Origin of the sequence: Haloquadratum walsbyi J07HQW2, from assembly GCF_000415985.1 — an archaeon.
GTDB lineage: Archaea > Halobacteriota > Halobacteria > Halobacteriales > Haloferacaceae > Haloquadratum > Haloquadratum walsbyi_B.
Genome location: NZ_KE356561.1, coordinates 112,989 through 170,659, shown reverse-complemented (window position 1 = coordinate 170,659; position 57,671 = coordinate 112,989). Strand labels below are relative to the sequence as shown.

The window sequence follows — 57,671 nt, the reverse complement described above, 5'->3', positions numbered from 1 at the left end:
CACTGAATAATATCCATGCATCCCAACCAACTCGACGACGACGTTTTCACCAGAGATATCGACAATCCAGCCGGACGACAGCTCCGTGAGTTACTCTCGGAGCAAGACTATACTTTCGCGCCGGGCATATATCATGCACTCGATGCTCGCCTTGCGGAGATGGCAGGGCTCGACGCTGCCTACATGAGCGGCTATTCGACCGTTCTTGGTCAGTTCGGGTTCCCCGATTTGGAAATGGTGACGATGAGCGAGATGGTGACCAACGCCAAGCAGATTGTGGAAGCAACAAATCTGCCGGTTATTGCTGACTGTGATACCGGGTACGGCGGCGTCCACAACGTCCGCCGAGCGGTTCGCGAATACGAGAAAGCAGGAGTCGCCGCAGTCCATATTGAAGACCAGACCTCGCCAAAACGCTGTGGGCATATCGCTGGCAAGCAGATCGCATCTCGCGAGCAAGCACGGTCACGATTCGAAGCGGCCGTCGACGCCACGCAGAGCACAGACACCGTGATTATCGCGCGAACTGATGCTTATGGCTCTGCAAACGGTGACTGGGATGAACATCTCGAACGTGGTCGAATCTATGCCGACGCTGGCGTCGACCTCGTCTGGCCGGAGATGCCGGACCCGTCTCGCGAGGACGCAATCGATTACGCAGAGACAATTCACGAGACGCATCCCGATCTGGATCTCGCGTTCAATTACTCATCGTCGTTTGCCTGGAGTGAGCAGGATGACCCGCTGACGTTCGAGGAACTCGGTGATCTTGGTTATCAGTATATCTTCGTCACGCTGTACGGGCTCCACTCTGGGGCCCATGCAGTGTACGAGGATATGAAAAACATCGCAGAAAACGACGAAACCGCCCAAATCGAGTTAGAAGACCGGTATCTCGGTCACGAAACGGAGAGCCACCACGAACTCTCGTTTGTCCCCCGATATCAGGACACGGAAGCAGAGTTCGATCCCGAGGCACGAGCCCGTCAGGAGGAGTCTGCGGGGTTCACCAATCAAGAAAGCGACCCGATCACCGCCTCGGAGGGCGACGACTAATTGAGGACCGGCCCCCCGACCGATCCAGCGAGCAAGAGGACCCCGGACGATTACGTCTCCCCCGGTCTCGTGATGTCGCGTATTCACGAGAAGTTCGTCGACCTGGAGAACATGTCCCCCTCTGATCGAGTGGCACTGAATCGCATGACAAAGCCACTTCTGTCACCGCAGATATAGGGTTTCCACACGTTCGATCCAGGCTGATCAAGACCTCCAAGTCCAGGACTAGGGATAATCTGCTGTCCTTACACAACTCACTCGGCATATGAGGGTACATACAGCCGTTGAGAATTTATCATGTGTTGAGAGGTGTATCGTTCGTAATATTGTCGAACTTTCTTTCTCGAAAGTGATATATTTCGATATTGAAATTTATTCGAAAATAAGTCCCATATTGGCAAGACAATTCTGATATAATTCTCTGATTATGCACTTATTTTTAATGTATAGAGACGTGATAGTCCACTGTTGTGAGGGCTTTTCCGGATTATTGGGGAACTACTTTGGATGAGTCAGGATTTGCAATAATCCGGGGAATACCTCATGGCGCTACGTAACACGATATATTCTATCGTGCCATTGGTGTTTTTGACAAAATACAATATAAAGTTCACTCCTCTGTGAGGAGCACAGTCATATCCGATGCCCGTCGCGTCCCGTTGATTGAGAGTATATATGGGTGGCTCGCCCTCGCAACTAGCGATAGCGCCCTTATTTTTCTCGAAGTGACCGGTTACCGGTAACGTCCAAAACGCGAATACGAGATTCACGTCCGGGCTCATCTGCTACAATGACAATTATTAGCACACGCAGTCGCTAATACAAACGCTACATCTTCGAGAAAAGTTCCCATGTGTTCATCGGAGAAAAAGTTAGCTTGGAGTTGGGGATGGAAATCCCAACATCAGTTCGTTTTCACACAGTCATAGTCATAGTCATCGCCATCGTAGTCTGCCAGTGACGGTGACTATTGCCTCTCAGTGGGAGAACACTCTCGCGGGTGTAGCATAGATCAACTGTGTCCTATCGATTATTTGATTTGTTCCGTGTCGTGTCCGCCTACGCCAACAGCGATACCAGTTGGCAATTGTCATAGTGTGGCAGATTCGGTGACGGACGCCTTCCGCTTTCCAGTTGTTTCTCCCACGCGAGGCGTCTGCTATCATCCGCAGAGACGGCAAGTGGTTTGTGTTATATCTCCATTCTATTCCATTCCATCCTCCGGCTTCGGGAACTAATCACTCATGAGTGTCTCCACTGTACTCACACAACTAACTCAACTACTCTATGCAATTATAGCTCCAATTGATCAAAAAACTCCGTATAGCCAGACGACCCAACGAGTCGGTGATCAGCTAGCTATCCGACAACTGAGCACAGCCTGTATCTACGTATAAGCAAACTGATAGTTCACTCAGAATAGATACTCTGAAAAGCCACATTCACAAAGTAATGCCTCACGACGAGGACGAATTCTCGATTCCAAACAGCAACAAAGTCTCACCAACAGATATCCAACCAAACGCCGACCTCACAGGCGCGAACCTCTCGAACATCAGTTTTAGCGATACTAATCTCAGTACTCGAATCCAGGCGATGCACTGATACTACGATTGGGTGAGCGTTGTCTCGAAAAAAATCCAACCTGCCTCCTCATCCTCATCCTCAGGAAGGGTATTCGGAGCGCCGTATTCGGTTTGGATGTGGAATCCTGCTGTCTCCAGTTGCGCTCGAGTTGTCTCTGCGCCGGCGATGTCCCACTGCATCTCAGCGCCTGCGTCCAGCCAGTTGATATTCGTCCCTTCCCACTTTTGAAGACCCTCAGATACGAGTAATCGACCACCAGGACGGAGAACCCGCGCAAACTCGTCAATGACTGTTTGATGTGTGTCCGACGGAATATGAATCAGTGAGTGGGACGCGAGGATAGCATCGGCACACCCATCAGTCAATGGAATCCGGGTCATATCGCCACACAGGAGCGTCGCCTCGGGGGCGTTCGAGGCAGCTATCTCGAGTTGTTTTGTTGAAAAATCCAGTCCAATCGTCTGCTGGAATTGGCTGCTCAACTGTCGAAGAAATGGCTTTCCACCACCACAACCGGCGTCGAGAACCCGCGACTCTGGCGACAGGAAATTTAGAAGCGAAGACAGCGCTTTGCGTTCTTTATGACTGCGTGATCGCTCTTCAGTATATACTCTTGCGACGGTGTCGTAGCCATCTAGGACTGCCTCCTTGTCAACCATACTGACGTGCTCTTACTGACTGAGTGTCTTGAAACTGAATAAAACCGTGAGGTGAGTAAAGTAAGACGGAGACGACTGTCGTCGTCTGACATGATGCTGAATCAATCGGTTATCTCAACAAGAGTTACAACTAGCAACGGTGGCGCCGTGGTGACGGAATAAAGTCTCTAAACATACCCCGGTTAGGCGAGGCAGTAATAAGGTGAGTTGAGAATTCATATGCTGACCCATAGATACGGCGTCTGTTTAGATAACAACGGATGGTTCACATAGTTCCGTTCTGGACTCTACACACTGGTTCGAAGCTCATCTCAACAGCTCAGTGAGAATCTGGATTCTATCAGAGCCACGCGAAATCCGGAAGCGCTTCCGTCAGCGTATTGCATATCCAAAGACCATGGAGACCGCAGTCAGTGGACTGATTATCTTCCTGGTATCAAAATCACGCGAATTATGTCTCAACAGACGAGTGCTGACGAACGATTTGTGACTCGAGTGAGGTGATGATGTTTCTATGGATGGTATCGGGAAAGCTCTCATTCGCAACCCGACTGTTCGGTGGGGACTCGGCTGTCTGCAGTCCATAATCGGATTCCTGTCCGGAGCGTTTCCATTGTCGGAGTTGGGTTTGCTCGCCCGGCTCCGGCTCGTCATGTGTATGTATGCATGATCGTGGATCTGCGTGTCTCGTGCTGGTGCCATCAACACTGACAGATCGCGGAGAATCGATCTAAGATGCTTCAAACCGAACCCAGCCGATACAAGGATCCGTTAAGGGTATCACGTACACAAGCGGAGCTATGACAATCGAAGAGATATCATGATCCCTGATCAAGAAAATATCATATCTCTTTTTAGCAGTTGTTGCTCCAGCGGGCGGTCTCATGCTACAATATCTTGCAGATGAGCACGTATGTGACAGAATAGAGGCTGATATGATTGCTCGGATAGTTCGAATAACTGTGTTTGTTGTGGGTTCCCTTGCTACGAGCGTATTATACACGGTCATATTGAATCTCCTGATATTCTCAGTATGAAACCGAGCGCCTAGATCACTGCGAGTAACCTGTCATCACCCCGACGGATCCGTCTCAAGCCAGGACAAAGACATCAGACCTCTCCACATTCGTCTCAATATAAACTTTCTTGCGACTGACGAGCGCTTCCCGATTGCTCACACGAGAACCAATCCATCATTCCGTTCGGACAGACCAGCTCAGCGCTCTCGCATGCCAGTTATCCGGATCGATCTCCCTGATGTGATGTAATTCCACTAGGCGTGATTAACAGTCATGAGCTATCTGTCGACACGGACACATGCTCGACATTCGTCCACAATGTACAAGCTGGGACCCTGCAATTCCGGTAGATTCGATCCCAGGGAATTCAACTCACTCCTAACACTTGCACCAAGACAGTCGACTCATCTCATCTCATCTCATCTCATCTCAGACTCAGAACTCCAGAATGACTCTTTGCAATCTGCTCACAGACACAGAGTGAGAGACATATCGAACAGAATGAACCCCTGCAAGGTCGATTCCTCGGACTTCCATACGACTTGAGAATGCCGACGCTGTCAAAGGTGAAGGCAAGATTCTGGAATCCAGAAGATGAGCGACTACTCACTCCGATGGTCTTTGGATGGGGTGGGGGTACGCGTTGAATCTCTCTCGACTGGCACACGTTTTCCAGCTCAGTTACCGAGCAGTCCGGTCGGATTGACGATCTTGAGAGTAATCAAGACCAAGATCAAGACGAGTTGCAGGAAATCATCAATCAACAGTCCAAGCGCATTGAGCAGCTTGAAGAAGAGAGACAGAGAGCAGGAAGGGGGGCATAGGGCAGAGACGAAACTGAATCTACACCGTGTTCAACAGTTCATGAAACAGGTTTCCGCCGATACAAGTCATAGTCCTCCCCCGATGACGGGAACGGGAAAGGGAACACCGGCATCCAGCAGCATGAGTTGACCTCAATCGAGCAGTTATCTCGTCAGAGAATCTCGATGAAGTGATTGATTCACCGAGTGCTCGGCGGGCAATCTCAGTATTCACACATATCAATGACCGGGGTTCTTCCACTCCGAGGGGGATTGTCGTCAACTCATCGGATCGTCCATTGGAATTGCTCTCAGCTGATCAAGACGAGTCGCTTTGCTGGAAACAGCACTGTCGAGCTGCAGAGGTATTAGAATCGTTATCAGAGGACGCCTTCAGGTTCATCAACTCAAAGCATGGCAAAATGCTCGTCCTTCATGAACACTCTCAGACGTATCAACGGATGGTCGAAGGGACTCTGTCGACGTCGTCAGCAGGGGCGACGGGATAGCCGTCAGAGGACAGTACTTAATCGAAGCATAGTCCTATTTTGACACCCTTTTTTACTGGTGAGACTGTTGAGCGGTTACTACCTCAGTACGGAGATCAGCGACGGTGAGGGATACCTTCCCGTGTTCAGTAATCTCTGTCGATACAATCGAGGGTGTCATAGAAGTCCTCACAAGAAGTTATGTTCGAACTGAAGAGAGTGAAATGTCTATTCAGTAGGTATGCTTACTTTTACTCTGTAGTAGTCCCAATTTGGTATAACAATAGACCGCTAGTCAAGAGAAACCCTCCAGATGTCAGTTCAAATACACCGCCAGGAAGTACTTGTGAGTAGCCTGACACTGGGTTGGTAAGGAGTATCACACCGACAAGTAAAACGAATAGAGATGAAATAATTTTTACCACCTTCTGATAATTCATTCCCGCAAAATTGTGTCATCTGATTCCACTAATATCTTAATATCCCGTATTGAGCGGATCTTGGAGTAAAGAGTGGGTATGTGAACCGTTGTATAATATCCTCCTTCTACGATAATGAAACAGGATTGTAGCCTCACACATAACCCCAATAATTTGTATAACTGAAATACTGAAGCGATTATCTCAGTTGTGTTTTGCTGAGGGCACAAATGAATAATGGACTGGACGAAGAGAGACGCTCAAATGTGACACTGAAACGACCGAGTTCAGCTCTCACGGCGAGACTGGTGCTCACGGTCCTGATCATCGCGAGCATTTCAGGTCTCAGTTCGGTTAGAACTGTGACCGCACAGCAGAACAATACCACGACCACAGCCACAACGACAGCGACAGCGATACCGACACCTGAACCCCAAGAGATTGATTCTCCTGGATTCAGTATCTCAACGACACTCATAGCTAGATTAGCTATTCTATTGACTGCTTACTGGGTCTCGACATAATCAGCTCAGTTCAGACTGATCACTGACAGCCACAGGATCGGCGAGAATCTACTGTGTTTGTACAGATAGTATGTATCATCTGGATTGCTACAATATCACCACTGATCATCGTGGGTGTGACGCCCGTCATAACGAGTGTGACGCATCGTTGTCTTGCAGAAGTCCGTGTCTATCACATCTCGTCGGCAGTCCCGATCTACGTCGCTGCACGGAACTGTTTTCAATCTCTAATCAAAAATAATAATACTCCGAAGTCAGGAACTGTCATTTCATTCAATCACAAATTCTAATCAATGCATACCTTCGCATATCACTGGCTTCGGAGTTATTCTTTGCCACCCGATGAGCGTGTCTCATATTCACCGGGTAGCTTCCGCTCATCGAGAATGGCTGCAATCTGCAACGTGAGACTACACAAAATTTATCTTAATCTATAATCAAAGAACGTGATACTCCGGAGTCAGGTATCAGACATTGGGTTCCTGCTTGAGATGATGCTCGCATTCACCGCCACTGACTTCGGGGTTATCTGACACATCGACAAGCATTAGCACACGTAGTCACTAATATAAGCGTTACATCTTCGAACAAAGTTCCCATGTGTTCATCGGAGAATAACTTAGCTTGAAGTTGGGGATGGAAGTCCCAACATCATTGTCACACAGTCATCGCCATCGTAGTCTGCCGGTGACGATCTATATCGCTGCACGGGACTATTTTTAATCTGTAATTAAAAACAATGGTACTCCGAAGTTAGAAATTAGACATTCGGGACCTTCTGGTATAACCAACACGACCACGTTGACATATCACTAACTTCGGGGTTAATCTTTGCCACCCGATGAGCGTGTCTCATATTCACCGGAAGCACCAGCACCAGCACCAGCACCAGCACCAGCTCCCGCTCACCGAGTATCGCAGCAATCTCCGGCGCCGTGAGTGATCCGTGCTCTTCGGCTGCATCAAGTAACCGTTGCACGTCACCTCGACCATATGCTTCCACACCGCCACGCATCTTCAGATAATATCTCGCAGCTGCATCGAGTGCTTTTCTCCGTGCTTACTCATCGGTTGCTTCACACAGATTCTCCCAAACTGTTCCCGGCCATCGGTTGATTTGATACGCATTTTTCGCACAACCTCCTGTATCGGCATGGTTTTTGTGGTGACTCACTCGATCATGTGCGACTCTGTTTATGACCAGGGGTGAAGGGTGCCCCGTGATCTGGGGGCACGGTACGGTTCAATCCGAGACTCTTGCACATTCAAACGTGCACCCGATGTGTAAAACGAGATCTTGTATTCTCTCTGCGTATTTCGCCCCGGACTTGTGCCAAGATCACCCTTCCAGCGGATTCCGTGCAAGTGAGCCGGGACAGTGTCACAGTTTACTCAGCACGGAAATTAAGAAGATCACAAATGCCAGCAGTAGCGAGCATGAGGATACCGACAATCAATAATCCACGGTTGAATGGTTCGACAAGTATGAAACCACCGACTAACAGAGCTGACAGTAGTGATAACAGTGATCTTCCATCCATTGTCACGGGAAACCCCCAGCTACATATGATGAACAATACCGAGTAAAAAAAGACCGGACCTGTGTCTGTGTGTGAAAGGATACAGTCCCCCGTCCGAATGGCGATATTCAGGACTTTGATTCTTGAGTTACCACCGACCACCTAGGTTAGTATAATACTACACGAGGAATCGAAAGTTAAATTGGAAAAAAGAAAGCGGCGACCACCAGGTTATGAGTATTATTAACAGGTCAATCCAGAGACCGGGGAAATACACCCGACCTGTGTGGGGCTCGAAGCACTGGATACCTACGCAGAAATATCACAATCTGGCGAAGGAATCCACCAGTTCGTATATGATGATATTCCTGTGGATCATCGGAAGTATCTCAGACACGTTGATGGGGAGCCGTTATGTCAGCAGTAAAGTTTTATATCGATAACAGCAGGTCGATAATGTGAGTGAAGATACAATAACCGAGTCCGACTCTGTTCAACAGCGGGGAGCAGATGAGGTATTCTGTACTGAATGTGGCTCAGTAATAAAAAAACAGGCAGAGATTTGCCCAGAATGTGGGGTTAGCCAAACACCTGAGCACAGTGACCGGAGCGATAATGACACTTCGGAACTCAGTGAGCGAAGGCAGTATGAATTGGAAAAGGTCGCAGCCAAAAGCAAGCTAACTGTTATGATTGTCGGGATATTGATTAGCCCAGCCGGATACTGGATGGTTGGAAAAAAGCATTGTCTATCATTAATCTCTTAACATTGAATTTCTTTTTGTTAGGACTCATTATTGTTCCAATTCACTGCTATGTGATAATTGGGAACGCTCAAAAGGAGCTTCAAAGAGCTGGCGTCGGGGGGTACTGATGAGTAGAGAAAAGCAACATGATGAAATTTATTGCCGCTCGTGTGGGGAGCCAATCAAAAAGAAAGCAGAAATTTGTGTCAATTGCGGAGTAAGCAATGACCACGGTGAGACTAAGCGATCCATGCAGACACAGACCGATTCACTTCCCAATATCTTATCTGATCTGTTGAAGAAGATTTTACGGTCGAATCCACAGCAACATGATCCAGCAGAATACTCAACATCTGTATCAGATAGCTGGTATTATTTGATTGGGGTAAGTGTCGTCCTTTGGATAGCTGGATTCGGAATACAAGATGTCGGACCTCTCGGAACGATAGCAGGACTCTTACCCATTATCGCATGGGTACTGATGCCGTTGAGTATATATTATGACCGGCAGTGGGTACAAGCAACCACCCAGTGGAGACCCAAAAAAGAACTCTGGATATTGGTGTCTGTTATACCACTTGTAAATATTCCTGCAGGGATTGTATATCTATATCGGCGCAGCAGTGTCAGTCGCGTTTCGACAGCAAAAAGCAATCGTAACTATTCATCTGGAAGCACGAATCCTGCTATGGAAAGACTTCAGCAGCGGTACAGTGAGGGCGAAATTTCAGATAAAGAATTTGAACAGAAGGCTGAGAGAATTATCGGAACTGATGATGAAAAAACTGCAGAGGCGTACTTGAATCAGAGTGATAATTAGGACGGCACACAGTGGTGCTGGCGTCGTCGCAGTCATGTCATTCAACTGTCTGATGTACGCATCACTTCATCCACCCAAATAGTATTCTTTAGTTGTGCAACTACAATACTATACAGAATCGCACGACTGAGTGGGGGACCGTAATCACCGGCATGCCCTCGCCGCTCGCGGCTGAAGATGAGGATAAGAATTTTTAGCATGATAGTTACTAGTCATAATGATATCTGTGGAACGATTATACATCTACACGGGCGCATATATGATTATTGGGGGTTCAATGGGAGGACCAGCAATACGCTCACTCATTGCTGGGGAGTGGAGTCTCCCGGTATTGCTTCTGACAATTGGTGGTAGTGGAATGTTCTTTGGTGCTGTCTATGAGTTGCTTCGAACCGATTCTGATGAATTTTCCATTTCTGCAAGCAGGCTGTTTGTAGTGGTCGGTGCCGCCTGTTTATGCTTTCTCGGAATGCTTCTTTCTGTCATATCCGGTGCGTAACTCGCCTGTAATAATCAATTTGTAGCGTCTTTCTGAATGAAGAATCTGTTAAATATCTATTATATCTGAATCCCGCATGAAACCGGTGTCTGAGTGAATGAATAGGAGTTATCCAATAAAACGCCGATACGCTCATGCAGGGAATAGTACATGAAGTGCAGTTCATTATACCACACGGAGACTGGATAGAAGCCAGAGCAGATGCCACACAAACTCCCGACAAAGAATATGTATGACTCTACTCATCTCGAATTGCTCGACATGTGTGGGTGTATTTTTTTGGCACGCTTTGCACAGAGTCGCTAAGTTCGACATGCAATGGTTGCCACCCTTTGAGATAGGCACGATATGATGTGCGTGTAAGACTACCTCGCCGCCGCCTGAGCCCCCTTTGAGACCACAATTCTTGCACTCATACTCATCGCGCTCGTACGCTTGGGCTCGTAACTTATCCCAGTTCTCTGGATACTCATTCTCTCTCTGGAGTTGATAATCTGACTTAGAATCGGTGGGAGAATTAGTGGACTAATCGGAAACGGTACTTGATTTGAACTTTCTTTCTATGCTATGCCTTGCCTCATTGGCGGGATATCGTATTTAACCAGGTTCACTAAATTTGATTTGACTGTCTCTCTTTCAGTTGTCCCAAATTGATTTGATAATTCCTCAATAGCTATTACGCCCTTTTTTGTTTCGTGGTCATCAATCCCGCTTTGAGTGAAACTGTTAAATTCTGACTCAATTTGTTCTTTTGAAACGCTTTCAATTTCTTGAAATAGTTCTTCGAGATGTTCGTCGGTATTCATATCGGAACATGACAGCCGATATTCAAAATAACCTCCCTCAAGACAGTCTCGATCCATGTCCTCATACTCTCGATGTGATTATCTCAACTTTGGAGTCTACAAAGTCGAGTCTCAGAGAGTCGATTACTTATAAACAGATACTCGACATTGTCTCTCAACTTTGGAGTCTACACGATGATTCAGGTATAATATGCAACTGGGAGGATCTGCGTCTTATGTAGTGCTTGGGCGGTGTGTTCGGATATAATATTAAATAAGGCGTTGAAGCAGTCTCCTCACATCTGTCTCACACTCAGTGTCTTTTTTGATGAGTTGAGGATCCCACACTCATATCTATGCAAACCTGATTATGCCCATCGAATGCTGTTCCCAGACATAACCGCGTCACAAAACCTCTTGATGAATTTTGTGTGAGATCAACCGACATATCTCTCAAAATTCGTATTGGTGCCCCTCCGGTCTCATACATTTTCGGGAGCAAATACAACAGAGATCTATCTCTCCCGCTCGCTCTGCAGTATCCCGTAGTAGAACACGTCCTGAAACGAGCCGCGCTGGTAGGTGTGGTCACGCATCTTCGCCTCCTGTCTGAATCCAAGCTCCTCCCAGACGCTCTGTGACGCCTCGTTCTCTGCGCTGGTCCGGGCATACACTCTGTGAAGGTTCAGCTCGGTGAAGGCGTAGTTGACCAGCAGCCGCGACGCGATTATTCCGCAGCCTCTGCCGTGGAACTCAGGATGAACCCAGATACCTATCTCTCCGTTCCTGTCCACGCGGTCGCCAAGCTCAAGACTGATTATCCCAGCTCTCTTGTCCCCCAACGATATCAGGAGAGGGAGACATCCTCTGACTCCATGCGCGACTCAATGAGGCTTCTCTCATCCGCGAGCGTCTGAGGCTTTGTGATACCGATATTCGTGCGGACTTGTCTGTGGTTGACGCCATCGCGCAGAAACTCCGCGTCGCTCTCATCAAGAGGCAATAGCTCGATATCCTCTGATGACAGGAAGGGTTTCCTCTCCATGTTCAGCACTGTAGGACGCGAGTAATTATACTCTGTGGGCATGTGATTATGAGTGTCGCTGCTGACGTATTCGAGGATTTCGCGACAATTTTCGAATACAGACTGAGACTCTCTGGAGTCGATATGGACCGTCAGAGCTGGGGTAGCCTTCTTGCCATCGTTGGTGTCGTTGGATTGATACTCATTACCTTCGGGATTATTCTGTATATTCTCTCTCATCTCGGTCGGTGGAGTGTGGGTGTAGGTGTGGATGTGGGTTCATATACCCGAGAATCACGCATTTGCGTGTCGTTGAACTTTGGGCACTACAGACTGAATCCCAAGTTTGTCTTAACAGTTTAGATACACTATTAACTGATATGCGTCCAACATATCTGATATACTCACATTTCACCAGATAATGACTGACACTGAATTCTCAATTCCACACACTGACGAAGTCTCGCCCAGTGATATTCGACCAGGTGCCAACCTCTCTGTGGTTAACCTCTCTGATGCCGACCTCACTGACGCATACCTCTCTAACACCGATCTTACTGACACTGATCTCACTGGGGCGGTCCTCGCTGACACCGATGTGACAGACACTCAGTTGGTAGATGCTCACTTTCGGTATGCAATTCCCAATGATGAACATATCTTGCCTCACGATATTGTCCCAGAGGCAACCCTCGCCAACGCCGACCTCTCCAAGGCTGACCTCCGTTTTGCCGACCTCACTGACGCCGATCTTACTGATGCCAACCTCATGCGTGCCGACCTCACCGACGCCGACCTCAGACATATCGACCTCTCTGGTGGCTATCTTACTGACGCCGATTCTGATGCGGATGCTGACCTTCCGGATGGCGTGCAAGACTCGGACACGGGCACGGAGTGAGCAACTCTGCATACTGAGTCCCCAACTCGTCTTAACGCTTAACGTTCTCTCTCTCCGCTCCAGAGGCACTTCCAGACTCAATTCAACCATACATGTGTTCTTGTCGGGAGTCCCGGTCACGATGCTTGTGCCCTGTACCCCCTCCTCCAGACGAGCTCACCGTCATCAATTATTTGTGATTAGAAGTGTGAGATTACGCTGTCGTCTTTGAATTCATCAAACTCTATTGGTTGAGTACAAGTTGCAGTTCTTGTACTCACCTGCCGTTATATTCGTGAGAGGTATCACCGATCCCGATCCCGATACCCCCTCCTCCAGAGAAGACGCTATACTCGAGTGGGGTTTGCGTTAACAGTTAATTTAATTCGATATTCGGATAACTGTATTCGCGAGTCGGGGTTCTCGCACCTATTGTTGCGCGTTGGATCAGTTGCCCCGGCTCAGAGAGCTCCCGTCCCCTCTGAGTGCGATTCATCACTCAACTCAACTCAACTCAATCTCAGTTGGAGTTGGAGACAATCATCTCCATCTCGAGAATCCACATCAGATGGTTCTCTCTCAAGTAGCCGACAAGTCTTGAGAGTTGCTCCGCTCGGTGTCACTGCCACTTGCACCGTATCGTGTCAAACGATTCTCCCACACGAGTTCCACAATATCCCTCCTCTCGAGGGAAATCTCCACTCCAGTGTGTGTTGCGTTAACAGTTAATTTTAAATCCCATCCGGGTGACTGTGTTTGTGAGCCGGGAAGATTTCGTGTCTTGTCTGTTCATGCGCCCAGTTGCCCGGCTCTACGGTATGGGCACTGGCAGATCTGGGGAAGCTCCAGCTTCAGATCAACTCGTGCTCAATATCTCTCTGATTCGATTCGACTCTGTGTGAGAGAGACGTGACGGTGATATTCTCCGTGAATCCAAGAGACGAAATCTGATATGTGTCTCGTATCAAGAGTACGTCTCTCTGCCGAAGCAATGATTGCTATGCCACCGCATACTTCCACACTCCTTCGTCTCTCTCACGGTAAGAAACGGCTCTTAACGCAACTACAGTCATAGGTGGTCAAGAAAAATACACATCTGTCTCAGCAGGATATACAGACATCACGAATACCGGAGACCAACAGATAAGCCCTGAACTATTCATTTCCATAGGTATAGATATTATACTACAACACTTTAGATAGACTTGAGTTACCAGAGGACACTGGGGAAATGACATAAGATGCTCTACTCACAAATCACTCATACCGTAGGGTAGACTGCTAATGAGTGAAGATGTATTTGATTTCGATGCTACCGAATTAGAAGCGTTCATTCAGCAGTACATGAGTCTTGATCAAGGGTCCCAACAGCCCTCGGGTATCTTCTCTATTCTCCGAGGACCCAGAGAACGGCAGTATCAAAATGCCTTACAATATTTTCTGAATCCACGGAAACCTCATGGGTTCGGATACGCACTTCTCGAGCCATTTCTTGCCGAAGTTGGTATGAATGAATTCAACCTGAGCAGCCAACATATCGAAATCAGCGAGGAGGTCTCAATTGCAGACGAAGGCTCAGAACGACGCATCGATCTTATCATTGCCGGTGGGAGCGCGTTATCTGAGCATCCTCGATGGGCAGTGTTCATGGAATTAAAAGTCGGAGCGAAAGAAGGCGATGGGCAAACAACATCATACTCTAAAGCGGATAACTGGAATTTTAATTGGTTTGAGAGCAATGAATTGAATGTAAATCAGCTAGATGAGAGTCACTTTGTGTATCTGAAACGAGAAGCGGCAGGTCAACCCACGGACATAACCAACACGTTTGAGACTCTCAGTTGGAGCGATATAGTTGACCAATTCGAATCTGAGGTTCAAGATTCGCTGTACGACTACCCTAACCGGAGTGTTATTCAGTTCACGGACTTCATTCAATCACTAAAGGAGACAGAGGGGATGGACTCAGATATCGATACCGACGAACTCAACGAGCGGTTAAATCTCTATTTCGAGCACGATAGACTCATTCGACAAGTTGAGAAGGCGAACAGCCAATTCGAAAGTGATTTTGAGAACGTAAGCACGTATCTGATAGATAGTTGGGAGAACAAAGTTCAATATAAATTCGACTTCGAGAACTCAGGCTGGAAAACATCACCATCCAGCACTCCGAAGTGGCAATCAATCTTCCCAGCGTATTGGGACCAAGACCCAGTTAATCAGTCGAGTACAATCAAGCTCTTTTTTCGACATTCTCCAACAATCGAATCAATCCGGAATCAACAATTCATATTTCGACTTCGGCTCCCTCCGGCGAGAAATGTCCACACGAAAGATCACCATGACGGCGAGCAATCATTCAATGATGTATTTGCTGAGAAGTGCACCGGTGAGTACAACGAACAGATACAGGAAGCCCTTGATCACATCGATGGTATTGAATCCAGACTTCACAGTGCCTCTGGTCTTGTGAAGAAAACATACCCGCTAGATCCGAACAATCTAACGGAATCGTATTTCGGACAGCTTGAACGGGCAGTCGAGGAATTTTGTCGTGATGAGAGATTAGTGACGGCGTTTGATCGCGTGTTTGAGGACTCATACGAAACAGTATTTGATATGAAGCCTGAGGGAGGATTCCCAGGACCATTACCTGAATAAGAGTCGATCGGTACCACCTGAGTTTGATATATTAATGATGCCCCTTGAGACTGGTAGTGTCGATATGTAATTAACACAGCATACTCCAGAGTAACCCAATATTTTCACAACGACTGTATCGGAGTTGGAAAATTTTCCGAGATCTCTCCTCAACAGGCGAAATCAAAGAACCATTACACCCGATTTTATTACTCGCGTCAAGAGCACGTCCTTCTGTCGAAGCAGATAGTATATGATGCATCCGACATACACTCGCATCTCTTCGTCTCAGTCACGACAAGAGACGGCTCTCCATGGAAGCGACAGGCTTGCTATCCCCTGTCCACTGGATCCTGACTAGCATAGAAAATAAAAACCGGACATAAGACTACATTGAGAGTGATAGAAGTTCGAACGACAAGGTATCTATGGGCACTTCCCCTGGGATCCTAACCGCCGGACATCGGCGGGTAACATTGATACATATATTTTCGCACTCAACGAGTACTCAGTCGGTCCTGATTTGTTGACGCTTCCAATTGCAACAAAAGGACTGGTCCGAGGTTTTGAACATTTCCTCGGACAACTTCAATTCTCAGTAGTGAGACCGTCGTGCGGATCGTCGAGATTGACGAACTGCGGCAGGGATAACATGTATGTTGAGTATATGAACTCTTTCACCGAGCTTTGGATTCAGTGCAGTGTATGACTGTTGCACTCTGGCTGAAGTGGTAATATATCGAAGCGACGGACGCTATATGTTGTATTATATATGTAAGTAACCGAAGGTCATTACGGGACAACTCTCGGCGAGTATAGATTCTTATATCATAACAACATCGGATTATCCATGAGTGATGATGTGACGACCTATGAGTGCTCACACTGTGGAAATCTTGGGATCGGGGATGGACCGATTACATGCTGTGAGGAGACAATGGGGGCAATCGAAGATGATCCTGATCCTGTGTCAAGCAATCCAACACTGTCTGATCTGCTGAAAAGTGTCTTTGAGATGTCAGACACAGAATTAGAACTCTGTTTGTGTGTCATGGAGGGTGGCTCAGTAACAGTAACAACACTTGCAGAGCAAACTGAGTACGACCGGAGTCTCATCAATCGCCATCTCAACCATCTTGCATCAATTGGTGTCGTCACAAAACAGCGACGACTTCTCAACAGCGGCGGTGAGGTATACGTGTATACGCCGGTATCACCAGAAACGGTAAGAGAACAACTCCGTGGCGAGTTTTCTCGGTGGACCGCGGCGGCAACAACACAACTGAATGCACTGCAACGGGACAAAGTCGAATCAATCGCTGACCCCGATGACGATGAGGGGGACCCAGCTTGGGAGGTATTTTATTCAGAGTAAAACGAAAATATGGATAGAAAAATACGGTCAACGTCACGCCCACTACCCAATCTCAGTCCCGATATTGCACGAGCGTGAGAAGTAAAAGAACTCTCTGAGACTCGGTTTGTGAAAATTCCACAGCTGAGTAAGACAGGTCCTCTCTGTAGGTGTTGTAGACGGGTGGGCTATACCCCGTCTACGCTTTTCCGACAGTCTCGACATACTGAGACGGGCGTATTCAGAGGGTATAGACGGGTCGGTTTTCCCAATCACCCCATCTACGGATTTTCGGGTATCTGAAGCAGTGCTACTGTCTGTTATCGGCAGGTGTAGACAGGTGGGGGGAGGGGGTGAAAGTGTGATTCTAACAGTAAAAGACAGAGGAATGTCGAGAGTAGACAGACATGGTGTAGGCTAAAAAAAAGTACCACCCATCTACCCGTCTACATTAATTGAGTATTTGACAAAAAAGGAAGTCTCGCGTTACTTGAGTTGAATACAGACAGAATGAGACAGTTCGATTATTGCACATGGGGGACCAATCGACGTGTCTATTCGGTGACTCAACGGGGCAATCTCTGAGAATATCTTCAGTGTAGAGAACATTGTATTTTCACAGAGAGAATCGTGTGTGGGTGATTTTTTATGTCCCATACACTATATATCACATCTATGAACAAAGACGATGCCTCCAAAGAGGAGCAAATGAAAAAATACATATTTTACACTGTCTTGGCAGTCACTCTCGGAGGTATCGTCATATTTGCCCCTGATTTAATCGCTGCAATTTGATCGGCTCCAGTAGGAACAAAATGCAAACATCAGATTGACACATTCACATACCAGCCCTTATGTAACAAATCGTCTTGTCTCAAAGGAGATTAATTACATAAGATGCCAATCCCGACAGAGTCCACATGGGTAATGGCTCATAATTCAATGCCTACTCGGGTTTTCTGTCCGTTGCAATAAAGTAACGCTACGGATTCGACTATTCGCGGACGGGTCTCAATCCCTTCGCGGCGAGATGACTCATCTAACAGATAGTGTACACCCAATCGATGCCGTCAGGCTTGGTGACTTGGGCTTTCAGATCCTGCATGCAATTATTCGTTTTTACCACGAAGCTGTCAGTTGAGCCATTCGCTGTGACTGACACGGTGAATTCTTCGACGCTCTCGGGATTCGCCTGACGAGTGTTATAAGCTGTGACGATTGCGAACGGTTGGAGGGTATACGTCCGGTTGTGCACCGTTTCCCCTGTCGGTTCCCGAATCACAGTTGCTGTCACAGTCACTGGCTCGGAGAGCTCGTTTTGAATCTGGATTGAATGGTCCGGGTCTAGTGTCTGTCTAGCCTCCGCATTTATGTCTGCGAAACTCTGGGTTTCTGATTGATCTGGGTCTGGGTCTGAGTCTGAGTCTGAGTCTGGATCTGGATCTGGTGTCCGTGCAGTCTCCGTGTTTGTATCTAAGCCGGAACTACGGTTTTCCGATTGGTCTAGGTCTTGGTCTTGCGGCGGATCAATTCCCAGGCAACCACTCATCGTAAAACCCAGCGAGACCCCGGTTAGTTGGAGCAGCTTCCGCCGATTCATGTATAGACTGCTGAGTTCGTCTGGATAATATGTTTGTGAATACTCACAGGAGTTGACTCAGACTCAGTTTCTGAAGATTCTTGATAACTGCGAGCGCTCCGTGTCCGAGTATAGCTGTGCATATTGACATCTCTCAACTGGATAAATATGATAGGAGACAGCCAACTTCTCTGCGGGAAATAGTTTCATTGAGAGAAGCATGGCATTTATTCAACAGCAAACACTCCTTAGATATCTGTTTCAATCTATGCTTGTCGCTACTCGAAATGGCGAGTGGTTGATCGATATCAATCGAGTGCCCCGGTCACCGGAAATTCAAATCCATAGAGGTCCTGCTGAAACCATGCCTGAAACATAGACGATATACACGCTACCGGTGGATTACACTCAATGTCTGTTATTTTCGTCGACCCTCAATTCTGTATCTTCACCCAGTCGACGCAAATAACAGAATTGAGTGTTCACTGATTAGCCTGACTCCCAATCGCCCGGGCGCAGACTACAGTATTCGCCCAGACTGTGCGAAATCCCTCCCCCTCCCCCCTCTCTGTATACCAGAGTATGCATGGGCGTCAGTCACGAATGACTGTCTCAACGCCTATGTCTATACATATTAGTAAAATGGATACCGGCTATCAGATATGCAACCGATGTCACTATTTCAAATAGTGAATGCTCGCCCGTAATCATCATCAGGAAACCCGCACACCCCGAAAAGAGACTCGTCAGAGCCACAATCAAGAGGAATTTATCTGAAACCATGATGTGTAGTATCTGCTTCGGGTGATCGTCTCACACTGCCTGTGCCTATCAGTATTTGCGTATAAGTTGTTTCGTGAATCTTCACTATGCGACAATTGACACAGTTGATCACTGACTGTTTCACCGCTGTGTGTAGCAAATCGCCCTTGACCGGTTCCGGAGCCGGATTTCGCGACGTTATCACTATTGAGAATACAACTGTCTTCTCATCACAGCAGATAGCCGAGATTCCTCAGAAGAAGGATTAACCCACCAAACGAAAATACAGACCCAACGATTGACAAAAGGACACCCTGAGCGCCTATTTTCACTGCGGTGGTTCTCGTTAGATTATCTATGACATTTAGATGACCCGCGGTAGGCGTCATAACTGCACTTGCATCTATACTGGTATCTTCGGCTCCCGTCTTTGGCGTTGGGGTGGCTTTTCCGACAACCGTTATTTGCTCGCCAAGACTGATTGTTCCCTCGATCAACTCAATCGGATTTGGGACACTACCTGAGTCGTTTATCTCAGCCGATGGATCCATGTCAACGTTCTCCACATCAATTTCTTCTGATACTCTGTGAGCCCCAGTGACTGTCTTTTTTTGCGTTTCAAATGACAGGCTCTGTTGAGTCGGATCAACGATTATCTCTGCTGTCCCATCAGAAATCCTAAATGGACGATATTCGATCCCAGAATCGATGTTTGTCGAATTATCGCTCAATTGAGAGCGAATGTGATACTCGTATGCCACACACTCGTCGCTTCGGATTGGCGAGACAATCACGCTACTCGATTGTGATGGCTGAACAGATCCAGTGATCTGAACCAATTCATCAGTCGCAATAGCCTCATTAATCGGGACTGAATCTGTCGTGTATACCCGCCATGCTCGATTTAACTCTTTAAGTCCATGTATTATCGCAGGGAATCCAGCTGCCACTGTGCCGGCCCCGAGAAATAATTCTGATACATCGACAGCCAATACAGAAGCTCCAGCAAACATGATAGACGAAAGACAATTGTCAACAAGTATATTTTTATTTTTTATTTTTTATCTTCTATTTCTCTGTTTCTCAGCGAATATACCTGACTACTGTAGTGACACAACTAACTCGTGCTAGTTGTGTAGCTATTGTAGACTCATCCCGATCCCCTGTCCCCGATTACGTCTGAATCGGTACATTTTGTCAATAATTTATACGTTTTGACACGTATGAATTGTTCCATGAAAGGTGCCCGTCGTTCGTTCCTCGGGAGCATTTCGGGCTTTCTTGACTCTTCGGTTCTTATAGGAGATACTACAGGTCAATCAACAAAGGAAAAAGAGGGTTATCCGATAGGACTTCCATTTGAGCAGCTCTGGGAGTTACAGGTAGCAGAGAATACTCGTGGCGATAATGTGAACTCTAGATTCAAGCGGAATTCAACAGGATACGATATACCTCACAAAATCAATCCGAGATGGTGTCGGAGGCTCCCGTATCCTTGCTCTCGAGAAAGGGAGTAATGATCTCCTCTGGGAATCATCTTATATTGAATCTCTTAGCTCCCCAGTTTTCACTGGGCACAAGTTGTTTGCATGTGGGAACAAGCAATTCCTAGCATACGGACTTGAGTCCGAACCCAATGAGCCAAACTGGGACGTTCAAATAGATGAGGGATACACCCAGGATGTGGCAACTGATGGTGACATGGTCTGGTTTTCTGATTATACCTGGGACAGAACTGGCGAGTACGACGAAACGTTTGAAACCTTCACTGGGACTCTCTATGCTTACAGCAAAAGTGGGACCCAGAAATGGAGCGTCACACGACGATTCGGGGGAGCCGGTCAGATCGTTGAATATGATGGCACCCTCTACGAGACTACAGAGAGATGGCGACGGTAGACGGCTCTGCTCCTTCAACACAATTCGGTGGGCGGGCTGTTGTCAGGGACGCTGAGTCTGGTAAAATCAAATGGCGCTCTGAAGACCGAAAGATCGCAGACGTTTATCCGCCAATCACGCAGGATGTCGTTATTGTAGGGTCCACGGACGGCACGCTCTATGGCTATGATGCATCTTCTGGTAAAATTCAATGTGAGCATACAATGGGGTCAAAGCTCTCCGGTCTCTCGACTAGCGACACACATATTTTTTATACAGCCGACCAGCGGGTCTTCGCTTATAATCCATCCACCGGGGAAATCGACTGGCGGCAACGAATCCCACCGGCATCGCGATTGACATACGATCAAAAATTGCTGTAGCTCGGCGATCAGAACGGGAATTTCCACGCCTTTGATGCGGCGACGGGCAGCCGTGTTTGGAATTCTATGTTTGCAGGGACGCACGGAGGCTATACACTAAGAGTCGATGGGACAATGTACTGTGTCAGTGGTGGCTGGATTGCCGCCTTCCAGGGGAAGCGGAGTCGGGTTCTGAGCAAATGACAAAATCTCAAGAGTACGTCTACGTTGGGGGACCTCGATAGTCAACCCGCCCAGTTAAAAAAACATTAACTACTGCGGAAAATGAGGTTGAGGATCAGAACTATGAGAAAGCATCCGAGGCTCTCAATCAGGCTGAAACTCTGAGGGGTAGAGGCGATGGGGCTGTGTGGACGACTGGTCTCGGCACGGCGTACGTTGCCGGGCGTCGAGCGACACACGAGCACAAGCGGCACCAGTTCCAGGAGCTGGTCAATGAACTAACAACGGTCTACCCCATCTCCGAAGGTGTTCTCAAAGGACTGCTCCTGACGAACTTATCCAAACCGCTACGCACGCCGCTGACCACCTTTCTGATGCCCGTCTTGGGCGATCTGTGACTGCTGGATGGGTGCGCGAAGATGACTACGATGACCTACAGACAACCGTTAGAGTGGCAACTGATGTGGCGCCGCGCCTCCGAGGTGCATCCAGTGATCTAGAGTCTGTTTCTGATGGATTGCAGCAAGAATGGACTACAGCGCTCAAAGAGGAAATTTCGGCGGAAGAGTTCGATGCGGTGGCACAGAAACTTGACCAGTTGGAGACTATGATTGAGTTCACAACACTTCGAGACCAGGTCAACAGCTCTGTATCTTCGGTCGACACTGAGAAGATGAGTAATCTCATCGACTCACTCATGACGCCGAACGTTGAGCCCGATGAATCAGATATAGCATATTGTGAAGCCGCAGCTACCGCTATTTCGGACTATCAGTCCGCTCAATCCACATTACGAAGCTATGATTTGAGTGGGATTCTCGACAAGTTGAACAAGTCACTCAAATCCAGGGAGGCTGCCACCCGAAATCTCAAAAGGGTTAACAGGTTCTCAACAAGGCTACGATCGTCGAATCGAAGCGAAAAACACTGAATCTCCAATACACGGCGATTTCGCCGGAAAAGTTGCAGGCAGATCTTCGATATTCTCTCAGTAAGCTCTCACTAGATGAGTTGGAGGAACTGGCGACACTCGTTAAAAACTTGAATGCTGGCGTCTGGCGTCGTGAGCACTTCGGGGAATTCACCCCGATAGAATTCGAACATTTAGTCGCGTCGCTGTACGAATCACAGGGATATGATACCCAGGTCAGCCAGGCAACTAACGACAAGGGCACCGACGTAACAGCGAGAGGAAAGACCGAAACCCTGGCAATTCAACTAAAGCAATACTCTCAGGGGAACAAGATAGGTCGACCGACAATTCAACGACTGGCTGGTGCGCTTGACCAAGTGAACGCTAGCAAGGGCATCGTCGTTACCTCGTCCAGTTTTGCTAAGACTGCTCAGTCAGCCAGAGTTATGAAGCAAGCGTGGGACTGATAAATGGTCAGGAATTGCTTGAAATGCTGACGAAAGCACCGATTAGCCCGCCAAGCGGTGCGTCTCGGAATCACTCATTTAGTGGTGGATCCGGAACCTCTTCGCAACGTCGCACAGGGTATCAACACTCCGCTGACAATTCGACTAATACCGGGCGTGCCAATCAAGATAGCTATGGGAGTTCAAGAGGAGAATCAGGAGGCTAGACGAGTCAATTCTGTATGAGCTGCGGTCAAGAATATAGAGGGACCTGCATGAGGTCACCGATCCCAGTGGGGAGTCGATGTACGTCTGCACACGGTGTAAAGAGTTGTTGGGACAATCGGCTGCCCACCAGACGGCGGCGAAGCAGGAGGTATATGAAATTCTGGAGATTGAACCCGGTGTCTCACAAGAAGATATCAAGGCTGCGTATCGCGAGAGAGCCAGAGAAACACACCCGGACACCGGCGGAAGTAAAGAGGAATTCCTTGAGGTTCAGGAAGCGTATGACACGCTATCCGAATCTGTGAATTCTTAATTCTGCTTTTATCACGGGTCTCAAAGAAGAGATCGACGACGGCGACGAGCGGGAGTGACGGATCGCATGATAGTGCAGTTTTTCGGATCCGTTCGCGTTGCGCGTGCGCGTGAAGTCTTCACGCTCTGTGTGATAGGAGTGGCACTGAATCGCATAATAAAGCGACTTCTGTCACTGCACACACGGGATTTTCACACGTTCAATTGACGCTGATCAAGACCCCCAGGACTAAGGATAATCTGTTGTCCTTGCACAGATAACTCGCGCGAGATGTGTGGCTATCGTCGATTCACGCCTTGTGTAATATCCATAGACGATATCGTACATAAGATACTCCTCGTTCCAGGCGTGGTCACGTACCCTCTGTTCCAGTGCTAATCCCGATACCCCTACATAGAGGGGCTTGGATTATTTACTAACAGCCTGTTAGAGAGAGTTTGCCACGGGAACCTATCTAAGCATCGTCAGGAGTCGCGTGCAAGATACAGAGATTGTATCCATCGCAGAATTGTCTATCAATTCCCACACGGCACGGTTTTCACTAAGATCGATAACAGCCACTTTTGTCATAACACGAGTGATCTCCTACATTATACTATTAGTTCTGGATTCGTTGCGAGTAAGCCGAGAAAGATAATAATAGCACTAATACCTAATATTCGAAGTATGCCTGCTGAACGTCGGTGATCTGGAGGCAGTAATTCGGCGACTCCAGCACATCCGGACGCAATACCCATAACCAGCAAAAGGCGGGAGCCACCAAGCACAACGCCAATATATCCCCATGCAAGGAATGCAATCAATGACAGCAACAATTGAGGGAGTGCTTTTGCCCGTCCATCTGGCTCACGAAATAATTTCTGTCGAACTACTTCCATACTTGTTAATCAAATTTTAGTTCAATAAAGGGCGCACCGATAACTAAAAAAGCGCTACACAGTATCTATAGCCTCTGTATTGGGCGATATATACGTCACTCGCTGACCGGACCAACCTAATCAAACTCAACGTTAGATTACGTGTGCACGCTGTATTGATCGAATCAGACGACCCTGATTCCTTATCTCCAACGTGCTAAATGCGCGCGTTGTATCGAGCGGCTCATCAAGTATTGCTGTGAGAGAAACGCTGAGTCGTTTTTTATCTCGAGTGCTTCACTTGTGGATGATGTGAGAGAAACGCTGAGTTCCACGGTCAGGGCGGCACTACTTGGCTCTCAAGATGGACAGTTACGATGCTCTTGGCGTGTTTTGGTAGCTGTCGTCATCACATTCGGTGCCGTTTTTGCGTTCATACTCACCCTTAGGTCAGTAGGAATAGATATTCCCGGTTGGGCAGAAATAGCCGTCGTGCATCCGACCGCCGTTATTGGCGTCCTCATCGCAATGGCTCTGCTGAAGCGATACGTTGATGACCGAGACATCACGGACTACGGGTTCAATCTGTCCCGTCAGTGGGGGTAGATGCTCTCGCTGGGTTTGCCTTAGCCGTCTTTCTTGAGGCTGGATTGTTCGTCATTGAGTACCACCGGGGAGGGGTACAGATCATCGGCACCTGGACCGACGCGGCTGCCGTCCCAATCGTCATTCAGGTTAGTATCCTCCTCCTCGGATGGATAGCGCTCGGGTTCTGGGAGGAAACGCTATTCAGAGGTATTGTTATATCCAACGCCGTTGAGGGACTTGCGTCCAGAGAACTCTCTGGTCGAGCGGTCACTCTCGGTGCTCTACTCAGTAGTTCGGTTGTCTTCGGGTTCGGTCACGTGATTTCCGGAGCAATTTCGACAGGAGACTCGCTACTCTATGCGTTGGTGATGATTTCTATCAGTGGTGCACTGTACGGGTGGGCTTATTTGCTCTCCGGGGAACTTGCGTTTCCTATCGGTCTCCACACAGGCGGTAATCTCGCTACGACGATGCTCATCAGTAGTTCTGGCGCGACCTACCCAAAAGTTGTGGAGTACAGCGTTTCCGGGAGATCGATTGGATTCAACACGTCCGATCCCGCCGTCTTGCTCTTGCTTTTCGCAATCGAGTTCCTCATCATCAGCGGGTATTTTTATCTTCAATACGGTGCCGTCGTTCCCAATCCGAACCGTAGCGAATCGCCCAGTGTCTGACCCACTGAGCTCACTGACGACTATGACAGATCGATAGCGGCTGGAGCGACCTGGCGAGGACACAAGACTACATCTTTATAGATTCTCACAGTCAGTACTTTTTATGTAATATGGAGATCCGTCTTTGTGCTGAATGATATTCAATTCATCCATACTTCTCAGCACACGGTTGATCGTCTCATCACTGGGTTCCCCTTCGTGCCCATCCTGTCTCAATTGACTCTGAATATCTGCCACTGTGAGCTCTGTATCTGATTTATTTAGGACACTACTCCACACCCTCTCAGGGGCGTCACAGGCGTCGTTGGACTCGGAGACTGTGCACTCGGCGACTGTTGAGGACTACTCATATGTTATTCTAGAGGGGATAGAGGCTGATAAGTATCAAAATCACGCGAATTAGCAAACTGACTGTTCGGTGGGGACTCGGCTGTCTACAGTCCACAACCGGATTCCTGCTCGGAGCGTTTCCATTGTCGGAGTTGGGTTTGCTCGCCCGGCTCCGGCTCGTCATGTGTATGTATGCATATGCAGATGCAGATGCAGTGATCGGGGTCGTGCTGGTGCCATCAACACTGACAGATCGCGGAGAATCGATCTAAGATGACTCAAAACGAGCCCAGCCGATATAAGGATCCGCTGAAGATGTCACATACACGAACACGAACACGAGCGGAATGATGGTCCTCACAGAGATACCATGGTCTCTGATCGAGAAAATACCATATTTCTTTTTACCAGTTGTTGCTCCAGCGGGCGGTCTCATGCTACAATATCTTGCACATAAGTACGTATGTGGCAGAATAGAGGCTGATATGATTGCTCGGATAGTTCGAATGACTGCATGTGGTGTGGGTCTCCTTTCTACAGCCGTCTTATATACGGTCATATTGAATCTTCTCATATTCTCAGGATAAAACCGAGCGCCCGGATCACTGCTAGTAACCTGTCATCACCCATCCCACTCATCACGCTCGGTAACTCTTTCATCTAAATAATGTCCAGAAAATAGATATAGAAGACTAGCTGGCGGCGTTCTTCCTTTTTTTGAGGTAATAATCGTCGATCATTCATATCGAACGAACAGCCAGATAGCTGATTCTGAAACTGTGTCTCCGCCGTTACATCCGAATAAACATGCCGAAACTCCGATACACGGTCTTCTGCAACGCCGAACACGCCCGATTCATATATTTAGTCATCGTCGCATAGCACACGCCGGGCGTGATTGATAGCGGCTTTGTCTTCTTGTGAGACTACCGTCATATCTAATTTTTCAGCCAGCTGGGTAGCTACTTTTCCAGGTCGCCTTTCGACATGATAGCTTCATATGATTCAGTGATGCCAGGTAAATCGGTAGTCCGGCGAATAATCTTCTTTCCGTTTGTTTCCTCATGATCAACTACGCTAACACGGTGTTTTGACGCCATGCCTAGACTGTAGATAGCATCTTACGAATAACATCAGCCTATCTGGGGGGACCCGAAGCCGCCATGACCACGCCGAATCCCAGCTAGGGGTCGTGCTCAAGACATGAGTTCATAGGATAGCAGTGATATTGAATCTCCACCGAGTCACTCAGTCACCTGACGGATGAAGAGTAGTGTCCCTATAAAAAGCAGACATGTCCAAAATGCATACTCGCGATTCCGGGATTCACGAGGCATCCGAAAGGCTGGAATTCAGCACGATTCACTGGAGATGTTCGAACTGAGAAGTGGTGTTGAAACTGAGCAAGAGCTTTTTCGTAAACAGAATGTAATTCTGCTTTACTCACACAAGTTACAGCGAAAATCTGTATTGCTACAATATCACTGCTCGCTAATGTTGGTATAAAGACGGCTCTCACATTCTGTCGACCGATATCGTCACTGTGACCGTGGGTGTCTCTCAGACAGAGAGCTTGTCTCAGTCACAACTGTCTGTACCCTCAGATTCTCTCTGTAAGTGACTGATCACGTGCACTGTGATAGTATCCCGTCAGATCAATCACAAACTTACAGAGGAGAACGGATGAAACAATTGCCGTACTGGCTGCAGTCTCAATACTAGCCGTTTTGCCTTCTGCAAATTCCCTCGCAAAGATGAAAATGAACAGTCCAACGAGACTCAACACAAAACCCTTCCAGAACACTCCCTTGACTGGCATCAACGCATTCGTGTTCTGGTAACCGCCAGTATAAAAATAGTTAATCATCGTCTGCCCACCTTCGAAAATAAACACTGTGAGAGCACCGGTGATTACCCACAGTGGTGTCTCAGTCGTGTCGGTTGCGACGATGACTGGTCCAGCGACAAACCCGCCAAATCCAAGCCACACGGCGGTGAGCAAGGGGACAAAACAAATACAAGCCGGAATCGTTCCATAATAGATACCAATCTCAGTCCCTGGAATTGTGAGGTGATTCTCACGCCACCTGCTATATCTTTTGAGAGTCGACGTCGAAATTACCTCCTGATCAAAATTCACTTCGGGAACGGTGCCAGCGAAGAGAGCCCTGATGAGACCCCATATTGCCAATACACCAAGTTCAAGCCAATAGAACAGTAGCAGTGCTGCGGTCGACGTCTGAAATCCGAGTATCCCAATCATTGGTGCGCTGTTAGCAACGATTACCGAGAGAAGCCTGATATCAGGGGCGGCTGCGTATAATAAAGAAATCCGTCTCATGGAGCTCTTAGGAGATGTATGTGTGTCAGCGAAAAGAATATTATATTATATGTATCTATGCCATATGAGACACCGGTCGGGTTTCTCTTCAGGTTATCCGGGCCTGACTCGTACAAAGAAGTGCTGAATGGACCTCGAAGAAACACATCCAAGTAACAAATTATGTTATTTTATGTTGATCCATTTCTTGACATAGGCGGATATGCATGATACTGAATATCATGTATTCAATTATTTAACTATTCAGAACTCACGCAGTCATGCGATTGTGTGAGAGTGAGGTGAGTATAGATGTCGCACAGGGAGAAGCTAGACTGGGCGAAAGTCTCTTTATTTATGTTTCACTTCTTGAGAGTTAGCTGGGAGATTAACTATATTTGAGCCAACTGAGATAATAATTATATCTGTATGCGCAATCGGCTTCTTTCAGTCTCAACGATTGTGTTCGGCGGGTTGGGTGTTCTGATTGTGAACCTGCTCCCACTGATCGGGATTGTCGTCGGTGAGTGGAATCTTCGGGCAATTTTACTTATCTATTGGGTTGAGGCAGTGATGACCGTTCTCATCGCTGCCACAAAATCACTCTTCGCTGAGCAGGGATCGCCAGGACTGCAGACCAAAATGGAACCGCTACATGAACTTCGCGCAAAACGAGGGGGACTCCAGTTATTTAATCGATGGCCACCAATCTACCCTCGAAATATTCCATTTGCACTCACAATACTTGGACTCTGGATATCAGTTGGGGCCCCTCTCAGTGTCCTGTTTTTGTGGTTTGGGGGTCCTGAGTCCATATTTTCAGTTGATATTCTTCTGAGTATTGCGGCGCTAGTCGGTATGCAGGTATTTGAATTTATAACTGAGTATATCGGTGATAATGAATATGTGGATGTTTCTGCACAAGCAATCATTCAGACACCAGCGCAGTTTTCCGCAGTTGTTCTCTCTGTTGGCATTCTCAGTACTGCTGGAGACAGTGCAACCGGTGGTGTGTTAGTTTTTCTTATTGTTATCATAAAAGCAATCATTTCGGTGCGTCGATTTTATGCCGAACATGTTGAGACGTCAATCCTCGGAGGGTTGCCTGATTTCAGTCGTCAACAGATCACCCGCGTGTTTGAGATGTCCCGCAGTGACGAGGATAAAATCGAACCGCAACCAGAACTGACGCTCCCTGATGCGGAGGTGAGCGCACGGGTGAGCACTGACAGACGTGCGGTGCTTTTAGGATCAATCTCGACGATTATTCTGGGAGTTTTCAATCGGTTTGGTGTTGGTTCGCTCGTGGTTCCTGCGGTTGCTGTCATCATCGGGGACCCGTTACTCATCGGTGTTGCGATGATAATTCCACTTGCGGTCTTCGGTGCCCAAGTGCTGAGCTTTTATTTTCGGTATGGAACAATCGAGTATCAACGGCGTGGTGAGTCGATTGTTGCATATGATACCGTCTTAGATGCTCCACAGTGGATTGCACCGGTGCAGACAGCCGAGTTTGAGGTGAAAAACGCGGTTTCCGACCGTCTTCTTGATACTGGCACGCTCGATATCACTGTTGAGAAGATTGATCGAGACATACAGTTTGGTCCAGTGAGCAACATTGACACAGCAGTTGAGACGCTTGACCTTCCGGTTACCCAGACAGACCGACCTGATCGCGATTTGGCTGTGATGGGCGCTGCAACCGCACTCGCACTCTCGTTTCTTGTCGTTCCTATCGGAATGTATGTTTCTGAGAAAGTCGCAGCAACGACTGCGATTGTATTCACAGTCGTAGCTGGTCCGTTTCTCTTTATTCCTGTTGGATTATTAATATATGCCGGACTGAGTCGGATTTGAGTCAGAGATTCACCATGATTGGATACTCATCCTGCACCGTCTGGGGAAGTATCCGGGATACTCGCCACCACCGTTGCTTGGCCGACTCATCGCTGATGCACAGAAGATTCATCGCTCGCAATCGGCGCATCATCGCAGTTCATCAAACAGACGATGGGACAGACTGACCTGTCGACATCGCAGCAATCTATCGAATACTCTGGGCGAGGGATCCATCGCGAAGCCGATGAGATTTGGAGTCGGTGAAGATTGTGCCGATCTGTATGGGATGGGTTATCATAATAGCACGGTGGGTTATAATCGATTCATAATGAGAGATATTACATAAAAAAGCACCCTGTATATTAAGACCGCTATTGGCACACACAGGACAACTACCACAAGTAGTGACACAAAGCCGGTCCAAATGAGAGAAAGATTGACAGGGAGAACTGTTGGTGTTAGTGTTGTTGTGGCTGTGGCTGTGGCTGTGGTATTATACAGAATCAAGGAGAATACCTGCGCCTTTACCCGCAGGACAGGATAGGATAGAATGAATCCGACGCCCGAGTAACAATCCACGGTGTGATAGCCAGCCCGAGATTTCACAATCCATAGTTTCAACTGACAAGCAATCGTTTTAAAAGATAGGAATTAAGCTAGAACAGAGTGATTCTGCTGAGTCCTCCGATGGCGGCCTGCCCGCCCCAAGCAACCAAGCAATAATCGAATCGCGACCCAGTCGATAACCAGCGTATTCTCACAGAATACGACTCGACTGGAGTTGACTGCTGGAAGCACAACTCACAGGAACTCCGAGTCCGTTGGGTCTGCCTGTCCGTTGAGGTCTGCTGGACGCCACAAGGCAAACCCAACTCTGGGAGTCCGCATATGACGGAGGATAGGAGTGGACCCGGGAGGGGCTGGGCTTGGCACTCCCATCGCCAGCAGTCCTGTCCCACTCTATCCGCCACAGTCCACATCCCTTCAGATTCTTACTGTCTGGATGTTCGGTGGGACTGCAAACCTGAAATCTCCAACACTCAGGATTCCTCCGTCTAAAGGCGGAGGAGGATGTCAATCTGCTGAGCGGTCACGGTTCCAACCGAAGTGAGGAGTGAAATGCTTGCGATAATCAGGACTGCTGGCATCAGTCCTGTCGTGAAAGCCGAGTTCAGTGCCACATTTGGACGTGTCTCTCGTCGATTATTTATTTCCATCCTCGAGAAAGCACAGCTGAGACAATCGTCTTAGTGCTTCAGTTATACAGATTCTTGCCGTTAGTTGTGCAACTACAATACTTTTCGCCCAGGCGATGCGCTGATCAGCAGGTCAAGAACATAGCTGAACGTGTAGTGTACGTGTTCAAACGTTCAACTCTCACTCATCGACAGAGAGAATGATATTTCTCTTCTTTTGAATCAAATTTAAACGTTTATCAACGTTGATTCAACGTTCAAACTTCACTCAACGTCGTGAGAAGTTATCGAAACGGTCGCAGTAATCGCTTTGGAATCCACCGAAGTCCCTGCATGATTCTGTGTTGTCCACTGAATGTTTCCTCACTCGCGCGGTATAGCGTTTGCTGATGCTGTTGTTGTTGTGACTCACGCTCTGTGGATAGCTGTGTCTGCTGTCTGCGTCTGCGTCTGTGTCTCAGAACTCGGGGATTTATTTCTCTCGGCATCTCCCGGCTCACTCGTATCAGCATGCGTCTCCGTCTCGGCAGTTATGATACTGCCCCTGTGAGTCGTTGAGTCTGAGCCGTCAATTTCCCCAATCTCATCAGTTACATTATCCCTTTTTTGACACCCGACTTGTTCTATCATCCCATGTTCAGTCAGACTCTCAAGCGCAATTGTCGCCTCTTTTTCAGAGATTCCAACATCCGCTGCGACCTCAGGTGGTGTTTGTGGACATTCACGAACCGCACGTATGATACGACCCGCTCGTTGTACTCGTTGAATCGCTTCAATCCCACTGTCAGTGTGCTCAAAATATGAGTGAGCCGAATGACCGGGTGGTCCATCACGATATGTCTTATAGCCGTCAGTAGTGAACCAAGTCCCACACACAAGCGCGATCACAGGAAACCATGGTCGGGGTGTCCCAACAATGAGCCATGACCCGCTGATAACGGTGAGAAGTAGTCCAATGCCTATCCCGTCGATACCTGATGGAATATCATACGGCTGAAGAAATGCTTCACTCACTCGCCACGCGACAATGAGAAAAAACGGAACTGCGGCTGAGATGAGTGACCGATCGGTGAACACCCAGGTCCCAGCAGTCAGAATGGCTGCGAAAGCACCTGCTCGAAAGAGTGCTTGGACACGGTCATCAACATCATTCACATCAAGCATATCTGACAAACCGATGGCGAATATAAAAATCTCATGCGCTCTTCAGCCGTCATGAAATGCTATTAGCTTTTGCCCTCATCAATATCCAGATTACCGAAGAGGAGTATCCGCGATGAACACGGACTCTGACACAGGTTATATTGTATGGTGGGTAGTTTCACACCGATGCTACCCCCGGTGGCGTGTCAGTAGCGACTAACCAATGAGTAGTGTCTCCTGTCGCGCTTCCCTGCTCTCAAGACATAGTTGGGTTCTCGGCTCGTGAGTGGGAGTGGGTGTTCAAGACCGCCGAAGTAAGTCTGCAAATCGATCCCGTATTGAGGGTGTGTCACCAAGTTTAAGATAATATGGATCACCACCATCCTCATAGTAGCCGGTGATACTCTGTGTAATTCCGATATAAGTGTCTGCTCTCTTTGTTCATCTGAGTGTGACACTCTGTGAGTCCCGCGACCTTGCTTCGAGTCAAACGAACGCCCACAGATTCTACACTCATATTGATTCACTTGCATGGAATCTTCTGCTCCAAACTTTGACAGACTCGATTGCTCACCCATATTTTCACTCAGGTAAGTATATTGTTAACGTCCCTCACGAAAGTAAGTTTATGTCCAATTGACATGAACACGCTCCAACTCTTAACAGTAATCTGAATCTACAATAGCCTCACAATTAATATGTATAATCTATATACACACGGACACCATTCGGATCTATGATTGTTGTAATCGGTACTTGCCCCGTGTGAAACGTTTAGTGAACGTTTGAACTCACACGGTCTTCACACGGTCTTCACACGGTGAGTGTGACGCATCGTTGTCTTGCACAAGTCCGTGTCTATTACATCTCGTCGGCAGTCCCGATCTCCGTCGCTGCACGGAACTGTTTTCAATCTCTAATCAAAAACCAATGATACTCCGAAGTCAGGAATTAGTCATTTCATTCAATCAGAAGTTCCACTCAACGGGTACTTTCGCATATCACTGACTTCGGAGTTATTCTTTGCCACCCGATGAGCGTGTCTCATATTCACCGGGTAGCACCAGCTCCCGCTCATCGAGAATGGCTGCAATCTCCGGCGCGGTGAGTGATCCGTGCTCTTCAGCTGCATCAAGCAATCGCTGCACGTCACCTCGCCCATACGCTTTCACGCCACCGCACATCTTCAGATAATATCTCGGAGCTGTATCGAGTGCTTTGCTCCGTGCTTGTTCATCGGTTGCTTCACACAGATTCTCCCAGAGTTGCTCACGGTCATCGGTTGATTGAATTCTCATTTGTTTATAACCAGGGGTGAGGGGTGCCCCATGATCTTGGGGCACGGTACGGTTCAATCCGGGACTATTGCACATTCAAACACGCACCCACTGTGCAAAACGAGAGATGTGATTTTCTCTGCGTGTCACCCCCCTCAGTTGCGTCGAGAACACCCTTCTAAGGGGGATTCGTTTGCGTTAATATATTCAGTCACCAGTATTGGAGCGATGACTCCAACATCAATCAGGATGACGTACGGGAGCCATTTGGGAGGGTTGGTCCATCCAGTAATCTAATGAGTCCGCGGGTTGATTAACACATCTGTCCATGAGTTGGATAGCGATTGGTATTCTCCTCGTGTATGTCGGCGGACCCGTGATACTGCCACTGTTCATGACGTGATCAATCTTCTTTGACTGATGCAATTGCATGACCCCCTCCTCCAGACGAGATCACTGTCATCAATTATTTGCGATTAGAAGTGCGAAATTATGCTCCCGTCTTTGAATTCATCAAACTCTATTGGTTGAGTACAAGTCGCAGTTCTTGTACTCACCTGCCGTTATACTCGTGAGAGGTATCACCGATTCCGATCCCCTCTCCTCCAGAGAGAAAGCTATACTCCAGAGGGGTTTGCGTTAACAGTTAATTTAATTTGACATCCGGATAATTGTCTTCGCGAGTCGGGGATTTCGTGCCTGTTCATTCGACCAGTTGCCCCGGCTCACAGACAAGACACCCCTGCTCCCGGCGTGATCACGTACCCCCACTCCCGATGAGATTGTCTCACTAAATCACGATATGATCTTCTTCTCTTTATCCTCCCGATTCCACTTCTGTGTGGGATACTCACGTCGGTGATAACGGCAGTGCCATTTCCTGTTGGAGTGGGCACCGGGGGAGTCCCCTCAATAATCTTACTTGTGTATGGGCTCTTTATCAATGATCCACATATCTAATATCGAGAGGTATTCTCACACTGTCTCTAGGAAGTTCTCTGTGAATCTGTTTGCATTCCTCTTGTCACGACTTGACTTGCACTCACCATTCTTGAGCTGAGATTCTCGCAGACAACGCAACTATTCCCACCGCACACGGGGATCTCCTCAGAGTCACACTTGCCGAGATCGGGATTGAGATTGATCGCACAACAGATTAGGTGCTCTTTGCCTGGCGACTCTGTGCAGCCGAGAGAATCACGAGATACGCAACGATACCAGTTGTCAAGATGAGAACTCCGGCAGTCTCAGACAGTTGGAAATCAACATACTCTATCGGCACTCACGGACCGATACTCACTCCAAAGAGACTGATGGTATGACCGAGTCTGTCGTATGTATCCTGGAAACTGAACTGTTCATCTCCGCACAGGAGTGAGATGTCATACGCTACCAGAAAGTATCCGATCCCGCTATAGAGCGCTGTTATGGCTGCGGTCACAAACCAATCCGAAAGCAGGTATCGGTAAACGAGACCCCCAACGAAGCAACCGACCAGGACACCTATCGGGAGAGACTTCTTCATCGGCTAGTGTATTGTCATTGCGTCTCAATAAGAGAGCGGTCTCCTCACATTCAATTGACGCTGATCAAGACCCCCAGGATTGAGGATAATCTACTGTCCTCGCACAGATAACTCGTCAAATCTGTGTGGGTACAGTGTGGATTCGTTACTCAGAATCTCGCACGCCGCTGGGAGATCGACGTCGGTAAGACCCGCATCGAGGAGGTCAGTATCAGTAAGGTCGGCATTTGTGAGGTCGGTGTCGGTATTAGTTCACAGAGGTAGATCAGCTTATATTCTCTTACTCGTCCACTGCCACCTGTGTATCTACCCTGAGTACCAAACTCTGGAACTCAGAGTTTGACGAGACACTAATATCCTCACGATACTCATAGTCAGCCTATTCAACGACGTACTGACCGTCCAAATTGATCGGTTCCCCATTCGACATCCAGTCTCGCTGCTCTCGCAGCTTAATTTTTCGTCACCAAATTCGCGTCCTTCGTAGATGCGAAACTCGTCATAAAGGGCTTGATGAGCTGATGAAGTCCAATAGTTCGAATCATTTGTTATAAAAATCGCATACCCGTGTCTTCCTTGATCGGCAACAACCTGCTCTACACGGCTGATATCGTTCATATAACCGTAGCTAGCCAGGTCGTTTGCACTTTGGTGTGTCAACTGGAAGGTTTCCTCAAAAGCGGCGTCTTTAATTGTCGTCTTTTCGGGTTTGTATTTCAGCTCAATAGGAATTGTGGCATCTCCTCGTCGTACTCCGATATCGACTGTAACTTCCGGCTTTGGGTTCCATTCTAGTCGAACTCATTCAGTTCCATACATCTGGGCAAGCTCATCTCCGAGAACCAGCTTGAAATGAGCCTCAAAGTGGAAGACTTGTTCAAGCTGACTCAAAGCCCACTCGACGTCAACCATACTTTTGCTATGCTTGTCCACCAGTGATAATTCCAACCCCACGACAGAGCACCTCTCAGGTTCAGTCGCCCCTTCTCAAATGAGTTCTAGGATTCGATTATGTTTTCGTTCGACCCGTTCTTGCTTTGGAATACACCACAATTGTACATGAGAACCGCATCAGACTGCCCTGTTATGTCTGCTTCACATTCATGATCCACCTTTTGCCCCAAGAGGTCATCAGAGCCTTTTGTGCCGAGTTGAGCGTTGTTCAGATTCGAAGGTAATTGTCTGTTAGTGTGTACATTCTGCACGTATCTCTTCCACTATTCCTAAATTCCGATCCACAGCAACTGTCATCCGAATATTGTATGTAGTACTCAGCCAAATTTTTTCGACGGCATGTTCGGGTTTGCCCCAAGGGAATACGGTCAATTACTTCGGTCACATTCATTCCAGATCACAAATCTAGCAATAGCAGCCCATACTCTCCAGTTCTCGAAAATAGAGGGTCAGTAAATATATGTACACACCATCACATATCGACAGATCGCGCAAGAATCCACGTTCTGACCCCCGGGAAACCGGTCCCGTTCATGAGTACCCAACAACTAATCAGGCTCAAACAGTGTCCATTTTTAGATATCATCACGTATCGCCGATATGGTCTTCCAGAGTGTCGATGAGCCTCGCAGATGGGATTATGCTTTTGTGTTATTCTTCGGGGCACTGACAATCGGATGTATCCTACTCATGATTCGTGCTCTTCTGACCGGAAGCAGCTCTATTCAACTCATCCTTCTGGGTGGACTCATGCCCTATATTCTTATACTGACACTTGACGCACATGACAAAGTGGATGATCTCAAACGTGTCTCGCTCATTCCACTCGGCATTGTTGGGGTGGTCACATTCCTGAGCGGGCATGCTATTGATCTACCGATACTTTCCATCAGCTTTTCTCGTCATCATGTCATTCTCTTAGCCGTTGGGAGCTTTCTTGATCTCGCTTTGACGGCTTCTAGTGATAGCAGACGATAGTACCCTCTACTCCCGATGAGATGATTGTCACTGTGGAGTTTGCACAGTCGAGTCGAGTCTCAGAGAGTCAGTTAGTCAGAATCCCACGCTCGGCTTCATCCACTCCTCTGTGAGGCGTGCAGTTAAGTTACATCTGACGCGCTGAGATTGCAGCAGGCGACCGACCTGCTCTGGCGGACGCACTCGGTGACAGTCAGATCGATTCGAATCGATGCGACGGTTGGCGCGAACGGTGATGCCTCGCCGAAGGTCCCAACGCCGGACGGTGACACTGGCGAGGAGATCAACGACACCACCGAGACCGAGACCGAGACCAGTTGGTCTCGTCCGCGTCCGGAAAGAGACCCCTTCGGTAATTACACCGGCTTTGATATTGTGGAGTGGAGTGGACTTGCTGCGAAGTTGAAACAATACTGCCACTTGGTGATTTGGCGAGTCACAAAGAGGGCTGTCAATACGAGTAAAAACGCGGCTACGATAACGCCGGCATCCGTCGCCGATCTTGATTGCAGCTGCTAGCGATGATTACTAATCACGCATACGCGATGTGCGCTCACTGTGTAATTAATCGTCGCCAATGGCAACACGTACAAGCAACACTCATTCATTATTTTCTCAGTTTTAATCTAAAGAATCGTGAGGGATAGGGCACGATCACGCCCACACCCTCACCCTCAGTTGAATTAAGAAATCAGACGCGAATACGGGAATCGGGAGGGTCAGTTATTAACGGATTTACTGGTTTTTACTGAACATGACATTCCGAAGTTCTCGTCGTCAATGGCTGCGATATGTGAGCATTACTGTTGCCAGCGCCGGACTGGCAGGATGTGTCGGCGATTCAATAGAACAATCGGACACAACTGCTGAGGCTCCTCCTCCTACCGTCAGCAAAACTCAACCCGAAACAGGACAATCAGGCACAATTGCAGAAGACTCTGATACGACTCAGGTTCATAGCGACTATGAGACAACTGAAATTAAGATAGAGTCATCCGGTGGAAGACTTCGAGGGACGATCACAGCAGCGATCGCCGATACAAGCGACCTGCGGTATCTTGGACTTAGTGAGACGGAAAGTTTACCTGAGGACCGGGGAATGCTGTTTGTGTTCAATTCAGACAATTCGCGAACCTTCGTTATGCGAGAGATGGATTTCGGGATTGACATTATGTATGTCGACAGTGAGGGGATGATCACCTCAATTCACCACGCCGATGCACCGGGACCAGATGAAGACGGGAGCAACAAACGATTTTCAGGGGAGGGTCAGTACGTCTTAGAGGTTAACAAAAACTGGACGACAGAGCACGATATTGAGGAAGGGAATGTTCTTCTATCGGAAAAAATAGCAGAGCCAACTACCCAATTATAATTGCACCTGCACAACTAACTCTCCGTAGTTCTGTGACTGCAGTATGAACACCATCATGAACACTTGCCACGTCGATCGGGAACATACAGGTTCGATCCTGCAGATCGCGACAGCGTTCTTGTTATATCAAACTGACCGGTTCCCGATGACTTCCCAGACGCGAATCCCGTGTGTACTCGCGTCCGGATTTATACGCCACGGCGACAATCATTAGCACACGCAGTCACTAGTGCAAATGCTACATCTTCGAGAAAAGTTCCGGTGTGTTCATCGGAGGATAAGTTAGCTTGGAGTTGGGGATGGAAGTCCCAACATCAGTTCGTTTTCACACAGTCGTCGCCATCGTAATCTGCCGATGACGGTGACTACCGCCTCTCAGTGTGAGAACAATCTCGCGGATGTAGCACAAATCAAATGTGTCCTATCTCGTTTGATTTGGTCCGTGTCGTGTCCGCCTACGCCAACGGCGATACCAGTTGGCATCAGTGTCATAGTTTGGGCAGATTCAATGACGGACGCCTCCGCCTTTTCTCCCACACGAGGCGTCTGTTATCATCTGCAGAGACGGCAAGTACTTTGTGTTATATCTCTGTCTTCAGAAAATAATCACTCACGAGTATCTCCGCTATACTCACACAACTCACTCTTCGAATGTGTGCACCGCCAGTCGATCTTTCTACAGATTCTCACAGTCAGTTTGTTTCTTATAATATGGAAACCCGTCTTTGCGCTGAATAATACTCAATTCACCCATACTTCTCAGCACACGTTTGATGGTCTCATCACTGGATTCCTCTTCGTAGCCATCTCGTCTCAATCGACTCTGAATATCTGCCACTGTGAACTCTATATCTGATTCATTTAGGACACTACTCCACACCCTCTCAGGGGGCGTCACAGGCGTCGTTGTACTCTGGGGACTGTACACTCGGCGATTGTGGAGGACTACTCATATGTTGTTCTCGCGGGGATAGAGACTGATGATTCTGAGTGAATGATCCTTCATCGAGTTTGTTCTGCCGACGATCCTGATATGAGCGCTCACCACGAATCCTGTCCGGCAGATTCTCGTTTTTCTCCTCAATCTGAGAGCGTTCCGTCAGTTGTGTTTCCAGCCCATGAATTCGATTTTGTTTTCGATCGGTCAATTCTTCCAATTCATCACCTCAAGAGCGTTCATCTAGCTTCTCGGGACAAGAGTACGCTCTCTGCCGAGGGAAATATCAGTATGACATCCCGACATACCCTTGCGTCTTTTCTTACTCACATTATAAGACGGCTCTCCATGGAAGCGACAGGCTTGCTATCCCCTGTCCTCTGGATCCTACCTAGCATAAAAAATGAAAACCGCATATGAGACTATATTGAGAGTGAGACAAGTTCGAACGACAAGGTATGTATAGACACTCCCCAGGATCCTAACCGTCGGATATCGGCGGGTGAAGTCGATACAGCTATCTCAGAATCCACCAGGTACTCATTCAGTTCTGTCTTGTTGACGCTTCGCTTCCAATTGCAACAACAGGGCTAGTCCGAGGGTCTCTATATTCCTCTCAGAAGGATTCAATTCTTAATAATAATAATGATTATCACAGCGATTCGAATGTGAAAATAGTGGCACAGAGACAGAGTATGGATTATTTGAGGTAGATTTTAACGGGCGGCAGAAGCTAAGTTGTTGTAATTTCAGAGGTAAGAGAGGTTGGTATGTCGCAAAACACGACATTGAGAATATCGATCACGTAGAGTTGATGTGTAGCCACTGTGCAGTTGAGTATCTTGCTGGAAAGAGATCGCCAAACGACGGTAAGTGGACTTTGCTACGGTGATTAAGATGTTTGACTAAGTGTTCTACTACTGCATATCATTCCTATACGTGAGCTAATACCGCTCAGCTCTCCCCGTCAGTAAACGTAGAGATTCTCTTCAGCTCGTCTAGGTCTTTGGCCGTATTCTTCTGCAAACCGCTCAGTAACCGCAGTCACGTCCTCAAAGTGCTGCTCAATCTTTTCCTCGGACTCGATATCCTCAATGTTTTGATTATCGATAACGTACAGTTTAGGGCCTCTCGAATCATGTTCACTTAGTCCCACAATCTTCGATCCTTCCGAGAGCTGGATTCGGACATAGGTCGCACCGTCTCTCTTCTTGCTGGTGGTGTTCTCCTATGCTGGTCTGAAACAGATTCAGACGGTTGATACACAGGTGAACACTCAATACTAATTCCCGACAGGAAGGCAGAATGTCGTGAGACGGGTTCTACAACAGTCTGAACATAATCGTAATAACCCCCACCCGCAATCATCCGACTGAGGAATGCCCATGCTCATAGAGAGGTTCGGGTTTCGATTGTCAGGTATGAGGGTTACGATGCAGTATGTGTAAAGATTCCACTGTTCGTCTCTGAGTTGGCAACGCTGGGAGTCGGGTCGTGGTTTTCTTGACCCCGTCTCACGCAGAGAGCAAAGACACACGTGCTTCACCTGATGCCTATTCAGACAACAAAGCATACTATACTCTGCTAATTGTCGAACGACATATTATATTGGATAATACTATGTTTATGTGTGGTTCAAAGCTCTCAGAAACTAAGATATTGATGTAATTCTAGGTTATTCTGCACATCGGTACATTCATACGTGTGTCGGATGCGTAACTATAGTATATGACAGATCTTGAGGAAGCACTGACCGAGTTGTGCGATTGCGAGTACCCAGCCAGCATAGACGACATCGCAAACAGGTGTGAAAATGTGACAATCGAATTTCAGGACGGCTCTGAAACGACACTTGATCAGATGCTTGATCTGCTTGATGACCCACCTGACACGTTTGAGTCGAGTGATGACCTATATCATACCCTGATGTCTCTTGCACCACAGGGGAGCGTTGGAAGAGCAAACTACGACGATCGAGGTTCAACTCATAACGCCAGAGAACAACAGTCATTCTAACTGTCTTTTACCAGCTTCGGAGGAGCTACTGTATGACTCGTCGGTTTCTCTGTTCAGAGGCAGTCCGTAATTCAGCAGTGCTGAGAGAGTGTGAGACCACGAACACCCCTCTCTAACATGTGCCATCCCACATTTCAAGCCGTCATAGGAGAGTTATCACAGTATTTATCTCACAATCTCTCAGTCGGATCAGCCGTGAGACCCTGTATGCGGATTGAATACTACCTATGAGTGAAGAAAAGATGTTTATACTGGTCTGACCAGTCTGTAAGTATGGGCAAATCCATCCTCTATCACGGCTCGATTACCGTTTGTGGCGGTATTCTCGGGTTCAGGGGTCTGAATAGTGTCATTTCGGGGGAAGTGTCCCTCGTTCCAATACTCCTGTCAATTAGCGGAATTGCGATGGTATTCAGTGCAGTATCTGAAGCCGTTCTCTCATCCAATTCGTCTGGTTCAATTCCTGACGACCGAATAGTGTGGTCTACGGTAGTGCTGACTCTCATCGCAGTTATCGCTGGAATGTGGTCTGTGATTGCTTAGTGCCGAGCGATTAGTGGGTTCTCTGTAATGAGTGAGTCCTGTGTAGGTGTGGAAAGTATCGTATGATACCCTAACCCCGTCCCGTACCTTAGCTTCTTACAGTCATGCAGTAAATGTATCTCGCAGTAATGGATTCTGCGTCGATAACAGAGTACGTGGACTCGGCTCAGTCTGATATTGAAGACTCACCGCAGATGGGGGAAGCAACCATGAAGGCGTCCATACTAAACGATTTTATTGAACTCCTTGGGTGGGAGATCCCGAGAAACACCGAGTTGGAGTATTCTGTCAAAGCATTCGCTAGCACATACAAGGTTGATTATGCTCTCGTGCTCGACGGACGACCTGTCGCATTCCTCGAAGCAAAGGGAGTAGATACTCCGCTCACTCCCGACTTCCGAGAGAAATTTGAAGACTACCTGCGGGGGGAGAAGGTAAACTGGGGGATTCTCACGAACGGTCAAGAATACGAATTTTATCAACGCCGTGTCCTCAACTCGAAGGTTAGCGTGGATCTGGTCGAACAGACAACGCTCGACCAACTTCCGAGTAAGAACAAAATCATCGAGGCTTATCAACCAGAGACAATTCGAGATGAGGAGTCCGAGGTCATCATCGAACACATTGATGTTTCGTCGTTCGCTCCTGCAACTCACCAATGCTGGCGTCAGGGTCTGACCCGAGAGGATAGTCTCGCAGCGTAGCGTAATCCGCACCGTGTGTCTTCAAGTACTGTAGATACTCATTATCAGGCGTTTTGTAGTCGGTGCGGTCAGTACGGCAGAGTGAGTACCCGCCACTGTCAATCATCAGCGTATCAACCCCGCTCCACGGTTCTACATCGCTTGTGTACGAGACGAGACGAGTACGTGCGGTTCATCCGATGCGTGAAACAAAGGAGTCGATGGATAACGGTTGAGTGTCGGGTTCTGCTGGGGAGGATTTGAGTAAAGACCTCTCTTCGTCGCTCTCATGTGTCCATATTACACCCGTCAGTTGGTGAGACGTGTTTGCCGATGCACTAGCACTAATTGAGTCTGTATTAGACTAACCCTATTCTCTAGTCGTCTCAAGTTAGAACAAGAGCATATATGAGCAGGATGGCAAATAGACCGATGCTCGCACACACAACGAGGAGACGAGTTGCGAGGGGGCTGAGTTCATCATCAGGAATCGACTGTGGTGTGATTACGCCAGAGACTATTGCCCCACCAAAACACGCAAGACCGACAGCAGAACCACCCGTGAGCAGGAAGACAAGCTCTGAATCTGACTGAAACACCGCAGTCTGTCCCCAGACAAGACTCATCAGAAGGAGCGTCAGTCCGAGCACTGAGTGTCGTCTCATAAGTGATATACTCTCATAATTCCCGAGTCAGATAATTGTAGGTGTGGTGTCCTGTCCTGTCCTGTGTCACATATGTTAGAGGACTTTCTCAAGCAGTCATCCGCTGAGATCCACGATAACAAATCGGGCTCAACACAGCACCGAGAATAATTGTTCCTACAATAGGCATTATACCTGTTGGGTCAGGACTCAGTATGATCGAGGTGCTGAATCCAATCAAGACGGCAATGAAGATGGATATGCCTGCGAGTACAATCTGTGGCATATCGGAGTTAATAATTGTGTCTGTAATAAATTTAGTTCTCACCTGCTCACTGAGAGAGTAAGACGCACCAATCAGCGTTGTGGCTATCTCAAGCCCTGCTCGTGTTCGGGTTATGTTTGCCTCAGACGGCTCATAATTTCAGAACCGACACTCAAAGAAATTGGAGTCTCACACCCGCTCTGCTTCTTGACACGTACGACTGTCTCTGTAGTGGTCACGGAATGTGTCGACTTTTGCCTCACACAAGGGACACGTGCCAGCGAGTTTCTGCCGTAGCATTGATACTCCAGTCTCCAGGTCACGAGACTTAGCTCCCACCACGTTGTCAGCCATATACACAGTCGTCCCTTCTTTGCCCTGGACATGTCCAGGCCCGTCAACAGTCGCTATCATATCGAACGGGATCAAGAGCGGGTATGCTTCTCCCGTATCAACCGTGACCTCGTTGGCACGCGTGAGGTCAAGAGATTGCTCAAGCGAGTTTGCTTCCCCAGTGTGAACTGTAATGTGTAGTTGTGCGATTTCTGAGGCAGACGGTATGTGTGCCACGTGTATCTCAGCGATATGCCCAAATCGGTCGAATAGTTTGTCAATTAGCGATTCAATACCAATTTGTTCGGTTTCTTGTACCATTCCAGCAATAGAAACAAAAGAAAATTAGAATATAAAAACTGTCCCTGATTTGGAATGTACGTAGCAAGAGAGCGGGGCTCGTGGTGGAGTTGGAGAGCAGAGAGAATCTTGAAACTATGACAAGCAGAGTATATACGATTAACTCCTTAGCGTCGACGATAATATGTGTAGCTGAACGAGGATGAGAGTATGAACCGTCGCTCAGGACTCGCCCTCTCGATGCTTGTGATGAGTCTCTGGATGGGGCAGACGGCTCTACCCGAGTCAGGACCTCGGTAGCTTGGGGTGTCGCAAGCATCACGCTGGCGTGTCTGAGCGGTGCAATCCTCGCTGGAGTCTATGAGCCTGAGGCAATCCCTAATGAGGAACTGAGTCCCCTTTCGAGCCGTATCCTCGTCGCTATGCTTCTAATCGGCGTGATAGTATCTCTACTGCTGTTCTTTCTGTAATTGTGGCTCGTTCATCACTCGTAGAAAGTGCCGTTTGGACGTGTCTGTCAGGTCTCTCTTCAGGTGTTTCGTGGCATAGCCGTGTCCTGTTCGAGGGAGAGTAGCTCTTTTTGAATTGTTCCTGACGTGGTCAATAGAGGTCTTTTTTGATTCGTTGTTGATTATCAAGGAGATCTCGTTCCGTCCGCTACGGGAGGTACTCATACGGATTCCCGTCTCGGTAAAGGTAGAAGATGCCTGATTAGGAGAAATCCCGAGAGAACCAAACACGCACACCCAAGCCCCCAACTGAAGTGGGTTTACGCTGACTGACCCAATGGAAACTGCGTTCTCGCCTGTACCCTGAAGCGAGAAGGATAGCCCCGTTACTCCGCCTACGAATCCGAGTATGATTGGTATCAGTCGGTCTGCATCGAACAGTCGTTTCCACCAGTCCATCTCCAAATCCTCCTGAGTATGGCTACTCTATTCCGCTTGTTCGTCGGTCAACAAAAGTAGATACCGCTGTGGATGGACATACATCGCTGATTTAGCACAGAACTCGACTAACGTGTCCTCACCCCTCCAGCACAGTACGAAGCGATAAGGGGTCGTCATAATCCTCAGAGAGTGCCCACCAGCTGATAACGGGTGGGCGTCAAATTCGTCAGAACAGGACTATTTGTTCTCCGAAGTCGAAATGTGAGTTATGTTAGAACAGTCCCCGAACCCAGAAGCTGGTCTGGTCAGTACAGAACTCAAAATCAGAGTTGGCTTCCTTGTGTTGGGAATCATCTCGTGGCTCGGTGTAAAGAGAGTAACTGACAACCGACGCCTCCAGTTTCTTGTGCTCCACGGTGTCGGTAACGTCGTTCCGACGCTGATTATCGAGTGGCGGGACTGACCACGGTACACTACCGAACCCTGCTGAAACTATCCTAATACTGATAGGAAATGTGGGGGTTAGATTAGTTTTGTTCGCTGTGGAGGTGTCTGACTACACACAGTGCTTTGGAATCGCCTCATATGCCAGCAAAATCGTTCTGAACCGATTATCTCTTTCATACACTACTCTGTCGTGTCCTCATAGAGCTTTGGAAGAGCATCACTACACGTCACTAGCCCCATCTGCTCAGTATCATCGGAGTACAATCGCATCCACCACGTTCGCCCATCTGGATCTGAATGCTCAACTTCTCCGACAAAGCCGAACGTGACGGGAACCGCTACAAACCACCTCTGACAGTATTCATAAGGATATATCTGCTCCTCGATAGCTAAAAAGGACTGTCTGGGTAGTTCGTCATCTGCCTCAACAAGGCGTAATTTCTTGATACGACCACTGTTGGAACGGCTGATGTGTGTATGAAGACGACCGCTGACAGAGATTGTACTATTTGGACCGAGGCGGATGGGCACGCTTGGACTTGAACCAAGGGCTTTCCAGCGTCTCTAGCTTTGACGCAAATCAATAACAGAACCCCAAAGGATTCCCCGACCGTCATCGCCGTTGATACTGGCTGTTCTTCCAAGCTGAACTACGTACCCGTACCCGTACCCGTACTGAGATGGTATGAGTATTGATGATATAATTCCCCGTGTTGTGAGAATCTGATGAGTGTCGGTGAATATGAGCTGAGAAAGTATCGCAGAACCGTTCCCAAGTGGAAGTGGTTTGTGACACCGTTAGTCTGAGTCGCCCGTCAGAACGAATGGGTCCCTTGAGACACAGCGTGTGGATAGAGTAAGTTGCGGAAGCACTACGACTGTAGCCATTATTGAAACGAGTCCTGCTGTATATTTGTATGCCATCTAAGAAGCCGTGCCCAGACTATGAGGGGTCATGAGAGCGGATGAAACTGACCTGACCGAAAGTCACGGACAATTATCAATCGTTTCAACGGAGGAGGGCTTTCTTGACCAACTGATGTCAGGAAGCCTGACACCAGTCCCATACCATACATCTGTCCCGAGTGCCAACGCACGGTGCTGTACGCACAAGAGTAAATCGCCCACGCAGTTGTTGGTCGGTCTTCCATCGAACAATCTCTGTTTCACCTGTACTGCTCACTAACTGATTCTGCGAGGTCGTCGGCAAGGGATTTCGCTTGCTCTTCGTCTACTTTTCCCTCATATATCAACTCGAAGACTCCCTCTTGAAGCCGTGATTCAAAATCATTTCGTCTAACGGAGACTTACTCAACAGTCTCGAATGAGCCCTGATCCTCCAAGCTCTCACCCTTGAGGAATCGCTGAAGAACGACTCCAGTTTGTTCATATCGGATCGCCCCGACTCGTTCGAACAAGTGTTTCTCGCTGTCTATTCGGAGAACAACAGCACCGTTGTCTAACGGATCGATTCCATATTCGTTGTAGTTTGGGTTCAAATCAAAATCGATTCGTCCGTGCCCTTTGGAAGGGGTATCATCGTGTGCGTCAGTCACTGTAGTATAGATTGGATAATCGCAGAGTTGGTTCAGGAACGATTCTCGGCGTCGTCTATCGGCACAAGCCTCGAAATTGGAAACGAGTATACTTTCGAGTCCGTATTTCTGGCAAGAAGACCCCGCCCTTCTTTCGTTAACTCATAGGGGTCAGTCGAGGAGGGCAAGGACATAGCGTAGACTGCTTTTACGACGGGTTCTTGTGGCTCACATCCGTATTGAGAGTTATAATCGTAGACCGTGGAATCTGAGTAACGGTTCTCAGCGACGTTTTTACTCTTGACAACGACCTCTGATTCTTGCACTTTATCGAATAAAATATCACCTTTCTGATACACAACTGTCAACAACTCAATCAGAGCCTAAATTGATTATCCGTTACCACACTCGGCTGATGGACGACGTATCAGATACTGACAGTCGCTGTGGCTACTGGAATGGGACGAAGCGAGACAGTTCGGTGCGGTTGTATAGCCCCGTTTTGAGTGACGTGTCCTCAATGACCCCGATTGTGACTACAAAGAATGCTTGACGGGAACGGGACGGAAATGAGAGCTTCTGAAAAGGAAAGCCAGAATCAGAATGAGAATGAGAATGAAGATACTACAGTTGAGTTGACTCGATTCGACTCACATCGACGTTAGTCACTTCAAAGCGTGCCCCGCCTTCGGCACTTTCTGTGATGGATATTTCCCAGTCGTGGGCTTCAACGACCTGTTTGACGATTGAGAGTCCAAATCCAGTGCCCTGTTCGGTCGTCGTATAGCCTGCTTCGAACACATCGTCTCGCTCGTCTTCAGGAATTCCACTTCCATCGTCTGCAAGATAGAATCCATTCGCAAGTTCACCAATCGTAATTGTCACATCTTCATTTTCATCCTGCGTCTGCGTCCGCGTCCGCGTCTGCGTCCGCGTCCGCGTCCGCGTCCGCGTCCGCGTCCGCGTCTGCGTCTGCGTCTGCGTCTGAGTTTGCGTCTGAGTTTGCGTCTGAGTCTGAGTCCGTGCATGCTCGATTGCATTCCGCATCAGATTCTCAAGTAACTGTGCGAGTCGATTTGAATCCGCTTTGACTCTGATACCCTGAGTCGTACTGATATCGAGATGGATTGTTGCATCTGTTGTCTCAACATTCTGCCAGCAGTTCTGAGACAATTCAGCGAGATTGACTGATTCGACACTCCCAATTTGCTCACCTGCACGAGCTAACGTCAGAAGATCTTCGATTAGTTCGTCTATCCGAGTCAACGCCGAGTCAATCTTGTCGATTCTGCCACTCTCACAGTCCTCACGAAGAAGCTCCAAGTTCCCCTCTGCAACAGAGAGTGGATTCCGCAGGTCGTGGCTCACAACGCTTGCAAACTCATCCAGTTGTTTGTTCTGTCGTTGGAGCTCTCGTCTGTCCTCGACGTACTGTGTGATGTCTTGTGCCACTGCCATCACACGTGTAATCTCTGTTTCTGTTTCTGTTTCCGTTTTTGTCTTTGTTGTATTACGGTTGCCATCCACAGGTGTTACCCGAATTCGGTATTGTTTATCTCTGTACTCTTGTTCGAAAGCAGTCGTATTCCCGCTGAACGCCTGCTCAAACTGCTTGCAACTTTTATCCGCAAGCTCATCGGGAAATACTTCGTGTGGTGTGTGACCCTCAATATCCGCAGGCGACAAATCAGCTCGCTTCAAGGCTTCACCACGGGCACGAATATACTCGAAGTTCTCGTTAATGAGGTATACCGCCCCATCAGGAAAGTTATCTCCCAGCGTCTGATACTGCTGTTTCAACTCTGCCAGTTCTTGTTTTTTGCGTTGAATGTCAGTAATATCACAAACTGCCCCTCGAATCTTGGTGATGTCATCGCCATCCTCATCATATACAGCCTCACCAGTGATACATACCCACTTTTGTTCGTCCTCAGCAGTAATCAATCGGACATCAACTTCGTATGCTTCACCCTGTGTGCGACACTTTTCGACCGCTTGCTGGATTGTCGCCTGATCATCAGGATGATAAAACTCCATTGTAGTCTCAATCGATGGCTCGAATTCCCCGGCGGGGTCAAGATCGTGGATTGCGTATGTTCCCTGCGTCCAGGATATCTCGCCAGTTTCGATGTCAGCCTCCCACCCGCCGACAGTAGCCAATTGTTCGGTGTGTCGGAGCAAGTCACGATTCCGCTCAAGGGCTTCTTCACGTTTTCTTCGGTCAGTAATATCTGTGTAGATAGCAAACCCGCCTACCCTGTCGTCGTCGCTATAGACGGCGTTTTGGATGAGGAATTTACGGAGACCATCGGCGGTTTCACGGATAACCTCTCTTGATTCGAGACGACCACCTGCTTGGACATGTTGATTAATCGCTTCGGCTTCATCGATTCGGCCATCAGGGACAATGTGAGTGTCAAGAGAGTCACCAACGATGGTATCACTTGCTACCCCAAACACATTCTCGAAAGCCGAATTCACTTGGGTGACGATTGGCTCATCGTTTTCATATTGCACTTCGACAGTGGGTTGTGAGAGGCGGTCGAAAAGGGTGCGAAGTCGCTGTTGTTCTTGCTGCACTCGTTGTTGTTCTTGCTGCACTCGTTGTTGTTCCTCGTGTAATCGCTGTTCAGCCTGTGATTGTTCGACAGCGTTCGTGATTCGATGAGCTAACAGTTCGTACTGCTCAGTTCCAGCCGATTTCTGGAGATAATCAGTCACTCCAGCAGAGATGGCTTCACTGGCGACTTTTTCCGAGCCTTTGCCAGTAAACAGGATAAACGGAAGCTCAGGGTAATTGTCACGCACGGTCTTGAGAAACTCAATTCCGTTTTGATCAGGCATATCGTAATCAGAAATCACGCAATCAAACGACGAGTCAGCGAGACGACCGAGCCCATCGCTTGCACTTGCGACGGTCTCGGTCTCGAATCGGTCATTTTCCCCCTCAAGAAATGTCGTCGCCATCTCAGCGAACTCTACGTTGTCATCAACGTGGAGGACACGGATTGTCTCTTTCCGTCCCTCTTGCGGAGTCATATCCGATGGTTCATGATGCTATTAAATAATTCCTAGTGTGAATATAATTATAATGAACATTGATTTAAAGCCGTGTATACACAATTCGTATTGTCTCGACTCGGACTGCACTGGTGGGACAAATGTGGTTATGTCTCAACTCTCTCCTAACTGAGACACCTCACAAGACTGTGGTGGTCTCAGAGTGTCTGTATAACAACGAGTTGAGACTGTTGCACTCTGTCAGTAGAATCTCGCTTCTCTGATACAGAAATATTAACAAGTTAATCAGATCCTAAATTCATTAACCCACAACTACCTCCACACGCCAGTCCAACACACCTCACTCTTCGATAGGACGCAACTGAATTAACTGCCACAATTGAGTAAATAAGAGTTATAATGCAATTCTGTGACGAGTGCGGTTCTATGATGAAGAAGATGGATGGCGTGATGGTGTGTTCGAGTTGCGGTTACGAAGCGGAGCAGGAGGGCGATGCTGAGGAGTTTATCAGTACGACTGAACGGACTGGTGACGAGCTAATTGAGATTTCTGAAGATGCGACGAGGGTAAACCCACTGCCAAGGACGTGACCTGCGACAACTGTACGGTGAAGCGTGGTATACAATCAAGCAGACGGGTTCAGCTGACGAACCACCTACTCGATTCTTTAAGCGTACTGAGTGCGGGAATCGGTGGCGAGAATACAATTAACGCTCTGTTTATATATCTCAAACTACACGTTTGAATCTTCAAACTGACACAGGAGCGGATCGTATTCGATACGAATTGCTTACGCTTATATAGTTCTCACTGGGAACTGAGCGTGGCGATTCTGGTCAACCGCGGTTGTCCCACTCGGGTGACCGGGCAACTCGTCGGACACGCCACTGAATATGATAAGTCGCTGCCGACATGTCTTTGAACTCGCATCTCTGAGTTAGAATGTCAGTACATGTCACGATGGCTCCTGAGCGGTGCTCTAACCACCGTTGAGATGCATTCTCGTCTTCCCTCAACAGATCTAATCTATGTGCTAACGGGACGTATTATGTTATTTGCGTCCCGCTCACATCCGGAAACACAAATCTGGCGGTCATGACACGGATCGCACTTGTCGTTCTCGATACACTCAGAAAGGATACGTTCGATGATCATTTCGACTGGCTCCCCGGGCGGTATTACTCCGACGCTGTCTCTACGTCACACTGGACGATTGCAGCACACACGTCCATGTTCACCGGGCGATATCCCGGTGAACTGGGCGTCAATATGAAAAATCCCGATCTTGTTGGATTCGACGCACCCGTCCTCGCAGAGCGATTGCAGAGCGCTGGGTTCCAGACCCGGGCACTCACGGCGAATCATTACCTCGCGTACTCTGAGGGCTGGGACCGGGGATTCGACGAGTTCTACACCCCTTGGCATCTTCAAAACCAGAACGCGTTCAACACGACTGATTTAATTGGTCAAATGATGCAATCCGAGAATGCAGGAATAAAAACCATGCTCCAACGACTATATGTATCCGACAAATCCACATGGCACTCATTAGTCTTATTACTCAAGATGACCGCCCCGGGCGTGACACACGGTGTGTCCGACGACGGCGCAAAAAACGTTCTTAGCTGGGTCAATTCGAACGCATCGTCGCTCACCGAAGACGAGTTTCTTTACCTCAATCTAATGGAGGCACACACTCCACTCAACCCGCCGACCGAGTACAATTCAGCAGACGCATCAGTCGGACTCCCAAAACGTGGTTGTTTCGCTGAGAACGTGCAGAACGCAGATCAGATCCAAACTGCATACGATGACGCCGCACGATATTTGTCGGATATTTACCGCGACATATTCGACCGGCTGAAAGAATCATATGACTACATAGTCACCTGTGCCGATCATGGTCAAGCACTTGGTGAGCGGACGCTGAGAAATCGCTTCAACATCTGGGGTCACTCATATGGGCTTTACCCGGAACTCGTACAGGTACCACTCGTAATATCGGGGTCCGGACTCAATGGGCGAGACAACCGTCCAGTGAGTTTGATTGATATTCCAGCGACGATTGCCGAGCTCTCGGGCGTCGACGATCGAAGCCGTGGCATTCCGTTGATCGAAGACCGCGAACCCGGGGTACAGTCCTCCGACGCCGACTTCGAGTCTAGATCACGTCTGACACAGTACCACGGATTCGATAGTTTTCATAAAAAAAAGTACCTGCGAAACGAAGTCTTGGAAGCCACCATTGATGACGTCGATACAAAACTTGAGGGTATCGCTACCGGCTCCGGGTACGCATGGGAAACGCATGACCAGGGGCTGCTGGTTAATGACTCGCCCGACGCGCCGAAAGAGTCACTCGACACCTTATCGGATTCAGTAACAGAACGAACAGGTGACGATATTGATCGAGAGTTCTCTGACCGTGTACTGGATCAGCTGGAGGAACTCGGCTACGTGTGATTCGAGATGAGTCCAGAGTCCGGAAGTCATCGACTCAACTCGACGTGCTCCGCTGAATTATCAGAAGCTAGGCAGCGAGCATGTCTTCTGAGAGCATCGGTACGATGGGTCAGATGTTATAGACAGACTTTGTCTCTGACCTCTGTCCGATTCACTCACGGGACCGGCCAATAACCTTCTTACTGTCTCATCGTCGCCAGATTCACTCCACACATCAGACCGAACACATGACTTGAGCACCCGAATTATTCCACGTTCCGATACTAATTTTCTCGGTCATTAAGATCAATGCCTGGCATGTGTTCCCCAGTTCTCCTGGGCAGTAAACCCCTTTTAGATGACTCCGTTTGAATTATGATTTGGGGGGATGCCCGCCGGAATTGTCTTCAGGATGATTGTTGCTCTCGCAATAGCAAGTATCATTTGGAGTGACTATTCAAATCTCTCAACCACAAAATGCCAGCCCTCACGTTCCAGGTGCCGTTCATTGCTAATTCTGAGTTCACAATAGGTATTATTTCGCCGCAGGAAGGTCGACTGTGGAGTCGTCTTTGCTCCCACTAAGATCGCCAAACAAGCCATCACTACTAGATGGGTTACACTGACATTTTCAAGCGACTCTGAGATATACGCAGCCTTCGTCTCACCAAGGAAACCGAACTGGGTAGTTGCTGAGATATCCGCCGGGTTGTCCCACAAATGTTCTTGTTACTCCAGTAATTCGAGTGATAATATATTCGATTTCGTTGCAATAAGCGAAAGGGAAGGCTGATTGAGGTTCCCCCGTTCTGAACATCCAGCAGTTGCGGTGGAGACTCCCCTTCAGCTGAAAAAACAGACAGTCATAATACGAGTGCAGCTCTGATGCGTCCAAGCTCAGTGATCGATAACCCACTAATAGAGGATTGTTATGCTTACCCTAGCTTAGTAATATTAAGATCACCACTTCCATTGTATCAAACTCGCTAGGAACTGTCGAGCGGTGAATCTAACTCAGAGTCTGATTGCTCTGGGCTGGGCTTTTGACGGTCTCCGATGTTTCTGTCAGGTGTAAAGTTCGATACCGGCAATGAAATCCGCGTTTGCCAAGTCAAATAGGAACCGAAGACTCAATCTCTTGACGTCGATCAGACCGGCTTCGTGCTAGTCGCAGAACGCTTCTACTTCGGTGAGCAATTTTGTTGCTCTGTTAGCTACACTTACTGATACTCGCCCAGTGTCAATAATCAGTTAAAATCATGCAATTCTCGATGCTTTTGCAAAAATATCGGGTGGGCATATTTGTTTTGTCCTGTGGAAGGTGTAATGACTGACCCTCCAACTGCTTCATCTCGTGATATCCATGTTTCTCTGCAGCGGTAGTGACGAGAGTGGTACGATTATCGTTCACTGGAATCCAGCCACAATCAAATGCCCAGTGATGGAGCTTACATAATGCAATCCCGTTTCGAATATCATCAGTTCCGTCCTCTGATTTCGGATATATATGCGCGGCTTCGACTTCAGGTGCTCCAGTTGGTGACTCACGCTGAATTCCACAGACAGCACAGGTTTCGAGCTTCGCGAATGAGATTCCTGAAAGCGCTATTGCGTGCCTTCTGTCGGGTTTCAGTATACTGTGTCTCTTTGTCAGTCAACTCCGGATCCGACTGAATAGCCTGCTGTATGCTTCCTTTCTGTTGGTCGACTTCCTCTCGTGTTGGGTTCAGACCATCTCCATCGAACAGTGCCGAGTCAACTGACCCGTGTTCGTTCCGGATGGATGATACGCGTTTATTGGCTACCCGGCTAAATCCCTGGACGACCTGACAACCCTCATATCCAACCAGTTCCCAGACTCGCTCGATGCTTGCCACGTCATCCGTGAACTCATCTATCGTGTAAATATGCCGACTGTTTGACTGATTCCAGATTAACTCACCAACAGCTGGCTCCTCAAATGCCCGTTCGATTATTCCGCCAGCAAAAAGCCTCCCTTCATGATAAAACGAGACATGATCACCAGGTGCCATACTATCAATCGCCACTTGCTTTTTTGAACCGTCTGTTTCAGTTGTCGCCCAAATTCGAAGCGTATCTATTCCTGCAAGTTGTGGTGGGACTTCTTGATACTGCGTCAGATCGAGAGGGCTCTCAACACATCTTCGGAATTTGGATCACTAATAACCACTTACTGGAATGAGATATAATCCAGGGCTCGAATAGTCAGATAGTCGATTTGTCTCGTATCTCATCGTGAAAATCAACACTTCTCGCCCGTGCTGTTTCTCACGCTGATATTCGATAACATCAATTTGCCTCTGATTGATCTGCCTCAGAATAAAAGAAGTAAGTGGGTATATCAGTCGATATAGCGTCAATAAGTGCAGAATTTCCTGAGGACTTCTCGCTTTGATTACCCTCAAGACCTTCTCCAATGTATCTAAATTGACCATCTGTCACAGAATCATCATACGGACCATCCTCGTTGGCGAACACCAAGATGTAGCGGTCGTCATTATGATTCCGACGAGGGTTGATACCTGAAATGTGATATCCAAACCCGAGTAGTCGGTTGCTGGATCCGTAGCTATCACTCTTGAGAATAGAAGCTGTCCAGGAGGGCAAATATAACCTCCCAGACTGATCCTGTGTTTTCTGGCTGCAGTCGTGAACAAAGAAACTGTCCAAGATCACATGATGATCCGCTCACAGTTGATATGACTATCTCGATTTGAGTTGGCGCTGTCAGCAATCCAGATGATACATACTATCTGTACAAACACAGTAGATTCTCGCCGATCCTGTGGCTGCCAGTGATCAGCCCGAGTTGAGCTGATTATGTCGAGACCCAGTAAGCAGTCAACAGAATAGCGAATCCGGCTATGAGCGCTGTTGAGATACTGAATCCAGGAGAATCAATCTCTTGGGGTTCAGGCGTCGGTGAAAATGTTCGTGTTGGCGTTGGTTCTGGTGTCGGTGCGGGTGTGGGTGTGGGTGTGGTGTGGTCGTGGTCGTGGTCGTGGTCGTAGTATTGTTCTGTTGAGCGGTCACAGTTCCAACCGAACTGACAACTGAAATACTCGCGATGATCAGGACCGTGAGCACCAGTCTCGCCGTGAGAGCTGAACTCAGTCGTTTCAGTGTCACGTCTGTCCCTCCTCGTCCAGTCCATTATTTATTTTTCCCTGAAAAGCACAACTGAAACAGTCGCCTCAGTACTTCAGTTATACAAATTATTGGGGTTAGTTGCGCAACTGCAACAGATTTCCTTACTCACCAATTTATTATGTAAAAACAGCTGTCAAACCGAGCACAAGCATAATGAACAGAGCGAAAATCAAGAAACCTCCCAAGATTGCGCAAATCGCTTCTAGTAATGTCTTCGCTATATCAGGTGTCTGCTGTGCAGAAGAACCGCTATTGAATGCCTCTGTATCACCTGCATCAGTAGATATTGGATTTTGGATTCTACTGTCATGTTGTGTTGACTGAGTGCTGTTACTGTGTCCGCTGTTAGTGGGATATTCCACGGTGATGGCGGGTTCGGGTTCGGATTCAAGATATGGAGCAACGACTGAGAATAATGAGTTTTCGTTAACGATTTCATAAAGACCGTCACTATCAACAGTTTTGACATTGAGGCTCTCTGCGGTCCTTTGTGCTGGTTGCGAAAAAGAACTACTTGTGACGATTATGACAGTCTCAACATCATCTTCTTGATAAGGGATACTCCCGTACTGCTGAACTTCAGGTGAGGTTATGTTTTCGGAGTCATATCGCTTGACTTGAATTGCTTCTGTGCGCGAAATAACCCCACTTCGAGAAGCGATAATATCGACATCAATATCGATTCCACGGTCATCTGATGCCGACCTGAGTGTTGTGTTCCATCCCTGTGATGACCAGATGTCCGCGACGAATTGTTCAAATTCCATTTGGTCCATCTGCTGAATCTGGTGTGTGAATTCTGAACGAGAGATGTGTGACACAGCTATTCAGTCGTTTTCACGGACAATAATCACCTTTGGGGATGGACGACGAGTAGGCTACTTGCGTCAGACGCCTCCCGCCCAAAATCATGTGAACCCTTCAGGCGAGCGTTAGATTCATGTTGTAGAGCAATGCTTCTCCCAATCTGAACTCGTTTGCCTGATTCGGGCGTAATGTTCAGGTTCTAACATAGTCAATTGAGTTGAGTTGCAGTTACGTCCTCTAAGTTGATTGAATTGAATTGAATTGAATTGAATTGAGCAATGGGGGGAATTGTGCTCATATGAGCCGGAGAGCGTGTGCCAGTCGAGAGAAATTCAACGCGTATCCCCACCCCATCCAAAGACCATCGGAGTGAGTATGCGCTCATCTTCTGGATTCCAGAATCTTGTCTTTAGCTTTGACAGCGTTGGCATTCTCAACTCGTATGGAAGTCCGAGGAATCGACCTTGCAGGGGTTCATTCTGTTCGATATGTCTCTCACTCTGTGTCTGTGAGCAGATTGCAAAGAGTCATTCTGGAGTTCTGAATCTGAGATGAGATGAGATGAGATGAGATGAGATGAGATGAGATGAGATGAGATGAGATGAGATGAGTCGACTGTCCTGGTGCAAGTATTACGAGTGAGTTGAACTCTCGGAGATCGAATTGGATATGATCTCCCGACGGACTGGATCAATGAGACTGGCATTCGGATCATTGAGCTCGACAAATGACGGGTAGGATTAGGATGATCAATCTTCTCTGTTTTTTCTCTAACAATGACTCCCCGTGACGCGACAGAAGATTTGACCCAATCGAGAACATCGGCACCAGGATCGTCATAGGACAAGTGGAGAGATACCTCTCCTTCTTGCCGATTTCAGACTCAGAACTCAGAAGGTTAGAAGCACAGTTATACACCTTCTCATGACATTCTCAGCTACCGTTGCAACGGTAAGAAATCACATTGAGAGATCTGAGTCGGTGCACAATCGATCTTAGCAAACTCGCCAGGGAACATCCGGATCGTCGGTTGGTTCGTAGTTGGGCACCCCGCGGAGCCATGATCTTTGTTTACTCTGATCAAACTATT

At 48.0% G+C, this 57,671-nt stretch carries 54 protein-coding genes, 1 tRNA gene and 2 pseudogenes (1 of these 57 only partly in view); 27 read left to right on the top strand and 30 right to left on the bottom strand.

The genetic code is table 11. From position 1 onward, the window contains the following. Positions 1-17: the beginning of a hypothetical protein gene (locus J07HQW2_RS16920; protein WP_303703848.1), read on the bottom strand. It extends 118 nt beyond the left edge of the window; 17 of the gene's 135 nt are visible here — the first part of the coding sequence; the start codon lies at positions 15-17; its stop codon lies off the left edge, out of view. Here J07HQW2_RS16920 and J07HQW2_RS00900 point away from each other — a divergent pair. Both J07HQW2_RS00900 and J07HQW2_RS16915 read left to right on the top strand, forming a co-directional pair. Continuing rightward, a complete protein-coding gene (locus J07HQW2_RS00900) occupies positions 16-1,056 on the top strand; it encodes an isocitrate lyase/PEP mutase family protein (RefSeq protein WP_021053282.1) in 1,041 nt (346 codons plus the stop codon). The two genes, J07HQW2_RS16920 and J07HQW2_RS00900, sit on opposite strands and share 2 nt — an antisense overlap. Before the next feature lie 1,452 nt (positions 1,057-2,508). Further along, positions 2,509-2,661 carry a pentapeptide repeat-containing protein gene (locus tag J07HQW2_RS16915; RefSeq protein ID WP_021053281.1) on the top strand — a complete coding sequence of 51 codons (153 nt, stop codon included), beginning with the start codon at positions 2,509-2,511 and terminating at the stop codon, positions 2,659-2,661. Positions 2,662-2,663: 2 nt separating this feature from the next. Here the strand turns inward: J07HQW2_RS16915 and J07HQW2_RS00890 are convergent, their stop codons facing one another. Next, the gene (locus J07HQW2_RS00890; protein ID WP_021053280.1) at positions 2,664-3,302 is read right to left on the bottom strand and encodes a class I SAM-dependent methyltransferase; all 639 of its coding nucleotides are present in this window, start codon (positions 3,300-3,302) and stop codon (positions 2,664-2,666) included. 2,959 nt (positions 3,303-6,261) lie between these two features. Between J07HQW2_RS00890 and J07HQW2_RS00880 the strand changes: the two genes are divergently transcribed. Further along, complete coding sequence (locus J07HQW2_RS00880; RefSeq protein ID WP_048075045.1) at positions 6,262-6,555, top strand: hypothetical protein; 294 nt, start codon at positions 6,262-6,264, stop codon at positions 6,553-6,555. A gap of 760 nt (positions 6,556-7,315) precedes the next feature. Here the strand turns inward: J07HQW2_RS00880 and J07HQW2_RS00875 are convergent. Beyond that, entirely contained in the window at positions 7,316-7,570 is a 255-nt protein-coding gene (locus J07HQW2_RS00875) for a hypothetical protein (RefSeq protein ID WP_021053277.1), read from the bottom strand. 373 nt (positions 7,571-7,943) lie between these two features. After that, entirely contained in the window at positions 7,944-8,096 is a 153-nt protein-coding gene (locus J07HQW2_RS16910; RefSeq protein ID WP_303703847.1) for a hypothetical protein, read from the bottom strand. Positions 8,097-8,533: 437 nt separating this feature from the next. Between J07HQW2_RS16910 and J07HQW2_RS00870 the strand changes: the two genes are divergently transcribed. The 3 genes from J07HQW2_RS00870 to J07HQW2_RS00860 all read left to right on the top strand — a co-directional run bounded on the left by J07HQW2_RS00870 (position 8,534) and on the right by J07HQW2_RS00860 (position 10,140). After that, the gene (locus J07HQW2_RS00870; protein WP_021053275.1) at positions 8,534-8,842 is read left to right on the top strand and encodes a hypothetical protein; all 309 of its coding nucleotides are present in this window, start codon (positions 8,534-8,536) and stop codon (positions 8,840-8,842) included. Between the two features lie 106 nt (positions 8,843-8,948). Then, positions 8,949-9,641: a membrane protein gene (locus J07HQW2_RS00865; RefSeq protein ID WP_021053274.1), complete on the top strand. Its 693-nt coding sequence runs from the start codon at positions 8,949-8,951 to the stop codon at positions 9,639-9,641. 217 nt (positions 9,642-9,858) lie between these two features. After that, positions 9,859-10,140 (top strand): hypothetical protein, encoded by a 282-nt coding sequence (locus J07HQW2_RS00860; protein WP_021053272.1) that lies wholly within the window; start codon positions 9,859-9,861, stop codon positions 10,138-10,140. A gap of 165 nt (positions 10,141-10,305) precedes the next feature. On the opposite strand, the pseudogene J07HQW2_RS19715 reads toward J07HQW2_RS00860, so the two are convergent. The 4 genes and pseudogenes from J07HQW2_RS19715 to J07HQW2_RS16900 all read right to left on the bottom strand — a co-directional run. Continuing rightward, positions 10,306-10,539: pseudogene (locus J07HQW2_RS19715) on the bottom strand (HNH endonuclease); the annotation flags it as partial. Between the two features lie 161 nt (positions 10,540-10,700). Then, on the bottom strand, positions 10,701-10,946 hold the full coding sequence (locus J07HQW2_RS00855; RefSeq protein WP_303703846.1) for a hypothetical protein: 246 nt from the start codon (positions 10,944-10,946) through the stop codon (positions 10,701-10,703). 494 nt (positions 10,947-11,440) lie between these two features. Next, on the bottom strand, positions 11,441-11,767 hold the full coding sequence (locus J07HQW2_RS16905) for a GNAT family N-acetyltransferase (protein ID WP_303703845.1): 327 nt from the start codon (positions 11,765-11,767) through the stop codon (positions 11,441-11,443). 5 nt (positions 11,768-11,772) lie between these two features. Next, complete coding sequence (locus tag J07HQW2_RS16900; RefSeq protein WP_303703844.1) at positions 11,773-12,189, bottom strand: hypothetical protein; 417 nt, start codon at positions 12,187-12,189, stop codon at positions 11,773-11,775. Between the two features lie 181 nt (positions 12,190-12,370). Between J07HQW2_RS16900 and J07HQW2_RS00845 the strand changes: the two genes are divergently transcribed. The 3 genes from J07HQW2_RS00845 (at position 12,371) to J07HQW2_RS00835 (ending at position 16,847) form a co-directional block, all read left to right on the top strand. Continuing rightward, on the top strand, positions 12,371-12,850 hold the full coding sequence (locus tag J07HQW2_RS00845) for a pentapeptide repeat-containing protein (RefSeq protein ID WP_021053267.1): 480 nt from the start codon (positions 12,371-12,373) through the stop codon (positions 12,848-12,850). Positions 12,851-14,113: 1,263 nt separating this feature from the next. Continuing rightward, positions 14,114-15,493: a PD-(D/E)XK nuclease family protein gene (locus J07HQW2_RS00840; protein ID WP_021053266.1), complete on the top strand. Its 1,380-nt coding sequence runs from the start codon at positions 14,114-14,116 to the stop codon at positions 15,491-15,493. 829 nt (positions 15,494-16,322) lie between these two features. Continuing rightward, positions 16,323-16,847 carry a helix-turn-helix domain-containing protein gene (locus J07HQW2_RS00835; RefSeq protein ID WP_021053265.1) on the top strand — a complete coding sequence of 175 codons (525 nt, stop codon included), beginning with the start codon at positions 16,323-16,325 and terminating at the stop codon, positions 16,845-16,847. 1,018 nt (positions 16,848-17,865) lie between these two features. On the opposite strand, the gene J07HQW2_RS00830 is transcribed toward J07HQW2_RS00835, so the two are convergent. Both J07HQW2_RS00830 and J07HQW2_RS00825 read right to left on the bottom strand, forming a co-directional pair. Beyond that, complete coding sequence (locus tag J07HQW2_RS00830; RefSeq protein WP_303703843.1) at positions 17,866-18,375, bottom strand: hypothetical protein; 510 nt, start codon at positions 18,373-18,375, stop codon at positions 17,866-17,868. A gap of 1,022 nt (positions 18,376-19,397) precedes the next feature. Beyond that, positions 19,398-20,180, bottom strand: a complete 783-nt coding sequence (locus J07HQW2_RS00825; protein ID WP_021053261.1) for a hypothetical protein — start codon at positions 20,178-20,180, stop codon at positions 19,398-19,400. A 568-nt stretch (positions 20,181-20,748) separates the two neighbouring features. Between J07HQW2_RS00825 and J07HQW2_RS00820 the strand changes: the two genes are divergently transcribed. From J07HQW2_RS00820 to J07HQW2_RS00800, 5 genes are all read left to right on the top strand, one after another. Beyond that, on the top strand, positions 20,749-21,066 hold the full coding sequence (locus J07HQW2_RS00820) for a hypothetical protein (protein ID WP_021053259.1): 318 nt from the start codon (positions 20,749-20,751) through the stop codon (positions 21,064-21,066). Beyond that, the gene (locus J07HQW2_RS00815; protein ID WP_021053258.1) at positions 21,054-21,428 is read left to right on the top strand and encodes an outer membrane protein assembly factor BamB family protein; all 375 of its coding nucleotides are present in this window, start codon (positions 21,054-21,056) and stop codon (positions 21,426-21,428) included. The genes J07HQW2_RS00820 and J07HQW2_RS00815 overlap by 13 nt, the downstream gene beginning before the upstream one ends. 556 nt (positions 21,429-21,984) lie before the next feature. After that, entirely contained in the window at positions 21,985-22,521 is a 537-nt protein-coding gene (locus J07HQW2_RS00810) for a hypothetical protein (RefSeq protein WP_021053257.1), read from the top strand. Between the two features lie 32 nt (positions 22,522-22,553). Next, positions 22,554-22,970, top strand: coding sequence for a restriction endonuclease (locus tag J07HQW2_RS00805; RefSeq protein ID WP_021053256.1), 417 nt, complete (start codon positions 22,554-22,556; stop codon positions 22,968-22,970). Between the two features lie 283 nt (positions 22,971-23,253). Next, positions 23,254-23,490 (top strand): J domain-containing protein, encoded by a 237-nt coding sequence (locus J07HQW2_RS00800; RefSeq protein WP_021053255.1) that lies wholly within the window; start codon positions 23,254-23,256, stop codon positions 23,488-23,490. Between the two features lie 590 nt (positions 23,491-24,080). Here J07HQW2_RS00800 and J07HQW2_RS00795 read toward each other — a convergent pair. Continuing rightward, positions 24,081-24,368 (bottom strand): DUF8011 family protein, encoded by a 288-nt coding sequence (locus tag J07HQW2_RS00795; RefSeq protein ID WP_021053253.1) that lies wholly within the window; start codon positions 24,366-24,368, stop codon positions 24,081-24,083. Positions 24,369-24,650: 282 nt separating this feature from the next. Here J07HQW2_RS00795 and J07HQW2_RS00790 point away from each other — a divergent pair, with 282 nt between their 5' ends. Then, positions 24,651-24,953 carry a hypothetical protein gene (locus J07HQW2_RS00790; protein ID WP_021053252.1) on the top strand — a complete coding sequence of 101 codons (303 nt, stop codon included), beginning with the start codon at positions 24,651-24,653 and terminating at the stop codon, positions 24,951-24,953. Beyond that, a complete protein-coding gene (locus J07HQW2_RS00785) occupies positions 24,944-25,609 on the top strand; it encodes a CPBP family intramembrane glutamic endopeptidase (RefSeq protein WP_021053251.1) in 666 nt (221 codons plus the stop codon). Before J07HQW2_RS00790 ends, J07HQW2_RS00785 begins: the two co-directional genes overlap by 10 nt. 1,292 nt (positions 25,610-26,901) lie before the next feature. On the opposite strand, the gene J07HQW2_RS16895 is transcribed toward J07HQW2_RS00785, so the two are convergent. Beyond that, positions 26,902-27,039 (bottom strand): hypothetical protein, encoded by a 138-nt coding sequence (locus J07HQW2_RS16895; protein ID WP_021053249.1) that lies wholly within the window; start codon positions 27,037-27,039, stop codon positions 26,902-26,904. Positions 27,040-27,539: 500 nt separating this feature from the next. Then, positions 27,540-28,280: a DUF6498-containing protein gene (locus J07HQW2_RS00775; protein WP_021053248.1), complete on the bottom strand. Its 741-nt coding sequence runs from the start codon at positions 28,278-28,280 to the stop codon at positions 27,540-27,542. A gap of 408 nt (positions 28,281-28,688) precedes the next feature. Here J07HQW2_RS00775 and J07HQW2_RS16890 point away from each other — a divergent pair, with 408 nt between their 5' ends. Together J07HQW2_RS16890 and J07HQW2_RS16885 are read left to right on the top strand one after the other, a co-directional pair. Then, entirely contained in the window at positions 28,689-30,116 is a 1,428-nt protein-coding gene (locus tag J07HQW2_RS16890) for a DUF6498-containing protein (protein ID WP_021053246.1), read from the top strand. An 886-nt stretch (positions 30,117-31,002) separates the two neighbouring features. Next, the gene (locus J07HQW2_RS16885) at positions 31,003-31,209 is read left to right on the top strand and encodes a hypothetical protein (RefSeq protein ID WP_303703842.1); all 207 of its coding nucleotides are present in this window, start codon (positions 31,003-31,005) and stop codon (positions 31,207-31,209) included. Between the two features lie 493 nt (positions 31,210-31,702). On the opposite strand, the gene J07HQW2_RS00765 is transcribed toward J07HQW2_RS16885, so the two are convergent. The 3 genes from J07HQW2_RS00765 to J07HQW2_RS16880 form a co-directional block, all read right to left on the bottom strand. Further along, complete coding sequence (locus tag J07HQW2_RS00765) at positions 31,703-32,458, bottom strand: helix-turn-helix domain-containing protein (protein ID WP_021053244.1); 756 nt, start codon at positions 32,456-32,458, stop codon at positions 31,703-31,705. A gap of 995 nt (positions 32,459-33,453) precedes the next feature. Further along, entirely contained in the window at positions 33,454-33,735 is a 282-nt protein-coding gene (locus J07HQW2_RS00760; protein ID WP_048075042.1) for a hypothetical protein, read from the bottom strand. A 1,135-nt stretch (positions 33,736-34,870) separates the two neighbouring features. Then, the gene (locus J07HQW2_RS16880; RefSeq protein ID WP_303703841.1) at positions 34,871-34,996 is read right to left on the bottom strand and encodes a hypothetical protein; all 126 of its coding nucleotides are present in this window, start codon (positions 34,994-34,996) and stop codon (positions 34,871-34,873) included. 1,797 nt (positions 34,997-36,793) lie between these two features. Between J07HQW2_RS16880 and J07HQW2_RS00745 the strand changes: the two genes are divergently transcribed. The 3 genes from J07HQW2_RS00745 to J07HQW2_RS00735 all read left to right on the top strand — a co-directional run bounded on the left by J07HQW2_RS00745 (position 36,794) and on the right by J07HQW2_RS00735 (position 38,546). Beyond that, a complete protein-coding gene (locus J07HQW2_RS00745; RefSeq protein ID WP_021053240.1) occupies positions 36,794-37,171 on the top strand; it encodes a hypothetical protein in 378 nt (125 codons plus the stop codon). A gap of 186 nt (positions 37,172-37,357) precedes the next feature. Continuing rightward, on the top strand, positions 37,358-37,690 hold the full coding sequence (locus J07HQW2_RS00740; RefSeq protein ID WP_303703840.1) for a hypothetical protein: 333 nt from the start codon (positions 37,358-37,360) through the stop codon (positions 37,688-37,690). A 235-nt stretch (positions 37,691-37,925) separates the two neighbouring features. Further along, positions 37,926-38,546 (top strand): DUF192 domain-containing protein, encoded by a 621-nt coding sequence (locus tag J07HQW2_RS00735; RefSeq protein ID WP_021053239.1) that lies wholly within the window; start codon positions 37,926-37,928, stop codon positions 38,544-38,546. An 884-nt stretch (positions 38,547-39,430) separates the two neighbouring features. On the opposite strand, the gene J07HQW2_RS00725 is transcribed toward J07HQW2_RS00735, so the two are convergent. Further along, complete coding sequence (locus tag J07HQW2_RS00725) at positions 39,431-39,703, bottom strand: hypothetical protein (protein WP_048075038.1); 273 nt, start codon at positions 39,701-39,703, stop codon at positions 39,431-39,433. Between the two features lie 747 nt (positions 39,704-40,450). Further along, positions 40,451-40,639: a hypothetical protein gene (locus J07HQW2_RS00720; protein ID WP_021053236.1), complete on the bottom strand. Its 189-nt coding sequence runs from the start codon at positions 40,637-40,639 to the stop codon at positions 40,451-40,453. Between the two features lie 572 nt (positions 40,640-41,211). Here J07HQW2_RS00720 and J07HQW2_RS00715 point away from each other — a divergent pair. The 3 genes from J07HQW2_RS00715 (at position 41,212) to J07HQW2_RS00705 (ending at position 42,746) form a co-directional block, all read left to right on the top strand. Then, complete coding sequence (locus tag J07HQW2_RS00715) at positions 41,212-41,499, top strand: DUF5789 family protein (RefSeq protein ID WP_021053235.1); 288 nt, start codon at positions 41,212-41,214, stop codon at positions 41,497-41,499. Between the two features lie 273 nt (positions 41,500-41,772). Next, positions 41,773-42,042, top strand: a complete 270-nt coding sequence (locus J07HQW2_RS00710; RefSeq protein ID WP_021053234.1) for a hypothetical protein — start codon at positions 41,773-41,775, stop codon at positions 42,040-42,042. 128 nt (positions 42,043-42,170) lie between these two features. After that, a complete protein-coding gene (locus J07HQW2_RS00705; protein WP_303703839.1) occupies positions 42,171-42,746 on the top strand; it encodes a type I restriction enzyme HsdR N-terminal domain-containing protein in 576 nt (191 codons plus the stop codon). Positions 42,747-43,111: 365 nt separating this feature from the next. Here J07HQW2_RS00705 and J07HQW2_RS00700 read toward each other — a convergent pair whose 3' ends face one another. The 3 genes from J07HQW2_RS00700 to J07HQW2_RS00695 form a co-directional block, all read right to left on the bottom strand. Next, entirely contained in the window at positions 43,112-43,390 is a 279-nt protein-coding gene (locus J07HQW2_RS00700; protein WP_021053231.1) for a hypothetical protein, read from the bottom strand. A gap of 88 nt (positions 43,391-43,478) precedes the next feature. Then, positions 43,479-43,655, bottom strand: coding sequence for a hypothetical protein (locus J07HQW2_RS16875; RefSeq protein ID WP_021053230.1), 177 nt, complete (start codon positions 43,653-43,655; stop codon positions 43,479-43,481). 168 nt (positions 43,656-43,823) lie between these two features. Further along, the gene (locus J07HQW2_RS00695; protein ID WP_021053229.1) at positions 43,824-44,288 is read right to left on the bottom strand and encodes a hypothetical protein; all 465 of its coding nucleotides are present in this window, start codon (positions 44,286-44,288) and stop codon (positions 43,824-43,826) included. Positions 44,289-45,425: 1,137 nt separating this feature from the next. Here J07HQW2_RS00695 and J07HQW2_RS00685 point away from each other — a divergent pair. Next, positions 45,426-45,620 (top strand): DUF7987 family protein, encoded by a 195-nt coding sequence (locus J07HQW2_RS00685; RefSeq protein ID WP_021053227.1) that lies wholly within the window; start codon positions 45,426-45,428, stop codon positions 45,618-45,620. A 164-nt stretch (positions 45,621-45,784) separates the two neighbouring features. Here the strand turns inward: J07HQW2_RS00685 and J07HQW2_RS00680 are convergent, their stop codons facing one another. The 4 genes from J07HQW2_RS00680 to J07HQW2_RS00665 form a co-directional block, all read right to left on the bottom strand. Next, complete coding sequence (locus J07HQW2_RS00680; protein WP_021053226.1) at positions 45,785-46,135, bottom strand: hypothetical protein; 351 nt, start codon at positions 46,133-46,135, stop codon at positions 45,785-45,787. Further along, positions 46,129-46,264, bottom strand: a tRNA-OTHER gene (locus J07HQW2_RS16870). The genes J07HQW2_RS00680 and J07HQW2_RS16870 overlap by 7 nt, the downstream gene beginning before the upstream one ends. A 647-nt stretch (positions 46,265-46,911) precedes the next feature. Beyond that, the gene (locus J07HQW2_RS00675) at positions 46,912-47,160 is read right to left on the bottom strand and encodes a hypothetical protein (protein ID WP_021053225.1); all 249 of its coding nucleotides are present in this window, start codon (positions 47,158-47,160) and stop codon (positions 46,912-46,914) included. Positions 47,161-47,763: 603 nt separating this feature from the next. Next, the gene (locus J07HQW2_RS00665) at positions 47,764-50,178 is read right to left on the bottom strand and encodes a response regulator (protein ID WP_021053222.1); all 2,415 of its coding nucleotides are present in this window, start codon (positions 50,176-50,178) and stop codon (positions 47,764-47,766) included. A 381-nt stretch (positions 50,179-50,559) separates the two neighbouring features. On the opposite strand from J07HQW2_RS00665, the pseudogene J07HQW2_RS00660 reads away from it, so the two are divergent. Both J07HQW2_RS00660 and J07HQW2_RS00655 read left to right on the top strand, forming a co-directional pair. Further along, positions 50,560-50,872, top strand: a pseudogene (locus J07HQW2_RS00660) (transcription factor S). A gap of 384 nt (positions 50,873-51,256) precedes the next feature. Beyond that, a complete protein-coding gene (locus tag J07HQW2_RS00655; RefSeq protein WP_021053220.1) occupies positions 51,257-52,624 on the top strand; it encodes a sulfatase-like hydrolase/transferase in 1,368 nt (455 codons plus the stop codon). A gap of 1,219 nt (positions 52,625-53,843) precedes the next feature. On the opposite strand, the gene J07HQW2_RS19710 is transcribed toward J07HQW2_RS00655, so the two are convergent. The 5 genes from J07HQW2_RS19710 to J07HQW2_RS00635 all read right to left on the bottom strand — a co-directional run bounded on the left by J07HQW2_RS19710 (position 53,844) and on the right by J07HQW2_RS00635 (position 56,550). Further along, positions 53,844-54,158, bottom strand: a complete 315-nt coding sequence (locus tag J07HQW2_RS19710) for an HNH endonuclease (RefSeq protein WP_394324619.1) — start codon at positions 54,156-54,158, stop codon at positions 53,844-53,846. Then, a complete protein-coding gene (locus tag J07HQW2_RS16865; RefSeq protein WP_021053219.1) occupies positions 54,148-54,636 on the bottom strand; it encodes a hypothetical protein in 489 nt (162 codons plus the stop codon). Before J07HQW2_RS16865 ends, J07HQW2_RS19710 begins: the two co-directional genes overlap by 11 nt. A gap of 277 nt (positions 54,637-54,913) precedes the next feature. Beyond that, positions 54,914-55,231: an SRA domain-containing endonuclease gene (locus tag J07HQW2_RS16860; protein ID WP_303703838.1), complete on the bottom strand. Its 318-nt coding sequence runs from the start codon at positions 55,229-55,231 to the stop codon at positions 54,914-54,916. 211 nt (positions 55,232-55,442) lie between these two features. After that, positions 55,443-55,778 (bottom strand): hypothetical protein, encoded by a 336-nt coding sequence (locus J07HQW2_RS00640; RefSeq protein ID WP_021053217.1) that lies wholly within the window; start codon positions 55,776-55,778, stop codon positions 55,443-55,445. A gap of 112 nt (positions 55,779-55,890) precedes the next feature. Continuing rightward, positions 55,891-56,550, bottom strand: a complete 660-nt coding sequence (locus tag J07HQW2_RS00635; RefSeq protein WP_303703837.1) for a restriction endonuclease — start codon at positions 56,548-56,550, stop codon at positions 55,891-55,893. Positions 56,551-57,671: the final 1,121 nt, after the last annotated feature.

Excerpts from the sequence above, each read along its gene's own strand:
- J07HQW2_RS00900 (WP_021053282.1), top strand. The coding sequence starts at position 16 with ATGCATCCCAACCAACTCGACGACGACGTTTTCACCAGAGATATCGAC.
- J07HQW2_RS16915 (WP_021053281.1), top strand. The coding sequence starts at position 2,509 with ATGCCTCACGACGAGGACGAATTCTCGATTCCAAACAGCAACAAAGTC.
- J07HQW2_RS00890 (WP_021053280.1), bottom strand. The coding sequence starts at position 3,302 with ATGGTTGACAAGGAGGCAGTCCTAGATGGCTACGACACCGTCGCAAGA.
- J07HQW2_RS00880 (WP_048075045.1), top strand. The coding sequence starts at position 6,262 with ATGAATAATGGACTGGACGAAGAGAGACGCTCAAATGTGACACTGAAA.
- J07HQW2_RS00875 (WP_021053277.1), bottom strand. The coding sequence starts at position 7,570 with ATGCGTGGCGGTGTGGAAGCATATGGTCGAGGTGACGTGCAACGGTTA.
- J07HQW2_RS16910 (WP_303703847.1), bottom strand. The coding sequence starts at position 8,096 with ATGGATGGAAGATCACTGTTATCACTACTGTCAGCTCTGTTAGTCGGT.
- J07HQW2_RS00865 (WP_021053274.1), top strand. The coding sequence starts at position 8,949 with ATGAGTAGAGAAAAGCAACATGATGAAATTTATTGCCGCTCGTGTGGG.
- J07HQW2_RS00860 (WP_021053272.1), top strand. The coding sequence starts at position 9,859 with ATGATATCTGTGGAACGATTATACATCTACACGGGCGCATATATGATT.
- J07HQW2_RS00855 (WP_303703846.1), bottom strand. The coding sequence starts at position 10,946 with ATGAATACCGACGAACATCTCGAAGAACTATTTCAAGAAATTGAAAGC.
- J07HQW2_RS16900 (WP_303703844.1), bottom strand. The coding sequence starts at position 12,189 with ATGAGAGAGAATATACAGAATAATCCCGAAGGTAATGAGTATCAATCC.
- J07HQW2_RS00845 (WP_021053267.1), top strand. The coding sequence starts at position 12,371 with ATGACTGACACTGAATTCTCAATTCCACACACTGACGAAGTCTCGCCC.
- J07HQW2_RS00840 (WP_021053266.1), top strand. The coding sequence starts at position 14,114 with ATGAGTGAAGATGTATTTGATTTCGATGCTACCGAATTAGAAGCGTTC.
- J07HQW2_RS00835 (WP_021053265.1), top strand. The coding sequence starts at position 16,323 with ATGAGTGATGATGTGACGACCTATGAGTGCTCACACTGTGGAAATCTT.
- J07HQW2_RS00830 (WP_303703843.1), bottom strand. The coding sequence starts at position 18,375 with ATGAGTGGTTGCCTGGGAATTGATCCGCCGCAAGACCAAGACCTAGAC.
- J07HQW2_RS00825 (WP_021053261.1), bottom strand. The coding sequence starts at position 20,180 with ATGTTTGCTGGAGCTTCTGTATTGGCTGTCGATGTATCAGAATTATTT.
- J07HQW2_RS00815 (WP_021053258.1), top strand. The coding sequence starts at position 21,054 with ATGGCGACGGTAGACGGCTCTGCTCCTTCAACACAATTCGGTGGGCGG.
- J07HQW2_RS00800 (WP_021053255.1), top strand. The coding sequence starts at position 23,254 with ATGTACGTCTGCACACGGTGTAAAGAGTTGTTGGGACAATCGGCTGCC.
- J07HQW2_RS00795 (WP_021053253.1), bottom strand. The coding sequence starts at position 24,368 with ATGGAAGTAGTTCGACAGAAATTATTTCGTGAGCCAGATGGACGGGCA.
- J07HQW2_RS16895 (WP_021053249.1), bottom strand. The coding sequence starts at position 27,039 with ATGGCGTCAAAACACCGTGTTAGCGTAGTTGATCATGAGGAAACAAAC.
- J07HQW2_RS00775 (WP_021053248.1), bottom strand. The coding sequence starts at position 28,280 with ATGAGACGGATTTCTTTATTATACGCAGCCGCCCCTGATATCAGGCTT.
- J07HQW2_RS16890 (WP_021053246.1), top strand. The coding sequence starts at position 28,689 with ATGCGCAATCGGCTTCTTTCAGTCTCAACGATTGTGTTCGGCGGGTTG.
- J07HQW2_RS00765 (WP_021053244.1), bottom strand. The coding sequence starts at position 32,458 with ATGCTTGATGTGAATGATGTTGATGACCGTGTCCAAGCACTCTTTCGA.
- J07HQW2_RS00760 (WP_048075042.1), bottom strand. The coding sequence starts at position 33,735 with ATGAGAATTCAATCAACCGATGACCGTGAGCAACTCTGGGAGAATCTG.
- J07HQW2_RS00745 (WP_021053240.1), top strand. The coding sequence starts at position 36,794 with ATGGTCTTCCAGAGTGTCGATGAGCCTCGCAGATGGGATTATGCTTTT.
- J07HQW2_RS00735 (WP_021053239.1), top strand. The coding sequence starts at position 37,926 with ATGACATTCCGAAGTTCTCGTCGTCAATGGCTGCGATATGTGAGCATT.
- J07HQW2_RS00715 (WP_021053235.1), top strand. The coding sequence starts at position 41,212 with ATGACAGATCTTGAGGAAGCACTGACCGAGTTGTGCGATTGCGAGTAC.
- J07HQW2_RS00710 (WP_021053234.1), top strand. The coding sequence starts at position 41,773 with ATGGGCAAATCCATCCTCTATCACGGCTCGATTACCGTTTGTGGCGGT.
- J07HQW2_RS00705 (WP_303703839.1), top strand. The coding sequence starts at position 42,171 with ATGGATTCTGCGTCGATAACAGAGTACGTGGACTCGGCTCAGTCTGAT.
- J07HQW2_RS00700 (WP_021053231.1), bottom strand. The coding sequence starts at position 43,390 with ATGAGACGACACTCAGTGCTCGGACTGACGCTCCTTCTGATGAGTCTT.
- J07HQW2_RS16875 (WP_021053230.1), bottom strand. The coding sequence starts at position 43,655 with ATGCCACAGATTGTACTCGCAGGCATATCCATCTTCATTGCCGTCTTG.
- J07HQW2_RS00695 (WP_021053229.1), bottom strand. The coding sequence starts at position 44,288 with ATGGTACAAGAAACCGAACAAATTGGTATTGAATCGCTAATTGACAAA.
- J07HQW2_RS00685 (WP_021053227.1), top strand. The coding sequence starts at position 45,426 with ATGTTAGAACAGTCCCCGAACCCAGAAGCTGGTCTGGTCAGTACAGAA.
- J07HQW2_RS00665 (WP_021053222.1), bottom strand. The coding sequence starts at position 50,178 with ATGACTCCGCAAGAGGGACGGAAAGAGACAATCCGTGTCCTCCACGTT.
- J07HQW2_RS00655 (WP_021053220.1), top strand. The coding sequence starts at position 51,257 with ATGACACGGATCGCACTTGTCGTTCTCGATACACTCAGAAAGGATACG.
- J07HQW2_RS16865 (WP_021053219.1), bottom strand. The coding sequence starts at position 54,636 with ATGGCACCTGGTGATCATGTCTCGTTTTATCATGAAGGGAGGCTTTTT.
- J07HQW2_RS00640 (WP_021053217.1), bottom strand. The coding sequence starts at position 55,778 with ATGGACTGGACGAGGAGGGACAGACGTGACACTGAAACGACTGAGTTC.
- J07HQW2_RS00635 (WP_303703837.1), bottom strand. The coding sequence starts at position 56,550 with ATGGACCAAATGGAATTTGAACAATTCGTCGCGGACATCTGGTCATCA.